We start from the raw sequence: 57671 nt of genomic DNA on the forward strand, positions 1-57671 counted from the left end.
CCCCGTCTCTGTCGGCCCACCGACAGCGCTCAACTGTTGCCCGTTTTCGCGTGCACACTGAGCGACGGGCCGATTTCCATTGGCCGGAACCCTGCATGAAACGTCCCCGACACACCCGACGCGCCCTGCTTGTAGCACTGTGTCTGATCCCCGTTATCGCCGTGGCCGCCTGGCAGGTCATTCCGCCCGGGCGCGACAAATTCACCACCGTACAAGTCAGTCGGGGTGACATCGAAAGCAGTGTCACGGCGTTGGGCACCCTGCAACCTCGACGCTATGTCGACGTCGGTGCGCAGGCATCCGGGCAGATCCAGAAAATCCACGTCGAGGTCGGTGACGTGATCAAGGAAGGCCAGTTGCTGGTGGAAATCGACCCCTCGACCCAACAGGCCAAACTCGACGCCGGGCGTTTCTCCATCGAAAACCTCAAGGCGCAACTCGAAGAGCAACGGGCACAGCACGCGCTGGCTCGGCAGAAATTCGAGCGTCAACAGCATCTCAAGGCCGGTGGCGCCACCCGCGAAGAAGACGTGCAGACTGCCCAGGCTGAGCTGCGCGCCACCCAGGCGCGCATCGACATGTTCCAGGCACAGATTCGCCAGGCCCAGGCCAGCCTGCGCAGCGATCAGGCGGAACTCGGTTACACGCGAATTTACGCACCGATGTCCGGCACCGTGGTCGCACTCGATGCCCGGGTCGGCCAGACCCTGAACGCGCAACAGCAGACACCGTTGATTCTGCGTATCGCCAAGCTGTCGCCGATGACCGTCTGGGCCGAGGTGTCGGAAGCGGACATCGGCCATGTCAAACCCGGCATGACCGCGTGGTTCACCACACTCAGCGGCGGCAAGCGTCGCTGGAGCAGCACCGTGCGGCAGATTCTGCCGGTGCCGCCCAAGCCGCTGGACCAGACCAGCCAGGGCGGCGGCAGCCCGACCAGTTCGAGCAAAAGCGGCAGCGCCCGCGTGGTGCTGTACACCGTGTTGCTCGACGTCGACAACGCCGACAACGCGCTGATGGCGGAAATGACCACACAAGTGTTCTTCGTATCCGACCAGGCGAAAGACGTGCTCACCGCGCCCGTCGCCGCGTTGCAGGGCGGCACGCAGCCAGATCGGCAAAGCGCACAGGTCGTCGCCAAAAACGGTCGTATCGAACAGCGCGACGTGCGCACCGGCATCAGCGATCGCCTGCGGGTGCAGATCCTCGACGGCCTGCAGGAAGGCGATCACCTGCTGATCGGCCCTGCCGACGGGAGTGGCGGCTGAATGCAGACGCCCCTGATCGACCTGCAGGACATCCGCAAAGCCTACGGCGGTGGCGATTCCCCTGAAGTTCACGTATTGCACGGCATCGACCTGTCGATCCATGCCGGCGAGTTCGTGGCGATCGTCGGCGCCTCCGGCTCCGGTAAATCGACGCTGATGAACATCCTCGGCTGCCTCGACCGCCCGACGTCCGGCGAATACCGCTTTGCCGGGGAAAACGTCGCCGGGCTCGACGGTGACGAACTGGCCTGGCTGCGTCGCGAAGCCTTTGGCTTCGTGTTCCAGGGTTATCACCTGATCCCGTCCGGGTCGGCCCAGGAAAACGTCGAGATGCCGGCGATCTACGCCGGCTTGCCCGCCGCCGAACGCCACGCCCGCGCCGCCGCCCTGCTCGATCGCCTCGGCCTGGCCTCACGCACCGGCAACCGCCCGCATCAGCTTTCCGGCGGCCAGCAACAACGGGTGTCCATCGCCCGCGCCTTGATGAACGGTGGCCACATCATCCTCGCCGACGAACCCACCGGCGCCCTCGACAGCCACAGCGGCGCCGAGGTCATGACGCTGCTAGACGAACTGGCGAGCCAGGGTCACGTGGTGATCCTCATCACCCACGACCGCGAAGTCGCGGCGCGGGCCAAGCGCATCATCGAAATCCGCGACGGGCTGATCATCAGCGACAGCGCCCACGACAACCCCGAGGCGCAAACCTCGGCCAATCCCCACGCGCTGCAAGCGGTGGATCTGCGCAAGCGCCTGAGCGAAGGTGCCGAAGCCACCGGTGCCTGGAAAGGCGAACTGGTGGACGCCATACACGCCGCCTGGCGAGTGATGTGGATCAACAAATTCCGCACTGCGTTGACCCTGCTCGGGATCATCATCGGCGTCGCTTCGGTGGTGGTGATGCTGGCCGTCGGCGAAGGCAGCAAGCGCCAGGTGATGGCGCAGATGGGCGCATTCGGCTCGAACATCATTTACCTCAGTGGCTCGGCACCGAACCCGCGAACGCCGCTGGGCATCATCACCCTCGATGACGTCGCGGCAGTCGGCAGCCTGCCGCAGGTGACGCGCATCATGCCGGTCAACGGCCAGGAAGCCGGGGTGCGCTTCGGCAATCTCGATCACTTGAGCTACGTCGGCGGCAACGACACCAATTTCCCGGCAATCTTCAATTGGCCGGTGGTGGAAGGCAGTTACTTCACCCAGGACGATGAACGCAACGCGGCGGCCGTCGCGGTGATCGGGCACAAGGTGCGGACCAAATTGCTCAAGGACGTGGCCAACCCCATCGGCCAGTACATCCTGATCGAAAACGTGCCCTTCCAGGTGGTCGGCGTGCTCGCGGAAAAAGGTGCCAGCTCCGGTGACAGCGACAGCGACGACCGCATCGCCATCCCCTATTCCGCCGCGAGTGTGCGTCTGTTCGGCACCCACAACCCCGAATACGTGGCCATCGCGGCGGCCGACGCACGCAAGGTCAAGGAGACGGAAATCGCTATCGAGCAGTTGATGTTGCGCCTGCACGACGGCAAGAAGGATTTCGAGCTGACCAACAACGCGGCCATGATCCAGGCCGAGGCCCGCACGCAAAACACCCTGTCGCTGATGCTCGGTTCGATCGCCGCGATTTCGCTGCTGGTGGGCGGCATCGGCGTGATGAACATCATGCTCATGACCGTGCGCGAACGCACTCGCGAGATCGGCATTCGCATGGCCACCGGCGCCCGGCAGCGCGACATCCTGCGCCAGTTCCTCACCGAAGCGGTGATGCTCTCGGTGGTCGGCGGTCTCGCCGGCATTGCCCTGGCACTGATCGTCGGCGGCGTGCTAATCCTCAGCGAAGTCGCGGTCGCGTTTTCCTTGATAGCGGTACTCGGTGCCTTTGGCTGTGCCCTGGTCACCGGTGTTGTCTTCGGCTTCATGCCGGCCCGCAAAGCTGCCCGGCTCGACCCGGTCACGGCCCTTACCAGTGAATGATCGACCTATGAAAGCGCCACTCAGCCTGTTGACCCTCTGCGTGTTGCTCAGTGCGTGCGCCAGCCCCGACCCGCGTCCGGACAGCGGCCTGCAGCCGCCGCCCGCGTGGCAATCGGCGCACAGTGAAAGCGCCCTGCTGGACAACGCCCGGTGGTGGACGCAATTTGGCAGTCCGCAGCTCGACCAGTTGATAGAGCAGGCCCGCGTCGGCAGCTATGACCTGGCGGCGGCCATGGCGCGGGTGCGTCAGGCCCAGGCCACCACCGTGATCGCCGGCGGTTCGCTGCTGCCGGAAGTGAAGGCCGCCGGGAACGCCAATCGCGAGAAGTTGTTGCGTGGCAACGGCTACAGTCAATTGGACGCCGACAGCAGCAACAAGGCGGTGGATTACTTCGACGCCAGCCTCAGCGCCAGTTACGAAATCGATTTCTGGGGCGGCCAGCGCGCCTCCCGCGACAGCGCGCAATTCGGCCTGCGGGCCAGTGAATTCGATCGCGATACGGTTGAATTGACGCTGCTCAGCGCGGTCGCCAGCACCTACGCGCAAGCGTTGTCATTGCAGGAACAGCAGCGTATCGCGCAGCTGAACCTGGCCAATGCGCAAAAGGTTTTGAACCTGGTACAAACGCGCTTCGATTCAGGCTCTGCCACGGCGCTGGAACTGGCCCAGCAAAAAAGCCTGGTGGCGGCGCAACAACGGCAGTTGCCGCTGGTGCAGCAACAAGCCGACGAAGCGCGGATCACCCTCGCCGCCCTCCTCGGACGCCCGGCTCAGCAATTGAAGCTCGACAATCAGCGCTTCAACCAGCTCAACTGGCCGGTCATCGGCGCGGGCGTGCCCAGCGACTTGCTCAACCGTCGCCCGGACATCGCCCGCGCCGAGGCGCAACTGGCGGCTGCGCGAGCTGACGTGACCGTTGCCCGGGCAAAAATGCTGCCGACGGTGACGCTGAGCGCCGAGATCGGCTCGGGGGCTGACACCTTCAGCGATCTGTTGCGCAGCCCGTTCTACAACCTCACCGCCGGGCTGGTCGCGCCAATTTTCAACAACGGACGCCTCGGCGCCGAACGCGATAAAGCCACGGCACGCCAGGAAGAACTGCTGGAAACCTATCGCGGCGCGATCATCAACGGCTTTGCCGATGTGGAAAAAGCCCTGACCGGTATCCGCGGGCTCGACGCTCAGCGTGAATGGCAGGGTGAAGAGTTGAACCAGGCGCAGACGGCTTTCGACATTGCGCAGAGTCGTTATCAGGCCGGGGCGGAGGATTTGCTGACGGTACTGGAGACGCAGCGCACGCTGTATGCCGCGCAGGATTTGAATGTGCAGCTGCGGTTGGCGAGGTTGCAGGCGAGTGTTGCGTTGTACAAGGCGCTCGGTGGTGGGTGGCATGTGTTGTGATTTGTGGCGCCGGCGAATCAGCCATCGCGAGCAGGCTCGCTCCCACAGTTGATCTCGGGTGTTCACACATCATGTGTTCACCATAGATCCAATGTGGGAGCGAGCCTGCTCGCGATTGAACGATAACGCGGAATCTCTGGATTAACTGATCACCGCTTTAGCCTTCAAATTCCGCGCATACCAGGGCCGTTGCGGCACCTTCCTGAACAGATCCGCCAGCTTCTTCTCGTCTTCGCCAAAGGTAATCCGCAACGCCAGCTTCATGGTTTCCGGGTCCATTTCCACCGACTTGCCCGCCTGCAATCCCGGCGTGGTGTTGCAGCCGTGAGTGCTTGGCCCGAGCCACGGGTCGTCGATCTCGACCCAACGCCCGGGCGCAAACCACTGCACCCCATTAACCTCCAGCCGACTGACCTCCCCCGGATGAAAGCGCTCATGGGCGCGGAACCAGTCTTCGAGGCGGTCATCGATCCAGCCATGGAAATGCCAGAACACCGGGTTCACATGGGAGGAAAACGGGTCGCCCAGAAAGTCGTTTTCCGCCGCGAACCAGCGCGCGGAAAAGTCCGCCGTGTCCCGGGCGAACGGCACGGGCTGACCGTTGGACGGATCACGAGGCACCGAAGCCCAGCGCATGTGCAACCAGTCATGCAGCCCGAGTTCGACCTCGGAACCGAACTGCCCCAGGGTCAGTTTCGACAAGTAGCGCGGGTCGCGGTACCGCGACTCCCATACCTGGAAATTACTGTGATAGGTCTCGGCCGTCTTGAGATCGGCGACCCATTGCGAATATTCGTCATCGTCATCGGCGCGCCAGGCCGGCGGCAACGCGGTGCCGTCGAGGTTGTCGAAGTAACGGACAAAGCCCTGACGGTCGCGCACCAGTTCCGGTTGTGGCAATGGAAATTGCGGCCAGGACGGCAAGTCCTGCAGGGAGCGCGCAGTCCCGAGCATGTGCCGGTGCATGAAAAAAAAGTCGATGCCCGAGCCGTTGCGGTCCTTGCGCGGCCCGCGCGCGTCGCGCTCCTTGTCCCGCAGTCCCGGCTGCCAGCCGATACCGCGCAAGGCGTTGCGCTTGTCCTCGGACAAGGTGTGCCATTTATCGCGGGACGCGTGCCAGAGCTGATGGAACAAGCGGTGCTCGGGCGAAATCAGCCACGCCAGCAACGCCGGACCGAGGCCCGTGCGTTCGCGTGCTTCAGGGAACACCTGTTTGACCGCGACGAAGCGATTGTCCTGGGCGGTCAAGGCCAACGGACGATCCAGACGCAGCACGCGACCACTTAATGTGCCGCTGCCGGCGTTGCCGAATGCGGCCCAGACCTCATCCAGCTTGAAGGTGAATTCGTAATCCGGCGTTCCGGTCGGGGATCGGGAATCGATCAGGCGCCAGCTCAGCTCTTTGTTATCTGCGCCCGCCAGATCGCCGAGGACGCGATAGCGCGGCGCCGGTTCGGCACGCAGCGCCTCGAAAATATCGAGAAAACCATTGAGCCCACGCCCCTTGTGACCGACGTCGAGCAACAGTTGCAGACCCTCGCAGGGCAAGCCGTCGAGCCCGGCGTCACGGCCCTCGAAACGAATGTCCCAGACGCCCTGCAAGGTGTTGGCCAAACGCTGCCCGGCCACGTCCGCGACGTCGAACGACGCTTCGCCGGGGGTGATGGTCGGGTCCGGTTTTGTCAGTTCGCGATGCCCGTAATACGCCGCAGGCACGGCCGCGCCGGTCAGTGCCAGCCCCGCCAGGAACCATCGTCGAGAAATCGTCATTGCCCTACCTGTATCAGCCATGGAGCAGGCTTTATCCAAGCTAGAACGTTTGTTACCCCCACAAATTTACAAGCTTCCTGTAGGAGCGAGCTTGCTCGCGATGGACTCAAAGGCGCCGCATTCATCCAGAGAGCTCGCGTAATCGTTTGCGTCCATCGCGAGCAAGCTCGCTCCTACAGTGGATTACCCTCACTAAATTTCCCTCTCGGCCACTCGTTCTTCCCAGATAGCAAAGGCCCCCGTGCCTGCACCCTCGACGGCGAACCTGACTGAGATGGCAATGACAAAACCTCGTTCGAAAAAGGCTCTTTTCATTGGCGTGCCCCTGGCGCTGGCCGTCGCCGGCGCAGCAGGGTTTGCAGCCTGGGATCACTGGTTCAACGACAATCCCGGCTACCCGGTCGCGGTGATGAAACAGGCCGATGACCTGCAAGAGCGCATCCTCTCGTTCGACAGCCACATCACCGTGCCCATGGATTTCGGCACCGCCGAAAACGAGGCCGACAAGGACGGCAGCGGTCAGTTCGACCTGGTGAAAACCGCGCGAGGTCGCCTGTCCGGCGCGGCGCTGACAATCTTTGGCTGGCCCGAGATCTGGAACGGCGACAACGCCCCGCACCGCCCCACCGCCGGGTTCATCGACGAAGCCCGCCACGAACAGGAAACCCGCTTCAAAATCATCAGCACCCTGGTGCGCGACTTCCCCAATCAGGTGGCCATTGCCTACACCCCGGACGATTTCCGGCGCCTGCATGGCGAGGGCAAGTTCGCCGTGTTCATCAGCATGCTCAACGCCTACCCGCTGGGTAACGACGTCAGCGCACTGGACAAGTGGGCCGCGCGCGGGATGCGCATGTTCGGCTTCAGTTATGTGGGCAACAACGCCTGGGCCGATTCGTCCCGGCCTCTGCCGTTTTTCAATGATTCCCGTGACGCCCTCGGGGGTCTGTCGGAGCTGGGCAAGCAAGCGGTGCATCGCTTGAACGACCTCGGGGTGATCATCGATGTGTCGCAGATGTCGACCAAGGCCCTGGAGCAAGTCAGCCAACTGAGCCGCGCGCCCATGGTCGCCTCGCATTCGGCGCCCCGTGCGCTGGTGGACATCCCGCGCAACCTCAGCGACAGCGAAATGCAGCTGATCAAGAACAGTGGCGGCGTGGTGCAGATCGTCGGTTTCCCGACCTACATCAAACCGCTGAGCCAGGGCACCCTGGACAAACTCAACGCCCTGCGCGGGCGTTTCGACCTGCAACCACTGCAAGGCCTGGAAATGGCCCTGATGCCGGGGGACCCGGTGATCACCGTGTGGTCGGAACAACGCTTCGGCGAGTACGCCAGTCAGCTCTACGGCATCCTCGATGAGGAACCCAAGGCCACCCTCAAGGACTACGGCGACGCCATCGACTACGCGGTGAAGAAAATCGGCATCGACCACGTCGGCATCAGCTCCGACTTCAACGATGGCGGTGGCCTGAACGGTTGGAAAGACGTGAGCGAGGCACGCAACGTGACCGCCGAGCTGATCAGTCGCGGTTACAGCGAGGCCGACATCGCCAAACTCTGGGGCGGCAATTTCCTGCGCGTCTGGGATCAGGTGCAGAAGTCCTCCAGACCCGTCGCCAAACACTGACATTCATTTTTGCCAAGCGAATCGAATCCATGACCAACCGTCGTACATTCCTCAAGCAGGCCGGCATTGTCGCGGCTGCCATTCCGTTGAGTTCTGCGATCACCCTGCCCGCGCGGGCCGCCACGCCGGCACCGTTGCCCAAAGACAAATGGGCGCAATTCCGCCAGCTGTTCAATCAGGATCCCGACTACCTGCACTTCGCCAACTTCCTGGTGGCTTCGCACCCGCGTCCCGTGCGCGAAGCCATCGAAATGCACCGCGCCAACCTCGACCGCAACCCGGGCCTGGCGATGGACTGGCATCGCGGCGAAACCGAACGCCGCGAGGAAGACGTGCGCGTGTGGGCCGGCCGTTACCTGAAAGCCAAGCCCTCGCAGATCGCCCTGACCGGCAGCACCACCGAAGGCCTGGCGATGATTTACGCCGGCCTTCACGTGCGCCCGGACCAGGAAATCCTGACCAGCGAACATGAGCACTACGCCGCCAACAGCGTGTTTGAATTCCGCACGCAGAAGGACGGGACGAAGGTTCGCAAAATCAAATTGTTCGAAGACCCGCACAAGGTCTCGAGCGAAGAAATACTGGCCTCGATTGCCCGCAACATTCGCCCCGAGACCCGCGTGCTCGGCATGACCTGGGTACATTCCGGTAGCGGTGTGAAGTTGCCCATCGGCGAAATCGGCAAGCTGGTCGCCGAGAAAAACCGCGACCGCGAGGACAAGGATCGCATCCTGTATGTGGTCGATGGTGTCCACGGTTTCGGCGTGGAAAACCTCGATTTCCCGGACATGCATTGCGATTACTTCATCGCCGGCACGCACAAATGGATGTTCGGCCCACGGGGCACCGGGATCATCTGCGCGCGCTCCGACGAAATGAAAAACCTGACGCCGACCATCCCGACGTTCTCCGAAGCGACCACGTTTTCCACGGTCATGACCTACGGCGGCTACCACTCGTTCGAACACCGCTGGGCCCTGACCGAGGCGTTCAAATTGCACCTGGACCTGGGCAAGGCCGAAGTCCAGGCACGCATCCATGAAATCAACAGCTACCTGAAAAAACGCTTGCAGGAACATCCGTCCGTGGAGCTGGTCACGCCGTTGTCGCCCGAGTATTCCGCCGGCTTCACCTTCTTCCGGATCAAGAACCGCGACTGCGAAGAAGTCGCCAATTTCCTGATGGACCAGCGCGTGGTCTGCGATGCCGTGGACCGTGACGTCGGCCCGATCATTCGCCTGTCTCCGGGGCTGCTCAACACCGAGGCGCACATCGATCGCGTCATGACGCTGTTGGCCAGCAAGCTCTGAAACACCGATTACCTTTAGCGAGAATGCTTATGAAAAACCTCCTGCACAGACTCCGGTTGTCGCGCCCACGATTGAGGGCACTGATGATTCTGGCAATGCTCGGTGCCGCGCTGCCCGGCGCCGCCCACGCGTCCACCGCGCCGTTGCCGGGCAAGGTGTTCAAGGATTGCCGCAACTGCCCGGAAATGGTGGTGCTGCCCGCGGGCACCTTCACCATGGGCACACCGGAAGGTGAAGTCGGTCGCGAACCCGATGAAGGCCCGATGCACGAAGTGACGTTCGCCAAGCCGTTCGCCATGAGCCGCTACCAGATCACCGCTGGTGAATGGGACCAGTACCTGAAAGAAACCGGAATCACGATCCCTGACGGCGACACCCGCCCCGGTCGCGAGTGCATCAACAGCAAACCGCGTTATCCACAGGGCCCGCGCCAGCCGGCGGTGTGCATGAACTTCGCCGAAGTCAGTGCCTACGTCGCGTGGCTGTCGCTCAAGACCGGCCAGCACTACCACATCGTCAGCGAAGCCCAGCGCGAATACGCCGCCCGCGCCGGTTCAACGGGGCCGTTCCCGTTCCCCTTCGATGAGGGCACCGACTACAGCATCGCCACCCATGCCAACACGTACGGGCCCACCGACGGCTACAGCTACACCTCGCCAGCCGGCAGCTACCCGCCGAACGCCTTCGGCATGTACGACATGCACGGCAACGTCTACGAGTGGATCGCCGACTGCGAACACAGCGATTACGTCGGCGCCCCCACCGACGGCAGCGCCTGGGTCGAACCCAACTGCGAAGCCTTACAGATTCGCGGTAATGACTGGGGTGAAGCGCCGGTGTTCTCGCGCTCCGGCAACCGCAACAACATCTACCCGCAAACCCGTGGCGACTGGATCGGTTTCCGGGTCGTGCGCGATCTGCCGTCCAAAGGCTGACACCCCCATCCCCCCGGCCGCCGCCAGTCGGCGGCCGTCTAAATTAAACGCCTGACCACACGTTCTACTGGGTATCTGCCTCACGACCCAAGGAACCCTTTCCTCATGACCCAGCCTACGCGCGGTGCAATTCATGAATTGTTCACCCTCCTGAAACCGTTCCGGCTGGTGGTCAGCCTGTCGATCATTCTGGGCATGGTGGGCGGTCTGAGCGTGACGGTGCTGCTGGCCACGATCAACAATGCCCTGCATTCGGAAAGCGGCCTGACCCAAGGGGTCGTCGCGCTGTTCGGCGGCCTTTGCCTGTTGGCACTGGCGAGTTCGATCTGCTCGGACATCGGCACCAACTATGTCGGCCAGCACATCATTGCCAAGCTGCGCAAAGAGCTGGGGGAAAAGGTTCTTTCGGCGCCCATCGAACAAATCGAACGCTATCGCAGCCACCGGCTGATCCCGGTGCTGACCCATGACGTCGACACCATCAGCGACTTCGCGTTTGCCTTCGCGCCGCTGGCCATCTCCCTGACCGTGACCCTCGGCTGCATGGGCTACCTGGCGATGCTGTCGTGGCCGATGTTCCTGATGATGGTGCTGGCGATCGCCATCGGCACCGGCATCCAGTTCTACGCACAGGGCAAGGGCATCAAGGGTTTCATGGCCGCCCGTGACGCCGAAGACGAACTGCAAAAGCACTACAACGCCATCGCCGGCGGCGCCAAGGAACTGCGCATTCACCGTCCGCGCCGCCAGCGCATGTTCACCTCGGGTATTCAGGGCACGGCGGATTTCATCTGCAACACCCAGGTGCGCTCGATCAACACCTTCGTGATCGCCAAGACGCTGGGGTCGATGCTGTTCTTCGTGGTCATCGGCCTCGCGCTGGCCCTGCAATCGTTCTGGCCCAGCGCCGACAAAGCGGTGATGAGCGGCTTCGTCCTGGTGTTGCTGTACATGAAAGGCCCCATCGAGCATCTGGTCGGCACCTTGCCGGTGGTCAGCCGGGCGCGGATTGCCTTCCGCCGCATCGCCGAGCTGTCGAGCCAGTTCTCCTCGCCCGAGCCGCACCTGCTGCTCAACGACCCCGGCAAAAAACCGGCCGTGGTCAACCGCCTGCAACTGGACAACGTCAGCTATGCGTTCCCCGCCGCACCGGGCAGCGAAGCCTTCCACCTGGGGCCGGTGAACCTGACCATCGAACAGGGCGACATCATTTTCATCGTCGGCGAAAACGGCTGCGGCAAGACCACCCTGATCAAGTTGTTGTTGGGGCTTTATGCGCCGCAACAGGGTGCAATCCTGCTCAACGGCGAAGGCATCGACGCGCAGAACCGTGACGACTATCGCCAGTTGTTCACCACGATATTTGCCGACTACTACCTGTTCGATGACGTGGTGCAGGGCGATCAGCACATTCCCGAAGACGCCAACAAATACCTGCAACGCCTGGAAATCGCACACAAGGTCAGCGTCCAGGACGGCAGTTTCACCACGACCGATCTGTCGACCGGCCAGCGCAAGCGCCTGGCGCTGGTCAATGCCTGGCTGGAAGAACGGCCGGTGCTGGTGTTCGACGAATGGGCCGCCGACCAGGATCCGACCTTTCGCCGGATTTTCTACACCGAGCTGCTGCCGGACCTCAAGCGCCTGGGCAAAACCATCATCGTCATCTCCCACGACGACCGCTATTTCGACATGGCCGATCAATTGGTCCGCCTGGAGTCGGGCCGCGTAGTGACCGAACGGGCGACCGCTTGAGCGCCGACGACTAAGCGCCTTTCAACAATTTGCGGACTTTGTTTTCCGGTTTCGTCGGCGTGATGCGTCTAATAATAATTATCATTAACTAAAAAAAACTAAACACCTTAGGAGCGATTTGAGCAATGCAAAGCCCTACCCTGTCCCGCGCGCCACTGGCTTTGGCCATCGCGCCGCACAAGAAATTCCGAACGGTCGTACCGGGTGCGTTGCTGACCCTGTTGCTGCTGGGCACGTCCGAGGTCCAGGCGGCACCGGTCAACGTCAACGTCCCTGCGCAATCGCTGGCCAGCGCGCTGCAGCAACTGGGTCAACAGACCGACCTGCAAATCCTGTACAGCCAGGACATGGTCACGGGCCTCAAGTCCACGGCGGTCTCCGGCAATCTGGAACCGGAACAGGCACTGAACACGTTGCTGCTGGGGAGCGGCATTACGTTTCAACTGACTGGCAACACCGTCTCGCTGATTCCGGTCGCGGGTAACTCCAGTGCGCTGCAACTGGGTGCGACTGCCATTTCCGGCGTTGCGCCAGGGCCGACCACCGAAGGCACGCATTCCTACACCTCCGATCAGGTCAGCATCGGCAAGGGCAACATCAAGCTCAAGGACATCCCACAGTCGGTGTCCGTCGTCACGCGCCAGCGCATGGACGACCAGAACATGAACAGCCTGCAAGACGCGATGCGTCAGGTCACCGGCGTCACCATCAAGACCTATAACTCCGGTTCCAGCCTCAACGATGTCTACATGCGCGGTTTCCTCGTCGATCAGGTACAGGTTGACGGCGTATCGCAACCGACCGGCCAGGGCGACATGGGCACCAGCTTCGACCTCGCGATGTACGACCGCGTCGAAGTGCTGCGCGGCCCATCGGGCCTGTATCAAGGCGCCGGCGAACCTGGCGGTACGATCAACGTGGTGCGCAAGCGCGCCCTGAACAAATTCGCCCTCGGTGGCGAGCTGGGCGCCGGGTCCTATGACCACTACCGCTCGATGGTGGATGTCACCGGCCCGCTGAACGATCAAGGCACTGTGCGCGGTCGCTTCATCACCGCTTACGAGAACAACAAATCCTTTGTCGACTCCGCCCAGAACGAACGCCCGATGGTGTACGGTCGCCTGGAATTCGACCTCGACCCGTCCACCACCCTGTCGGTTGGTGGCGCCTATCAGCAGAACCACTCCACCCCGGCGTTCGGCCTGCCCGCGTTTGCCGACGGCAAGTTGCTGGACGTGCCGCGTTCGACGTTCGTCGATGCCAAGTGGAACACCCTGAACGAGAAAGTCTGGGAAACCTTTGCTGAAGTCGATCACTCGCTGGACAACGGCGGTCAGTTCAAGACCACCGTCACTTATCGCGATGCTGAAACGCCACAACGTAATTTCACCTGGGCCGACGGTGCCGTCGAGCCCAATGGCGACAGCTGGGCCGTGGCGTATGACTACTACACCCACATCAAGACCATCGGCGTCGACAGCTTCGTGACCACGCCGTTCGAATTCGCCGATCGCCAGCACGAGTTCACCGTGGGCGCCGAGTACCAGCACCTCGACAAGGATTTCGAATACGGTGGCGGCGAGTACTTCCCGATCAACGTCTTCAACCCGGGCAGCATCGATATTCCCAAGAACGACTATGACCGGGTCAACGGCAACTGGTCCAAGTCCGACCAGTACGGCCTCTACACTCGCGCCAAGTTCAACGTCACCGACTGGCTCGACGTGGTCGGCGGCAGCCGCGTGACCTGGTACGAAAGCGATGCGAAGAACGCCAACGCCTTCTTCAACAGCTTCGGTGACGCTCACACCAGCATCAACCGCAAGGTCGTGCCGTACGGCGCCATCATCGCCAAGCTGACCCCGGAACTGTCGGCCTACGCCAGCTACACCGGCGTGTTCAAGCCGCAAAGCGAGATCGGCGGCGACAACACCCCGATCGGCCCGCGCAAAGGCAAACAGTACGAAGTCGGCCTCAAGCGCGAGTTCTACGACGGCCGCCTGAACGCCAGCATCGCGATGTTCCGCATCTACGACGAAAACCGCGCCGAATACGACGCCGACACCAACAGCTACAAAGCGCAAGGCAAGGCCCGCAGCCAAGGCTGGGAAACCGAGTTGAGCGGCAACCTGACCGACAACTGGAGCATCGTCACCGGCTACGCCTTCACCAGCACCAAATTGCTGAAATCCGACGACGCGACCGAAGGCAGCACCTTCAGCACCATCACGCCGAAACACAACTTCAACCTGTGGACCAAATACGACTTCACCGACGGCCCGCTCAAGGACTTCAGCGTCGGCGGCGGCGTACGCGTGGTGAGCAAGACCTGGTACCAGCGTGAAGTACGCTTCGAACAAAGCGGCTACGGCATTGCTACCGCGCAGGTTGGCTACAAGTTCAACGAGAACCTGTCGGCGACACTGACTGGCAACAACCTGTTTGATAAAAAGTACTACGACCGGGTGGATGCCTCGTGGGGGACCAACTTCTATGGCGATCCGCGGAATCTGACGCTGACGTTGCGGGCTAACTATTGATTGCTGCGTACGTTGAATGCTGAACAAAACCGGGCCGCTTGCGGCCCGGTTTTGGTTCTGTTGATCGTAAAGATTGGTGGGCCGGTCTGCCGACAAATCGCCTGACGATAGCCTGTGCCAGCAGAAGCGAGCCTGGATAAAGCGGTATCAGACGGCGGCTCAGCGTTATGGGGTGACAGTTGCTGAGGTGGAGTCTGGAGCACTCCCTCTTCCTGAACCGTTAATAAATGGCGCCTTCACGGAGGTTATGGCGTTCTCTTTCGCGGTATTCCATGACGACGAATCGGCAAAAACCCATACAAAAACCGCAACAATAACAGCAGTCCAAAAGTTGCCGACAACACCCGCCGAACCAAAGTTATGCCATCTGAAAAGGCGTTTGTACATTGGGTCTTTAGGCAGCGATTCGAGAGTCAACTTATTGATCTTGCCAGCCAGCTCAGCCTTGATCCCATTTATTTTTTCATCGGCCGCAGCCTGTAAAAATAAATTAACCAAACCCTCCGCTTCGCGCTTGTATTTACCTATCTCATTCGACTGAAGTTTTAGCTTTGTAAATTCAACAATATTCAAACCGTTTTTGATCGCTTCGCGCTTTTCAGCTTTATAGATCGAGTAAGCAATCATGCCAGTAAAATCTTCACTCGTTTTAACGAGCTTTTCATGCATCTGATTGTACTGATCACTCATTCCTGAAAACCTTCACCTCGTTATCAGCGTTGTACTTATCGATCACCTTGATCATCATCGCGTTGAATTTTTTTGACGAGACTTTGCCTACGACAGCTTTCGCCATATCGCTGGGTATATACCCGGCAATGACTCTGTCATTGATTTTCTCGGCGAGAGACTTTTTTCTTAATCCTAGTGTTTTTAGAAACGAGTCAAAAGTCATGGCATACCTCCACTCATTTGTTCTATCCATCATAGCTTTCAGAGATCCATTCAGAGCTGAGTTTCATGGGCAGAGGGAAAGCCGGCGGCGCCCCTCCCGCAGGGCAGTTTCGCGTAGCGCGGATGAGGATCGCCTGGCGATTATCTATGCCATCTGCCAAAGGTCTTGCCACGCTATACCCAGAGCTTCCGACCGCCAACCCTAAAAACACGTCGGAAATTTCCTCGATAATTACGTGATTCAACTCGAATGTAGGAACTACAAGGATGAGTCGTTCTTGATTGCCACGGCGGGAATATAAGGGGCGTCAGCCTTGAGGAAGTGCGGTGGCGGTTCTGTCAGACCGCGTTATCGTTTATCGCCAGCAAGCCGGCGCCTACAGATCTTGATCAACCCAGGCTTTCGGTGATTTGCCCCGCGAGCTGCTCCAGCATCCCCGGTACTTCTTGCACCATCTCACCCATCCGCGCGAAGTCGTGGGTCATGCCCGCTTTAACGTCAAGCACCACGGGTTGTCCGGCCGCACGCAGCTTTTCGGCCCAGGCCAGGCCTTCGTCGAGCAGCGGATCGTACTCAGCCAACCACAGTACGGTCGGCGTCAGTCCTTGCACACTCTCGGCAAACATCGGCGAAAAGCGCCAGTCGCGGCGGTCTTCGAGGCTGCGTTCATATTGTTGGTAGAACCATTCCAGCGTGGTCGCTTCCAGCAGGTAGCCTTCGGCGAAACGCGCCAGCGACGGGCGTTTTTCCACGGCGTCGATCACCGGGTACAACAACACTTGCAGCCGTGGCGTGAGCGGCCAGGCCTGAGCTTCCTGAGCGATTGCGATCGACAGGGAGGCCACCAGGCTGCCGCCGACGCTGTCCCCCGCCAACGCGATGCGTGTCGGGTTCAGCCCGAGGGCGCCAGCGCCGGTGGTCGCGAGCCAGCGCGTCACGTCTTCGGCATCCTCATAGGCGGTCGGAAAACGGTGCTCCGGGGCCAGTCGATAATCCGCCGACAGCACCGCAAAACCACCCGCCAGCGCCAGTCGCCGGCACAGGGTGTCGTGGGAATCGAGGCTGCCGACCACGTAACCGCCGCCGTGGAAATACAGCAGCACCGGGCGTTGTTCGGTGCCCAGCGAAGGCCGGACGTACAGGCGCGCGTTAAGCAGATGGCCGTCACGTGCCGGAATGCTGACCGCGGTCACCGTCAACGCGCCCAGCGGTGCGGCGTCGAGCAACTGCGAGGTTTGTTCGAATTGCTGGCGCGCGTCGGTCGGGCTCAGCTCATGCATGGGCAGGCTTTTGCCGGTGAGGCGGCCGAACTCGGCCAGCTCTAGAAAACCTTCGATGTCCGGGTGCAGTGCCATGGGCGGTGGTCTCCAAAAAATAAAAAGCTCGCCCTATAAACGAACCGTGAGGGCCGTTCATTAGGGCGAGCTTGTTTTGGCGCGGTAAAACCTCAGTCCTGCGTCACCACCTCCCGAGCGAGTGCCGTCACCACGGCGTCCAGGCATTCATCCCGTTGCAGGATATCGAAGTGGCTGGCCGTCACCGTTTGCACCTTGCGCAGCCGTGGTTGCTGGCGTTCCAGCGTTGCCCGTTCCGCCGTCGGGTTGCCATCGGCCCACCAGCAGCACAGTTCGGCGTGCGGCAGCGGCAAGGTCTCGACCTGCCGCGACAGCGCCTTCAAGCGCGTGCTGACCATGAACGTCTGCGCCAGCTCATCGGCTCCGAGCAATGCGTAACCGCTGGCCTGCTCGCCTTCGGTGTCGATGACCGTGCGAATGATCCGCGCGACGGCGTCCTGATCTCCCGTGGCTTCGACACTCAATGCCCGGTCAACAATCTCACTGTCCATGCTCAGGGTCGCACCGAGGAACTCGCGCAGGTCCGCCCGCCACTCATCCACACTGGCGACGGCGTTGGCCTGGGTCGGCACAAAACTGTCCACCAGGCCGACGAACGCCGCACGCTGGCCCTGCCGTTCAAGCAGGTCAGCGACCATCAACGCCAGCGCCCCGCCCAACGACCAGCCCAGCAAGTGATACGGGCCTTGCGGTTGCTTGCGACGGATCGCTTCGACGTAGTCCGCCGCCATTTGCTGCAGCGAAGTGTCGTGCCACTGGCGGTCGAGCAGCATGCGGCATTGCACGCCATACACCGTGCGCAGGCCTTCGAGCCGACGGGCCAGCGGTTCGTAGTCGAACACCGTGCCGAACCCGGCGTGCAGGCAGAACAGCGCCGTTTGATCGTCCACTGGCTGGTTCAACAGCAGCAACGGTTCCGGGCTCTGTTTGAGCGGTTGTTCATCGACACCGGACAACCCGGCGATGGTCGGTTTGGCCATCATGTCGCGCAGTTTCAGCTGGAAGTTCGGCTCGTTCAGCGCGCGCACCTTCGAGATCACTTTGAGCGTGCGCAGCGAGTCACCACCCAGCTCGAAGAAGTTGTCGGTGATGCCGACTTTGTCGATGCCCAGCACTTGTTGCCAGATCTCGGCCAGCGCCCATTCCAGCGGCGTGCGCGGGGCCACGTATTCACGCCCCTCGAAGGTCGGATCGGGCAAGGCCTTGCGGTCGAGTTTGCCGTTCGGTGTCAGCGGGAAACGCGGCAGCACCACGACCTGCGTCGGCACCATGTAATCCGGCAGGCTTTCACGCAAGGCCGCCTGGCAACGCAGGCCCAGGCCGTCGTCTTCAGCCGCGACCACATAGCCGATCAGTTGCGGCCCCTGCCCGCCGTCACGCACCACCACCAGCGCGTCGTTGACCCCGACCTGCTCGCGCAGACGGGCTTCGATTTCACCCAGTTCGATGCGGAAGCCGCGCACTTTGACCTGATGGTCGATGCGCCCCACGTAATCGAACACACCGTCCTCACGGCGGCGCACCAGGTCACCGGTGCGGTACAAACGACCGCCCTCGCGGCTGAACGGATCGGCGACGAAACGCTCGGCGGTTTGCCACGGGTGACGGTGGTAGCCGCGCGCAACGCCGCGACCGCCGATGTACAGCTCACCGACCATGCCCACCGGTAGCGGGTTGAGGTCCATATCCAGCACGTGCAGGCTGCGGGTGCCGACACGGCGGCCAATCGGCGCATACATCGCCTCGCAGTGGCCGTCGGCAGCGATTTTCCACAGCAGCGGCGTGACTACGGTTTCCGTCGGGCCGTAACCATTCACCAGGTATTGCGGCTTGAGCGTGTGCTTGACCCGTTCAAACGTGGCGTCCGGCACCGCATCGCCACCGAAGCAATAGATGCGCACCGGCGGTGGATTGCCGCCCTGCAATTCGGCGTGTTCGGCCAGTTGCAGCAAGTACGCCGGCGGGAAGCAGGCGACGCTGATGCGCTGACGATGCAACACCGCCAGGGTCTGTTCGGCGGTCCACAAGGTGTTGTCGCGCACCACCAACGTCGACCCGCTGATCAGCGCGGTGATCCAGCGTTCATGGGCACCGTCGAAGGCGAACGACATGAAATGCAGTTCGCGGTTGGTCGGGTCCATGTCGTACAGCTCGGCAATCGCCTGCACGTGCATGCTCAACGGCCCGTGGGCCACGGCCACGCTTTTCGGTTTGCCGGTCGAGCCCGAGGTGTAAATCAGGTAGGCCAGTTGTTCCGCGTGTACATCAAGCAATGGCGCCGACACCTCGGCGTCGAGGTTCAAGCGGTCCACGGCGACCATCGGCGTGCCCGGATTGAGTTGCGCCGTGTCACGCAAACGTTCCTGGGTCAGCAGCAAGCGCATGTCGCTGTCGGCCATCATGTAGCGCAGGCGTTCCTGCGGGTATTGCGGGTCCAGCGGCACATAAGCGGCGCCGCACTTCATCACCGCCAGCAGCGACACAACCAGCTCCAGCGAGCGCTCCATGAACACGCCGATCACGTCTTCGGCCTGTACGCCCTGCGCAAGCAAGTGCACCGCGAGTGCGTCTGAACGACGGTCCAGCTCGGCATAACTCAACTGTTCGGCGTCGCGGTCGGCGTAGCTCAGCACCAGCGCGGTGTGCTGCGGTTGCAGCCGCGCCCGTTCGCGGATCAGTTCGTGCACAGGCAATTCATGATCGTCAGCCAGCGTCGGCAGGTCGCCGTCCAGTTGCCGACCTTCGTCCAGCGTCAGCAAACCGAGTTCGCCAACGGCCCGACCGGCGTTGTCGCACAGCCGCTGCATCAGGCTTTCCATGTGGCTGCGCAGGGTTTCGACGGTGGTGAGATCGAACTGATCGCGTTGGTGCATGTACTCGATGCGCAGCCCTTCATCGAGGCTGACCATCAAGTCCATGGCAAAGCTGGTCAGGCCGAAGTCGGAGACATCTTCGAAGCGCAGGGAATCGCCGTTCCATTCGCGCAGCGTGCGGTCCACCGGCTGGTTTTCGAAAACGATGATGCTGTCGAACAGCGACTGCCCGCCGTGCCCGGCCCAGCGCTGAATGTCGCTGAGCGGGGTTTGCTGGAAGTCGCGGATGTCGAGGTTGTAGGCCTGGATCTCGCGCAACCAGTCACCGACGCTCGCTTCGGTCGGCACACTGTTGACCACCGGCAAGGTATTGATGAACAGCCCGAGCATGTTCTCCGAACCGCTGAGGGTTTCCGGGCGGCCCGACACCGTGGCGCCGAACGTCACCGTGCGCTGGCCGGTGTAGCGCTGCAACAGCAACAGCCATGCGGCTTGCACCAGGGTGTTGAGCGTGACTTGCTGTTGCTGGGCAAACGCCTGCATACGCGCGGTTTGCTCGCCACTCAGGTGCGTATAGATCGCGTGATAACCCGCTTGCGGCGCCTTCACCGGCAAGGCGCGGGCCAGATGCGTGGCACCTTCGAGCGTGGTGAGCCTGGCTTTCCAGAACGCTTCGCTGGCCTCGGCGACCTGCTGGCCGAGCCAGTCGATGTAGTCGCGATACGCGGCCACCGGTTCCTGCGCGTCGCCGCTGTAATGACGCAGCACTTCACCGATCAGGCGCGACACACTCCAGCCGTCCATGAGGATGTGGTGATAGGTCCAGATCAGGCGATAACGGTCGTCTTCCAGACGCACCAGCAACAGACGCAGCAACGGCGCGCGGTTCAGCGAGAAGCCACGTTCACGTTCATCGGTGGCCAATTGGCGCACACGTTCAGGCTGGTTATCCAGGCCGCGCCAGTCCAGTTCGGTCAGCAGCGCCGGCGCATTGCGCAGCACCACTTGCAGCGGCTCCTTGTCGCCCTCCCACAGGAACGCGGTGCGCAGGATCGCGTGACGTTGCGCCGCGTCGGCCCAGGCTTCGCGGAAGCGCTGACCGTCAACGCCGCGCACGCCCACTTCGATCTGGTTGACGTACAGCCCCGAGTCGCCGTCCTGCACCGAGTGGAACAGCATGCCCTGCTGCATCGGCGACAGTGGGTAAACGTCGTCCACCTCGTCTGCCGTCAAGGCCAGCGCCTGATATTGCGCGGCGCTCAGTTCGATCTTCTGCGCCGGTGCAACAACTACCGGCGCGGCTTCCTCGGCGTCCACCGCCTGAGCGACCGTTGCCAGTTCGGCAATGGTCGGGTGACTGAACACGTGCTTCGGCGAAATGCTCAGGCCGGCTTTGCGCGCCCGGCTGACCGCCTGGATCGACACAATGGAATCGCCGCCCAGTTCGAAGAAGTTGTCCTGAATGCCGACCGGCACCTCGAACAGCGCCTGCCAGACTTCTTGCAACGCCGCCTCCACGGCTGTGCGCGGTGCGACGTATTCACGAACCTGCTGATCGGGTTGTGGCAACGCGCGGCGATCAAGCTTGCCGTTCGGCGTCACGGGCAGTTGCTCAAGCACCAGCACATGGCTCGGTTGCATATGCTCGGGCAACGCATTGCGCAGGTGCTGTTTGAGTTCATCGAGCACCAACGGCTGGCCGACCACATAAGCCACCAATTGCTTGGATTTACCGACATCCAGCGCGATCACCACCGCCTCGCGCACCTGTGGATGTTCCAGCAGGCAGGCCTCGATTTCACCCAGTTCGATGCGCAAACCGCGAATCTTCACTTGATGGTCGATGCGGCCGACGTACTCGATCACACCGTTATCGCGATAACGCGCCAGGTCGCCGGTGCGGTACAGGCGCTCGCCCTGGGTGCCGAACGGGCTGGCGACAAAGCGCTCGGCCGTCAGGTCCGGACGACGGTGGTAACCCCGCGCCAGACCGATGCCGCCCAGGTACAGCTCACCGACGCAGCCGGCCACTTGCGGTTGCAGGCTGTCGTCGAGAATGTAGGTCACCAGGTTGGCGATCGGGTAACCAATCGGCACGCTGATCGAGCCATCCTCGACGCAGGTCCAGTGGGTCACGTCGATGGCGGCTTCGGTCGGCCCGTACAGGTTGTACAAAGCAACGCCTGGCAGCACGCGGAACAGGCTGTTCTGCAAATCCGCCGACAGTGCTTCGCCGCTGCACATGATCTGCCGCAGGCTGGCGCAATGCTCGAAGCCTTCACCCTGGACAAAGGCCTGCAACATCGACGGCACGAAATGCAGGGTGCTGACCTGATACTGCTCGATCAGCCGCACCAGTTGCGCCGGGTCGCGATGGGCGCCCGGTTCGGCGACCGCAAGGCGCGCACCGACCATCAGCGGCCAGAAGAACTCCCACACCGACACGTCAAAACTGAACGGGGTTTTCTGCAGCACGGTGTCGCGACCGTCCAGCGGGTAGGCGCCCTGCATCCACTCGATGCGGTTGCACAACGCATCGTGACGGTTGGCCGCGCCCTTCGGTTTGCCCGTGGAGCCGGAGGTGTAAATCATGTACGCCAGCGATTGCAGCTCGACCACGCACGGCAGGTTTTCGTCGCTCAAGCCTTCGACCAGTTGAGCGCTGTCGTCCAGGCAGATCGCCGTGGTCCCGGCGGGAATCGGCAATTGCGCCAGCAGATGACGCTGGGTCAACAGCACGTGCACGCCGCTGTCCTCGAACATGTGCTCCAGGCGTTCGCGCGGGTAATCCGGGTCCAGCGGCACATAGGCGCCGCCAGCCTTCATGATCGCGAGCAGACCGATCACCAGTTCCAGCGAACGCTCGGCGGCAATCCCCACCAGCACTTCTGCGCCGACACCCTGGGCGCACAGGTAGTGCGCCAGGCGGTTGGCCTGCTGGTTGAGTTGACGATACGTCAGGCTCTGACCGGCAAATACCAGCGCCGGCGCGTCCGGGGTTTTAAGCACCTGGGCTTCGAAGCACAGGTGGACCGGACGCACGTCCGGCCAGCTCACGGCGGTGTCGTTGAAGCCTTGCGCTTGCTGCGCAGTCTGCGCAGCGTCGAGCAGGTTCAGACGGCCCAAGGCCTGTTGCGGTTCGCGCACCATGGCATCGAGCAACGCCACCAGACGACTGCTCAGGCCGTCGATGGCCTCGGCGGTAAACAGCGCGGTGTCGTAATTGAAGCGCAGGTCCAGGCACTCGCCCAGCTCGGCGGCGATGGCTAGCGGGAAACTGGTTTGATCGTGATTGCTGATACCCGAGAACTTCAGCGCACTCGGATTACCACCCTCCAGCGCCTCGGCGACCGGGTAGTTTTCGAACACCAGCAGCGTGTCGAACAGCGCCTCGCCCGAGTGCCCGGCCCAGCGCTGCACATCCGCCAGCGGCGTGTATTCGACATCGCGCAGTTTGAGGTTCAGCGCCTGCACCTCGTCCACCCATTGGCTGACCGTGCGCTCAGGATGTGGCGTGGCGATCACCGGCAAGGTGTTGATGAACAGGCCAACTTGCTGCTCGATCCCCTGCAACTCGCTCGGACGCCCCGACACCGTGGCGCCGAACGCCACCGTGCGCTGGCCGGTGTAGCGCTGCAACAGCAACAGCCACGCCGCTTGCAGCAAAGTGTTCGGCGTCACGCGGACCTGACGGGCAAAGCCGCTCAGGCGCTCGGTGGCCGCCCGGTCCAGGCTCAGGTGAACGGTGCGATGACCGTTGCCCTGCCCGGCGACCGGCCCGGGTAGTGCGCCCGCCAGCCGGGTCGGCTCGTTGAACGCCTGCAACTGTTCCAGCCAGAACGCTTCGCACGCGGTACGATCACGCCCGCCCAGCCACGTCATGTAGTCGCGATAACGACCGCCGCTCGCCTCCGGAGTCACACCGGCGTAACGCTGCAACACTTCGCCGAACAGCTGCGAGGTGCTCCAGCCGTCCAGCAGAATGTGGTGGTTGGTGAAAATCAGGTGATGGGTGTCGTGCGCGGTTTGCACCAGGGTCAGGCGCAGCAACGGCGCGGCTGTCAGGTCGAAACCGCGCAGGCGATCACTTTCGGCCAGACGTTCCAGAGCCAGTGCCTGATCCGCTTCATGGCGCCAGTCGAGCACGGTCACCGGCAGCGTGGCGTTGGCCAGAATCACTTGCAGCGGCTGCGAGCCATGGCTCTCGCTGAAGAACGCGGCGCGCAGCACTTCATGGTTTTCCAGGGTCTGTTGCCAGGCGCTGCGGAACGCCTCGACCTCGATGCCCTGCACGTCCACGCGCATTTGCGGGATGTAGGCGCCGGCATCCGGGGCGAACAGGCTGTGGAACAACATGCCTTCCTGCATCGGCGACAGCGGGAAGATGTTTTCGATCTCGCGCGCCGCCAGTGGCAGTGCATCGAGCTGCGCCTGATCGACGCGGACCAGCGGCACGTCACTCGGCGTCAGGCCACCGGCACCGCTGAGGCAGTGTTCGATCAGCTGTTGCAACTCGGCGGCATAGGCGTCGGCCAGACGCTGCACCGTGTGCTCGGCAAACACGTCGCGACTGAAGGTCCAGCTCAGGCGCAGTTGCCCGGCGTACACCTGACCGTTGATGCTCAGGCCACGGTCCAGCGAGGCCGAAGCCCCTTGTTCGGCGCCACCGCTTTCCTGGGCTGGGCGCCATGGCGCCTGCTCATCGAAGCTGGCATCGAACTGGCCCATGTAGTTAAAGGTGACTTGCGGTTGCGGCAGATCCTCAAGCCCGGCCTGCGCCAGATAACGCAGGATGCCAAAACCGATGCCTTTGTCCGGCACCGCGCGCAGCTGTTCCTTGACCGCCTTGATGCTCCCGGCCAGATCGCTGGCCGGGGTCAACTTGACCGGGAAAATCGAGGTGAACCAGCCCACGGTGCGGGTCAGGTCGATGTCGTCGAACAGGTCTTCGCGGCCATGGCCTTCCAGTTTGACCAGGGTCGACGGCTGGCCGGTCCAGTCGCCCAGCACCCGCGACAGGGCCGTCAGCAACAGGTCGTTGACCTGCGTGCGGTACGCCGCCGGAGCGTCTTGCAGCAGTTGGCGGGTGAAGGTGCTGTCGAGCACGGTTTCCACGCTCACGGCATGCTGGCTGGCGAGACTGCCTTGCGGGTTGTCGGCGGGCAGGTCGACCATCACGTCGCGGTATTGGCCCTGCCAGTAAGCGGCCTGACTCGCCAGCTCAGGACTTTGCGCATGCAGCTGCAAACGCGCCGCCCACGCTTGATAAGCGCTGGATTTGGCCGGCAGGCGCAGGGGTTGGGCCTGAAGTGCCTGGCCGTAGGCCGTTTGCAAATCTTCGAGCAACAGACGCCAGGACACACCGTCCACCGCCAAATGATGCACCACCAGCAGCAAGCGCTGACCGGCTGCGCCCATGTCCACGAGCAAGGCGCGCAGCAATGGGCCGTCCTGCAAGTTCAGACTGGCTTGTGCGGCGTTGCAGTGTTCAAGCAACTCGTCAGCGTTCGCGGCCTGCCGCTGCCACAGCAGGTCGGCGCTGTTCCAGTGCTCGGCCTGAGCCTGTTGCCACACGCCATCCACCCGACGCAAACGCAGGCGCAACGCATCGTGATGTTCCAGCAGCGCGGCCAGTGTCTGTTGCAGGCTCGCGCTGTCCAGCGGTTCGCGCAGTTCCAGCAGCACCGACTGGTTCCAGTGGTCCCGGGCCTCGATGTTTTGCTCGAAAAACCAGTGCTGGATCGGCGTCAGCAGTACGTCGCCACGCACCGGTCCCTGATCGATGACCAGACCGGCACTGCGCTGCGCGACCTTCGCCAGACTCTGCACGGTCTGGTGTTGAAACAGATCACGCGGGGTGACGCGAATACCGGCCTGACGCGCACGGCTGACTACCTGAATCGAGATGATCGAATCGCCGCCCAGTTCGAAGAAGTTGTCGTCGATCCCCACGCGCTCGAGCTTGAGCACGTCCTGCCAGATCGCCGCCAACTCGGCTTGCAGGTCGTCCACCGGCGCCGAGTAAACCTGTTGCGCCAGGGCGGCATCCGGCTTGGGCAGCGCATTGCGATCGAGTTTGCCGTTGCTGGTCAGCGGCCACTGGTCGAGCTTGAGCAAATGCGCCGGCACCATGTAATCCGGCAGGCCGGCCTGCAAGTGTTCACGCAACGACTGACGCAAATCAGCGACGTCCTGGCTGACGGTGAACCAGGCGACCAATTGCTGACTGCCATTGATTTCGGGGGCCAGCACCAGCGCTTGTTCAATGGCCGGGTGACTTTGCAGGCGATCCTGAATTTCCCCCAGCTCGATGCGGAAGCCACGAATCTTCACTTGATGGTCGATACGCCCGGCGTATTCGATGCTGCCGTCGGCGCAATAGCGCGCCAGATCGCCGGTGCGATACAGGCGTGCACCCGCCTCGGCGGCGAACAGGTCCGGAACAAAGCGCGTGGCGGTCAGGTCGGCGCGCTGGTGATAACCCCGCGCCAGGCCAGCACCACCAACGTACAGCTCGCCGACACAGCCCTTGGCCACCGGGTTCAGACGCGGGTCGAGCACGTACCAGCGCAGGTCGGCAATCGGCTCGCCCAGTGGCGAGCTGTTGGCACCGTCGAGGTCGGCGCGGGACAACGGTCGGTAGGTCACGTGCACCGTGGTTTCGGTGATGCCGTACATGTTGATCAACAGCGGCTGTTGGTCGTCGAACGCGTCGTACCACGGACGCAGGCTCGCGACGTCCAGCGCCTCGCCGCCGAACACCACATAACGCAGGGCCATGCCCTGGGCACTGGCGCAGGCAAACGGCATCAGCTGACGGAACGCCGACGGGGTCTGGTTGAGCACCGTGACCCGTTCTTCGCACAGCAGGCGAGCGAAGTCTTCCGGGGAGCGGCTGATGGCGTGCGGCACCACCACCAGCTTGCCGCCGTAGAACAACGCGCCAAAGATTTCCCAGACGGAGAAGTCGAAAGCGTAGGAATGGAACAGGCTCCAGACATCGTCCGCATTGAAACCGAACCAGTGTTCGGTGGCGCTGAACAGGCGGGTCAGGTTGCTGTGGGGCAACAAGGTGCCTTTGGGTTTGCCGGTGGAGCCGGAGGTGTAGATGACGTACGCCAGGTTTTCCGGGTGGGTCAGGTTCGGCAGATTGTCGGCGGACGCCTCATTCAGCCAGTCGCTGGCGTGGTCCAGGCAAATCACTTCGATGCCTTCGGACAACGGCAGGCGCGGCAACAGCGCGGAGTTGGTCAGCAACAGGCGCGTACCGCTGTCGGCCAGCATGTAGGCCAGGCGATCCTGCGGGTATTCCGGGTCCAGCGGCACGTAGGCGCCGCCGGCCTTGAGGATCGCCAGCACGCTGACGATCATTTCCAGCGACCGCTCCAGCGCGATACCGACCAACACGTCGGGCCCGACGCCGCGTTCGCGCAGACGCTGGGCGATGCGGTTGGCCTGCTGGTTCAGTTGTGCGTAGCTGAGGGTCGCGCCGTCGCAGGTCACCGCGATGTTGTTCGGGTGCGCGGCAGCCTGGACTTCGATCAGTTGATGCGCGCACAGCGTGTTCAGGGTCTGCGAAGTGGCGCTGCGGTTCCAGTCCAGTAACGTGGCCTGCTGCTCGGTTGCGGCGAGCATGTTCAGGTCGGCCAAGGCGACCGAGCCGTCGGCGCAAATAGCTTGCAACAGGTTCAGCCAATGCTCGCCGAGACGCTCGATGGTCGCGGCGTCGAACAGTTCGGTGGCATAGACAAACGAAGCGTGGATGCCGTCGTCGCTTTCCACGGTGTCGAGCATCAGCTCGAACTTGGTGGTCTTTTCGTCCCAGATCAGCGGCTCGACGCTCAGGCCCGGCAAGTCCCAGCGCTGTTCGCCGCCAGCCTCGCGCTGGTGGTTGAACATCACCTGGAACAACGGCGTGTGGCTCAGGCTGCGCTCAACATCGAGCCCATCGACCAACTGCTCAAAAGGCAAATCCTGATGCGCCTGCGCGCCCAGTGCCGCCGTCTTGACCTCGGCCAGCAACTGCAAAAATGGCTGATCGGCATGGGGTTGGGTACGCAACACCTGAGTGTTGACGAAAAAGCCCAGCAGGTTTTCCACGTCCTGGCGGGTGCGGTTGGCAATCGGCACGCCGACGCGAATGTCCCGTTCGCCGCTGTAGCGATGCAGCAGGGTTTGCAACGAAGCCATCAGCACCATGAACAGCGTGCAGCCTTCGCGACGGGCAAGATCTTTCAGAGCCGACGCCAGGGCCGCCGGCACAGTCAACTCGACGCTGGCGCCCTGCTGGCTCGGGATCGCCGGACGACGGCGGTCGGTCGGCAGGTTCAGCGGCGGGTGCTCACGGCCCAGTTGTTCACGCCAATATTCAAGTTGACGCTCGGACTCACCGGCCTCCAGCCACAGGCGCTGCCAACGGGCGAAGTCGGCGTACTGAATACCCAGCGCCGGCAGCTGCGGCGCTTGCCCGGCGCTCAGTTGCGCGTAGAGCCGGGTGAATTCCTGCAACAGAATCGGCAGCGACCCGCCGTCGGTGACGATGTGGTGGAACGTCAGCACCAGCACGTGCTGCTGCGCGTCGAGGCGGATCAACCGGCAGCGCATCAACGGGCCGTTCTGCAGGTCGAACGGCTGCTCGGCGTTCAGGCCGATCTGGCTCTGCAGTTCGGTCTCGTCAGCGGCCTCGACCTCGACCAGCGGCGCGTCCATTTGCGGGTGGATTTTTTGCAGCACCTGCTGCTCGTCGAACACGAACGTGGTGCGCAGCACTTCATGACGCTGCACCAGCGCGACAAGGGTTTGCGCCAGCGCGGCGCGGTTCAGCTCACCGCTCAGGCGAAAGGCACCGGTCAGGTTGTACGCGGTCGCCTGCGGCTGCATCTGCCACAGGAACCACAAACGCTGTTGCGCGTACGACGCCGGCAAGGTGTCCACGGCCGGGTCCCTTGGCGGGATCGGCAGCAGCTCAAGGGTCAGGCCTTGCGCGTGCATCTTTTCTTGCAAGGCACGCCGCGCGTCCAGGCTCAAGCCGCAGAAACGCTGGGCCAGGGTCATCATTCTGTCCGGTGCAGCACTCATCGCGTGTGTTCCTCATCCACTTCGTCGAACAACGCTTCCAGGGCGTCTACATCGTTTTCTTTGTGTTCACTCTGTAGACGGAACTGCTCGATTTCCGTCGCCAGGCGCTCCAGCGTGTCACCCTCGAAGAACAGCTTCAGCGGGATCGACAGGTTCAGTTCTTCCTGAATCCGTGCGCGAATCCGCGTCGCCAGCAACGAGTGACCGCCAAGCTCGAAGAAGCTGTCATGCACGCCGACCCGCTCCACGTGCAGCGCTTCGGCCCAGATCGCCGCCAGGACTTTTTCCAGGTCGGTGCGCGGGGCAACGAAGGCACTGCGGCGCACGTCGAGGTCGAGCAAGGCCTGGCGGTTGAGTTTGCCGTTGGGCATCAGCGGGAAGCGTTCCAGCACCTGCAAGCGCACCGGCTGCATGTGCTCGGGCAATGCTTCGGCGAGGTGGCTGCGCAATTCGTTGAGGCGAATGTCGGCGGTGTCGGCCGGGGAAATCACGAAGCCCAGCAGTTGCGGACCGGTCGGTGTTTCGCGGGCGATGACGGCGGCGTCTTCGATGCCGGGGGCGCTGCGCATGGCGGATTCGATCTCGCCCAGCTCGATACGGAAGCCACGGATCTTCACTTGATGATCGACCCGGCCGAGGTACTCCAGCACGCCATCGGCGCGGTAGCGTGCGAGGTCGCCGGTGCGGTACAGGCGTTGACCGGCCTGTTTGGCAAACAGGTCAGGCACAAAGCGTTCGGCGGTCAGCGGAGCACGCTTGAGATAGCCGCGAGCAATACCCGCGCCGCCAACATACAGCTCACCTTCGACACCCACGGCCACCGGCATCAAGTCCGGGCCGAGCACGTGAATGCGCATGCCCGGAATCGGCTGGCCAATCGGAATGGTGTCGTCGTCCTGACCCAGCGGCAGTTCCCACGCCGAGCACCAGACCGTGCCTTCGGTCGGGCCGTATTCGTTGACCAGCGCCACGTGCGGCAAGGCTTCGCGATGGCGCGCGACCAGAGCGTTGCTGCACGCTTCGCCAGCGACGATCACACAGGCCAGCGCCGGGTTGTCGAGGTGTTCGAGAATCTGCGCGTGGTAGGACGGCAAGGTCAGGTAATGGGAAACCTCTTCGCGCTGGATCAGCGCCGCCAGCAGGGCCGGGTCCTTGTAGCTGTCTTCGTTCGGCAGGCACAGGGTCGCGCCCTGCCCCAACGCCCAGAAAACCCCGGCCACCGAGCTGTCGAAGGAGAACGACGAAAGCATCAGGAACGCCCGCAGCGGCTGACGGTAGAACGCGCTGCGTGCGAGGGTCGAGGCCACCGCGTTGGCGTGACTGATCATCACGCCCTTGGGCTTGCCGGTGGAGCCGGAGGTGTAAATCACGTAGGCGAGATTGTCGCTGTCGCCCAGGGTTGCCGGTTGCTCCTGCGATGCGGACCAGACTTCGGCTTCCGCCATCAGCGAAATCACCTGCTCGCCATGCAACCCTTCCGGCAGCGGCTGGCAGGCCAGCACCTGACGCGCGGCCGCGTCCTGCAACATGAATGCGAGGCGATCAATCGGGTAGTTGGGATCGAGCGGCAGGTACGCCGCGCCGGCCTTCAGCGTACCGAGCAAGGCAATGACGATTTCCAGCGAGCGCTGACCGTAAACCGCAACGATTTCATCCGGCGCCACACCTTGTGCGCGCAAGGTATTGGCCACCTGGTTGGAGCGTGCATCCAGTTCGGCGTAGCTCAGGCGTTGGCCATTGACGCTGACCGCGATGCGCTGCGGGTGCAGGCGCGCCTGTTCGCTGAACAGGTCTTGCAGGTAGCGATGCGGCAGTGCCTGTTCGGCCGCCAGCGGGTTGAAGCCTTCGATCAGACGGGTCATTTGCGTTGCATTGACCTGAGTCGCCTGGCCCAAGGTCAGCTCAGGCGCGGCCAGCAACTGACGGCTGAACTCGACAAACTGTTCCAGCCAGGCCGCCAGCATCGACTCGGGCACCGCGCCGGCCAGGCATGACAGCTGCAAGTGTTCGCCCTGAACCCGCAGGCGCAGGACTTCCAAGTTGGCATCATCCACGTCGATATTCGCGTCGGCATCAGCCTGATACACCAGACCGTAACGCAAGGGCGTCGCGAGTTCGGCGCTCAGTTCAAATTCGTTGAGGCAGTCGAGCCAGGACAGCGACTGCTCGACGCTGGCGTTGAAAGCCCCCAGCGCCTGCGCCAGGGTTTCATGGCTGCGGTGATCGAACGCCACCGGCAAACGCCGGGCGAAACGCCCCAGGGTCGCGGCGGTCTGCTCGTTGCGCCCCGCCACTTCCCAGCCCATCAGCAACTTTTCCTGATTGCCGATGCGCGCCACAAAGGCGCTCCACAGCAACAATGCCACCCGCTGTGCGTCGACACCCTGAGCGTCGGCCACCCGTTGCACATCGGCCAGCCATGCTCCGTCGTCGAGCGTCGCCTGATGGCGGGCCAGGGTCACATCGACGGCCTTTTCGAAAGGCAGACGATGGGCCAGCGCGAACTGCTGTTGCAGGTTGCGCCAGAACGCGGCGCCTTGATGGCCGATGTCTTCTTCGCGCAGTTCTTCCTGCCACGCGGTGTAATCCAGGTACTGCAAGTCTTCCTGATTGTCGGCCAGCGTTTCACCGCGCAGCACACTCGCCAGCTCCGAAGACAGCACCCGCAGCGACGCTTCATCGAAGCTGCTGGCCGGCGCCAGCAACGCGACGAAATGCTGACCGTCCGCGGTTTCCACTTGAGACACCACTAGCACTCGGTCCGGCGCCTCAACCAGGGTTTCACGACTGCGAATCAGCGCCTCGGCCAGCGAAGACGCGCGGTCCAGCAGCGTCACCGGCAGCTCATCGCACAGGCTCTGCACCGGCCACTTCATGCCCGGCAAGCGGCGATAGACCGTGCGCAGGGTTTCATGGCGCAGCCCCAATTCATCCAGTGCCGCGCGCAATGCCCGCGCCTCCACAGCCTCAGCCACCGGCACGGTCAGGGCGGCGAACAGCGGCTGTCCGCCCAGTTCCTGCGAGCGCAAATAAAAGGCCTGCTGAGCCGAAGTCTGGAAAACGTCTACCGAAGGTTCGAGGGCAGTGGTGTTCATGTCGAGGGTCCTTATTCCTGATCCAGGTCGGCGCTTTTCTGCGCGATGGCCATGGCCGTGAGGATTTTTCTGTAGCCAGTGAATTCGTTGCGCGCATGCACGCTGAGGATGTTGTCCAGCAGGACCACGTCGCCCTTCTCCCAGGCAAACTCGACCATCACGTCGCGGTAGATGCCTTGCAGGTGGCGGATGACGTCGTCGGGAATGGCCGTGCCGTCGCCGAAGAAGGTGTTCTGCGGCAGGTCCAGCGGGCCGAACTCACGCAGCAGGTTGTCGCGGATGCTGTCCGGCAGGGTCAGCGCGTTGAAGAAGGTGCCGTGGTTGAACCAGATGCGCTCGCCGGTCAACGGATGACGCACAATGGCCGGGCCGTTTTGCCGGGTGCGCAGGCGATTGCCCGACTTCCACTCGGCCTGAATGCCGATCTTCGCGCAGTAGGCTTCGACTTCGCCGCGGTCTTCGCTCTGGAACACGGTCTGCCAGGGCAACCCCATGCCGTCGCCGTAGTTGCGCACGTACATGATGCGTTTACGCTGGAATTCTTCGCGCACGGCCGGGTCGATCCGGGCGAGGATTTCGCGGGTGTCGCCGAACGGGGTTTCGCCGCCGGTGATCGAGGGCGTGTCGCAGTAGAAGTACAGATGACGCGGGAACACTGGTGAATAGGAATGCTCGTTGTGCGGGAAGATTTTCTCTGCCGCCGGGTAGTCCGTGGAGCTGTAGATCTTGAACTGGCCGGTGATCTGGGTCCGTGGCGAGGCGCGGAACAGGTACTCCAGGGCACCGTCGGAAATCGCCGCCACGCAGCGGTTGAACTCGGCAATGTCCGCCACCTGGAAACCGCGGAACAGAATCACCGCGTGTTCCAGCAGCTTGCTTTCGATCAGGGCGCGATGCTCCGTCGCCCATTCCACCAGGCTCACACCCGGCACCGCCGGGCGACACACCAGCGGCATGCTCACGCCGTCGAACATCGGCGCAAAACTCACCAGCCGGGTCGGGTCGGTGGACAGGCTCTTGCGCGCACCACGGCCGATTTTGGGAATGGACTTGGTGGTTGAAACAGTCATGAACCCCTCCAGAAAATGATGGCGGCGGCGCCCGGTTGGCGCCGCCGCTATAAATCAATCCGCCGCGCTTTGCGTGGCCGGTGTGCCGCGACGACGCTTGATCGCCATCGGCCCGCCCAGCAACGCCTTGCGCTGTTCGTTCAAGCGCGCCTCGGCACGTCGTTGCACCTCGGTGGCCAGTTCCAGCAGATCGCTGACCGTCAGTTCGTCGGCGCGCAGCAACGCTTGCAGTACCGCCTCGATCTGTTCGAACAGGCTTTGCAGCGTGCTCGGCAAGTACTGCCCGGCGGGTGTTTCGAAACTCAGGTGAATGTGTTCGGCCTCGTTGTAGAACGCGGCGACCATGCCGATCTCGGCGGCTTGCCGGCCCGACGGGAAGTCCTCGACCAGCAGGCCGTCCATGGACGGCAAACGACCAACGCCTTCCTGGTAGATCAACTTGATGTCGAACAACGGCGAACGCCCGGCCCGACGCGGCAAACGCAACGCTTCCACTAATCGCTCAAACGGCAAGTCCTGATGGTCCGAAGCCTCCAGCACCGCACGGCGACAGGCTTGCAACAACTGCTCGGCACCCTGCTCTTCATCCACTTCGATCTGCAGCACTAACTGGTTAACGAAGAAGCCGACCATTTGTTCAAGCTCAACTTGATTTCGGTTGGCGATATCGGTGCCGATGCGCACGCGACTGACCTCGGTGCGCTGGCGCAATACCAGGGTGAAACCGGCCAATAGCACCATGAACAGCGACAATCCACGCTGTTGGGCGAAGTCGCGCAACTGCTGACTCAAGGTCGAATTCAAGGTGAAATGTTGGCTGGCGCCTTCTTGCGCCTGGCGCTGATCGCCGTCGCCCGGCAGCTCCAGCACGGCTTGCGGCTGGCCAAGGCGCGCCTGCCAGTAATCGAGCTGACGCTGCAGCTCGCCGCCCTGCTCCAGCCACTGGCGCTGCCATTTGGCGAAGTCGGCGTATTGCACCGCGTGTTCCGGCAACTGCGCGACACCACCCCGGTTGAGGGTCGGATACAACGTGACGAATTCATTGATCAGAATCCGGAACGACCAGTCATCCGCGGCGATGTGGTGCACCGTCAGCAGCAGCACATGTTCCTGATCCGCGACCTGCAACACCCGCACCCGCAGCAGCGGCCCGTTGCGCAGGTCGAACGGCCGGGCGACTTCTTCACGGGCCAACTGCGCGGCTTCGACGTCGGGCGCCGGCAAATGCCGCAGGTCGCTGCTGGCGAAGTCCAACGGCAGCCCGGCGTGTACCCGCTGCCAGGCCTGGCCGTCTTCTTCATAGAACGTGGTGCGCAACACGGCGTGGCGTTGCACCAGGGTTTCAAAGGTCTGCTGCAGCCCCGACAGGTTCAACCCGCCGCGCAACCGCAAGGCGCCGGGCATGTTGTACATCGAGCTGTCGGGTTCGAGGTTCCACAGGAACCACAACCGTTGCTGGGCGAAGGACAACGGCTGGCGCTCACCGGACTGATCCGCCACCAGCGCCGGACGCTCGCAGGCGGCGTGCCGCAGGCCTTGCACCTGAACCGCGAAATCCTGCAGGCGCGGGTGTTCGAACAGGCTGCGCAAACTCACCGACAACCCCAGACGCTGACGAATCTGCGAGACGATCTGCGTGGCCAGCAACGAATGCCCACCCAACTCGAAGAAGCTGTTTTCGCGATCGACGCGGGCCACCTGCAGCACCTGTTGCCAGATCTGCGCCAGCTCGATTTCCAGCTCACCTTGCGGTGCGCTGCCGGCCACGGCTTCCCAGACTTCGGGTGCCGGCAGCGCCGCACGGTCGAGTTTGCCGTTGCGGTTGAGCGGCAATGCGCTCATCACCACCAGTTGTGCCGGGAGCATGTAATCCGGCAGACGCTCGCCCAGAACCTGGCGTACGGTGTCGGTCAGTTGACGGGCATCGGCGTTCGGCAACACCGGCACCACATAGCCGATCAGTTGCTTGCCGCCGACGCCTTCATGCACCAGCACCGCGGCTTCGCTGATCATCGGCAAGCCTTGCAGGTGCGCTTCCAGTTCACCCAGCTCGACGCGGAAGCCGCGAATTTTCACCTGATGGTCGATGCGCCCCAGGTACTCCAGCGCGCCGTCCTCGCGATAGCGCGCCAGGTCACCGCTGCGGTACAGGCGGGCGCCCGGCGTGGTAGAAAACGGATCGGCAATAAAGCGTTCGGCACTCAAGCCCGGACGCTGGTGATAGTGCTGGGCGATGCCGGCATCACCGCCGATGCACAACTCGCCCACGCAACCGGTTGGCAACAGATGGCCTTCGCTGTCCAGCACGTACAGCGCCCGACCGGGCAAGGCGCGGCCAATCGGCACGCCGATCAGGTTTTGCGTGTCGGCCAGGGTGCACAGGTGGGTGCTGGAAACCACCGTGGCTTCGGTCGGCCCGTAGGTGTTGAGCAGCCGTACGTCGCCGAGACCGGCGGCATGCCAGAGCTTCAGACCTTCCAGGGACATGGCTTCGCCACCGACGTGGACCTGACGCAGCCGGCCCTTGTCGCGCCGAGGCTGCGCGGCCCAATCCTGCGCCAGCAAATACCAGTAGGCCGCCGGCAAGTCCGCCAGGGTCACGCCCTGCTCGATGATCTGCCGGTACAAGGTGTCGGTGTCCCACAACTCATCGCCACGCAACACCAGCGCGGCGCCCACGCACAGCGGCGGGTAGCACTGCTCGACAAAGCCGTCGAAGCTGAACGTGGCGAATTGCAGCACGCGGTCGGTGGCGCTGAGTTGCGAATAGTCCGCCGCAATCACGCAAAACTCGCGCAGCGCGGCATGGGCCAGGCACACGCCTTTCGGCCGTCCAGTGGAGCCGGAGGTGTAGATCAGGTAGGCGAGGTCTTCGGCACTGGCCAGGTTGACCGGGTTGGCGGTGGAATATCCAACCAGCGATGCGGCGGTCAGCGTCAGACGCGGCAAACCTTCGGGCAACGCGACATCGGCCAGCAAATCGGGTTGCGCCAGCAGCAGGTCCATGCCGCTGTCTTCGATCATGTAGGCCAGGCGTTCGGCCGGGTAGTCCGGGTCCAGCGGTACGTAACCGGCACCGGACTTGAGGATGGCCATGAGGCTGACGATCATCTGCGCATTGCGCCGGACCGACAGGCCGACCCGTTGTCCCGGCGCCACACCTTGTTCGCGCAGGCGATGGGCGAGCTGGTTGGCCTGGGCGTTGAGCTGTGCATAAGTCAGGCGCTCGTCGCCGGCGATCACGGCCCATGCGTCGGGCGTGCGGGCCGCTTGCTGTTCGAAACGTTGATGGGCCAACAGCGGACTGCCCATCTGCGGCGCGGCGGGACGCGAACCCAGTAATACCTGCGCCGTTTGCTTCGCGTCCAGCAGGCTGACGGTGCCCAGCACCTGCTGCGGCTGCGCCACGAATTGCTCCAGCACATGCAGCAGGTTCGCACTCAGACGATCGATCTGCGCGGCGCTGAACAAGGCCCGGTCGAAACTGAACTCCAGACGCAGGCTGGCGCCGACTTCGATGCCGAGGGTCAGCGGGTAGCTGGTGATTTCGTGATTGCGCAATGCGCCGAACGTCAGGCCCGCCGGCGCCCCCTGCTTGAGCGCTTCGGCCACCGGGAAGTTTTCGAACACCAGCAAGCTGTCGAACAGCGCGTTGCCCTGCTGCCCGGCCCAGCCCTGAATGTCGTAGAGCGGCACATGCTCGAACTCGCGCAGGCTCAGGTTCAACGCTTGCAGTTCGTTGAGCCATTGGCTGACCGGTTGCGCGGACGACGGCGTGGCAATGATCGGCAAAGTGTTGATGAACAGGCCCAACTGTTGCTCGATACCCGGCAACGGCGCAGATCGCCCGGCAATCGTCGCGCCGAACGCCACGCACGATTGGCCGGTGTAGCGCTGCAACAGCAGACCCCATGCGCCCTGCAACAAGGTGTTGAGGGTTATTTTCTGCTGCCGGGCAAACGTTGCCAGGCGCTGCATCGCGGCGCTTTCGAGCGTCAGGTGATGCTCGCCCATGCCGTGGCCTTCGACCGGCGTCGGCAAGGCTTGGGCCAGCAAGGTCGGCGTTTCGAGCGCGGCCAGCGCCTGTTTCCAGAACTGTTCGCCCGCCGCCGTTGGCTGCTGCTGAAGCCAGCCCTGGTAGTCGCGGTATTGCCCCAAAGGTTTCGCCAGTGTCTGCCCGGCGTAATGCTGAATCACTTCGCCGAGCAACTGCGCGTTGCTCCAGCCGTCCATGAGGATGTGATGACTGGTGTAGATCAGGTGCCAGGCGTCGCTGCTCTGGCGCACCAACATCAAGCGAAACAGCGGCGCCGCACTGAGTTCGAAGCCACGGCTGCGCTCTTCGGCGGCCAGTGCATCGAGGTCGATATCGGCCGCTTCGATCACCTGCAATTGCAGGTCGATCTGGCGATGAATCACCTGATGCGCAGCTTCCAGGCCCAACCAGTGGAAGCTGCTGCGCAGAATGTCGTGACGGTTGATCGCCGCCTGCCACGCGCGCCCGAAGGCCGCCAGGTCCAGGCCCTGGATATCCAGGCGCAACTGGTTGATGTAAGCCTCGGCCTGGGGCTCGTACAAGGTGTGGAACAGCATGCCCTGCTGCATCGGCGTCAGCGGATAAATGTCTTCGATGGCCGATGCCACGACAGGCAAGGCGTCCAATTGCGCCTGGTCGATCCGCGCCAGCGGGAAGTCCGACGGCGTGGCCTCCCCGGCCGGCGTTGCGCAGCAGTGTTCGATCAGGGCGCTGAGTTCTTCGGTGTAGGCATCGGCCAGTTTTTGAACGGTGCTGTCGGCGAACATGTCGCGACTGAAGCCCCATTGCAGTGAAAGCTGGCCGCCGTAGACCTGGCTTTCCAGGGTCAGCCAGTTGGCCAGCGGCGCGTCGTCATCCTGGGCCTGGCCGCCGCTTTCCGCTGCGGGTACGAACAGCGCGTCCTCATCGAACTGGCGGTCGAACTGGCCGAGGTAATTGAAGGTGATGCGCGGCGCCGGCAATCCTTGCAACGCTTCACGCTGGGCCGGTTCGCCGAGGTAGCGCAGCAGGCCATAACCCAGGCCTTTATCGGGAATGGCACGCAGCTGTTCCTTGACCGCCTTGATCGAGTTCGCGGTGCCCGCTTGAGGTTGCAGGCGCACCGGGAACAGGCTGGTGAACCAACCTACGGTGCGCGTCAGGTCGAGGTCGTCGAACAGGTCTTCACGGCCATGGCCTTCGAGCTGGATCAGGGTCGAGCCCTGCCCGGTCCAGCGGCAGATCACCCGTGCCAGCGCGGTCAGCAACAGGTCGTTGACCTGGGTGCGGTAGGCCGCTGGCGTCGTTTGCAACAACTGGCGGGTCAAGCCGGTGTCGAGCTTCGATTCGATCTTGTGGCCGTGGCGATGCTGCACGCTGCCCAACGGGTTCTCGCACGGCAAGTCATGGGCATCGGCGTGTTGCGCCTGCCAGTACGGCAGCTGTTCATCCAGCGTGCGGGCATGCGCTTGCAGGTGCGCGGCCCAGTGTTGATAGGCGCTGGTTTTGCCAGGGAACGTCACCGCAACGCCCGCCGCCGATTGGGCGTAGGCCTGCTGCAGGTCTTCGAGCAACACTCGCCAGGACACGCCGTCCACCGCCAAATGGTGGACCGCCAGCAGCAGGCGTTGCGTGCCGTCGTCGAGGCTCACCAGCATGGCGCGCAGCAGCGGTCCTTCGGCCAGATCGAGGCTACGTTGTGCTTCATCGCACAGCGCCGTCAACGTCTCGGCCGATGTCGCCTGGCGCTGCCACAAACCCGCTGTTTCAACCGGCGATCCATGACGCTGTTGCCAGCCATCAGCACCTGCGGTGAAACGCAGGCGCAAGGCATCGTGATGGTTGATCACCGCAACCAGCGCGGCGTCCAGCGCATCAGGGGCCAACGCCTCACGCGGTGTCAGCAACAATGACTGGTTCCAGTGGTGCGGTTGCGCGACGGCCTGTTCGAAGAAGTAGTGTTGCGCCGGGGTCAGCACCACTTCGCCGCTGACCGGCCCTTGATCAATGACACTGCGGTTGTCGAACGCCGCCACCCGCGCCAGGCTGCGCACGGTCTGGTACTGAAACAGGTCGCGGGGGCTGAGGCGGATGCCGGCCTGACGGGCACGGCTGACCACTTGAATGGAGATGATCGAGTCACCGCCCAGCTCGAAGAAGTTGTCTTCGAGGCCCACGCGCTCCAGGCCCAAGACTTCCTGCCAAATCTGCGCCAGCGCCGTCTGCATCGCGTCTTGCGGCGCAACGAATGCCTGTTGCGGCGCCGCATCCGGTTGCGGCAGGGCCTTGCGGTCCAGCTTGCCGTTAGCGGTCACCGGCAAGGCATCAAGCGGCATCAGGTAGGTCGGCACCATGTATTCCGGCAAGCTGCTCAGCAACCAGGCCTTGAGGGTTTCCGGCCATTGCGCCTCGGCGTTTTCCAGCACCAGGTACGCCACCAGATGCTTGCCGCCCTGCACCAGGACCACCGCCTCGCGCACCAGCGGATGCTGCATCAGGCGGGTTTCGATTTCCCCCAACTCGATACGCAAGCCGCGCAGTTTGACTTGATGGTCGAGGCGGCCGAGGTATTCGATCACCCCGTCGGCACGCTGGCGCACGCGGTCGCCGGTGCGGTACAGGCGTGCGCCGTCATGGAACGGACACGGCACAAAGCGCTCGGCCGTCAACCCCGGACGCCGGTGATAACTGCGCGCCAGACCTGCGCCGCCCAGGTACAACTCCCCCGCCACGCCCGCCGGCACCGGCAGCAACTGCGCGTCCAGCACGTGGGTGCGCAGGTTGGCGATCGGCCGGCCGATGGGCACGCTGTCGGCGCCTTCGTCAACGCACGTCCAGTGGGTCACGTCGATGGCCGCTTCGGTCGGCCCGTACAGATTGAACAGACCGGCACCGGGCAACCTGGCGAACACTTGAAGCTGGGCATCCAGCGGCAGTGCTTCGCCGCTGCAGGCGATGCGTTTGAGGCTGGTGCAGGCTTCAACGCCCGGTTCGTGGATAAACGCCTGCAGCATCGATGGCACGAAGTGCAAGGTGCTGATGCCGAACTCGCCGATGAGGCGGATCAACCGCGCCGGTTCGCGATGCGCCCCCGGCGGCGCCACCACCAGACGCGCGCCGGTCATCAGCGGCCAGAAGAACTCCCAGACCGACACGTCAAAGCTGAACGGGGTTTTCTGCAACACCGAGTCGCTGCCGTCCAGGCCGTAGGCCTGCTGCATCCAGCACAAACGGTTGACCAGCGCCGCATGACTGTTGCCGGCACCCTTGGGTTTGCCGGTGGAACCGGAGGTGTAAATCACATAGGCCAGGTTCAGCGGATTTACCGACACCTGCGGGCAGGTTTCGCTGTAACCGTCCAGCCAGTCCTTGTCCTGATCCAGTGCGATGACCTTGATGCCCTCGGTCGGCAACGTGCCGACCAGAGAGCTCTGGGTCATCAACACAGTAATCGCACTGTCCTCGATCATGTAGGCCAGGCGCTCCGCCGGGTATTCCGGGTCGAGCGGCACATAGGCACCGCCGGCCTTGAGAATCGCCAACAGGCCAATGACCATTTCCAGCGAACGCTCGACGGCGATGCCCACCAGCACATCCGGACCGACGCCCTGCTCGCGCAGGTAATGCGCCAACTGATTGGTGCGCACATCGAGCTGTGCATACGTCAGCTGAAGGTCGCCGAACACCAGCGCCGATGCCTCTGGGGTACGCAGGGCCTGGGCGTGGATCAGTTCATGAAGGCATTGCTCGACGGGATAGGTTTCGGCGGTGCGATTCCAGTCATGCACCAGCACCCGTTGTTCATCCGCCGCCAGCATCGGCAACTCGCCGACCCGCTGATTCGTGTCGACCACCATCGCCTGCAACAGTCGCGTCCAGTGCTGCGCCATGCGCGCGATGGTCGGTGCGTCGAACAGGTCGCTGGCGTAGGTCAGCGCGGCGTGCAGCTTGCCACCCTGTTCGTAGGTATCGAGGGTCAGGTCGAACTGCGTGGTGCGCCCTTCCCACTCGATCGCGCCCAGCACCAGGCCGGACGCGGTGCTGATGCTGGACATGTCCGCCACCTGCGGCTGATGGTTGTACATCACCTGGAACAGCGGCGTGTGGCTGAGGCTGCGCTCGAGTTTCAGCGCTTCGACCAGACGCTCAAATGGCAAGTCCTGATGGGCCTGGGCACCGAGGGCAGTGTCCTTGATGGCGCGCAGCAGATCGTCAACGCGGGTGTGGCCATCGAGCCGGGTACGCAGCACCTGGGTGTTGACGAAGAAACCGATCAGGCCTTCGATTTCCGCGCGGTTGCGGTTGGCAATCGGCACGCCGACACGGATGTCGGTCTGTCCGGTGTAGCGATGCAACAACGCGTTGAACGCACCGAGCAACAGCATGAACAGAGTGATGTTGTGTTTCTGCGCGGTGGTGCGCAGTTGCTCGGCCAGTTGCGGGTCGACGGCGAACTCGTAGCGCGTGCCGCGATAACTCGGCATCGCCGGGCGCGAGTGGTCGGTGGGCAGTTCGAGTACCGGGTGTTCGTCGCCGAGTTGCGCCTGCCAGTAATCGAGCTGTCGCGCCTGCTCGCCCGCCTCCAGCCAGCGGCGTTGCCACAAGGCGTAGTCGCTGTACTGGATCGGCAGCGGCGCGAGTTGCGGTTGTGCACCGGCCTCGAAGGCGTCGTAGCAACGGATGAATTCGTCGATCAGCACGTTCATCGACCAGCCGTCGGAGACGATGTGGTGCAGGGTCAGCAGCAGGACGTGTTCCTGTTCGGCGAGTTTGAGCAGCGTGACGCGCAGCAGCGGACCGAAAGACAAGTCAAAGGGCTGCACCGATTGCTGCTCGGCCGCCTCGGCGACGGCACGTTCGCGCTCCGTCTCCGGCAAGGCGCTGAAGTCCACGTGTTTGATGACCAGCGGCGCGCGGACCGGCACTTGCAGCAAGGTGTCGTCGGCCTGACGCTGGAACACCGTGCGCAGGGTTTCGTGACGCTCCACCACGCTGGCGAAGGCTTGCTCCAGCGCCGGCAGGCTCAACGCACCGGTCAAGCGCACCGCGCCCGGCAGGTTGTAGGCGCCGCTTTGCGCGTCCAGTTGCCAGAGGAACCACATGCGCTGCTGGGCGTACGACAACGCCTGGCGATCTTCGGCCTCGACGCCGGCAGGAATCGGGAACCGGGCGAAATCAATGCCTTCCTTTTGCAAGGCCGCAAGGAACATCTGGCGCTTTTCCAGGGGCAACCCGATAAACCGGCGAGCAAGTTTCAAGGAGTCTTCAGCATTCATTTCTAAGCATCCGGATCAGTGGCGGGAAGCACAAAGGCACGTCGTCCCTATAAAACGAATGCAGTCCGGAAAAATTAGCGAATGAGAACGTGTAGGAGCGAGCCTGCTCGCGATGGAGGTCAACGATAATGCTGAAAGCCTGACACTCCGAGGTGTGCTCAAGCTCATCGCGAGCAGGCTCGCTCCTACAGGGTATTGGGTCAGGCAGTGGCAGCCATGGCGTGGCGACGATGGTGAACGTCGAGCTGGTCCTTGATCACCCGCAACACCTTGGCTTCATGCTCATGGATGAAGAAGTGACCACCGGCCAGCATGTCCACGGAAAAACTGCCGTGGGTTTCCTGGCTCCAGCCGATCAACTGTTCGGTGGTCGCGCGATCGGCCTTGCCGCCGAGCACGTGCACCGGGCATCTCAACAACGGGCGCTGGACAGGCTCGAAGCGACCGCACATGAGGAAATCCGCGCGCAGGATCGGCAGCGTCAGGCTCATCAACTCTTCATTGGCCAGCACTTCTTCGCTAGTGCCATTGAGGGTGCGCAATTGGTCGATCAATTGCGCGTCGGTTTTCGGCTCGGCAAAACCCTGATCGTAATCGGCCCGCATCGTCGGCGCGGCCGTACCGGAAGCAAACAGCGCCACCGGTTCCGGGCAACCCAGTGAACGAAAGGCGTGGGCCATTTCACAAGCGAGCAACGCGCCAAGGCTGTGGCCGAACAGCGCGTACGGCGCCTTGAGCGTGGCTTTCTGTTCCTGGGCAAGTTGCAGCGCCAGGCGCCGCATGTCGGTGTGCAACGGCTCGCCGAACCGCGCGCCACGACCCGGCAGCTCCACCGGTTGCAGCGTGAGCCACTCCGGCAGCTTGCGCCGCCAGCGGCTGTAGACCATGGCGCTCGCGCCTGAATAGGGCAGGCACAGCAATGTCAGCTGGGTCACCGGGCGTACCTCGAAAAGTTGTCTGTCAGGAAAACGGATCAGGTACGCAGGAAATTAGTCATGCACAGATCCCATGTGGGAGCGAGACCGGCTTGCCGGCGATGGCGGTGTGTCAGGCACCATTGATGCAACCTGACACTCCGCCATCGCCAGCAAGCCGGCTCCTACAGGGGGTCTTTATTTCAGATGGCGATAGGTGGGGATTGCTGACCCAAGCACGACGGCGCCGGCCGCAATCGCCACCCAGAACCCGCTGCGCGCGCCAAACGCATCCACCAGCCAACCCGAACTGGCGGCACCAATCGCCACGCCAATGCTCAACCCGGTGATCAGCCAGGTCAGGCCTTCAGTGAGTCTGGCCGGCGGCACGATGCGCTCCACCAGAGCCATCGCCACAATCAGCGTCGGCGCAAAAAACAGCCCGGAGACAAAAACGGCCATCGCCAACCCGAGAAGGTTGCTCGCCAGCAGCAGCGGCAGCGTGGTCACCGCCGTCGCCACCCCGCCGTACAGAAACAGCCGCGGCAACGGCACTTTCGAACGCAATGCGCCGAACGCCAATCCTGCCAGGCACGAACCGATGGCATACACCGACAGCACAATGCTCGCCGCTGCCGGCTGGCCCTGATGCTGGGCGAAGGCCACGCTGACCACATCGACCACGCCGACGATGGTGCCCATGCCGACCATCAACAGCATCAGCAACTGAATGTCCACAGAACGAATGATCGCGCCCTGATGTTGCTCTTCATGGGGATGAATCGCCGGCTCCGTGTCCCGTTGCAGGACAAACGCCGTGACGCCAATCGCCAGCATCAGCAACGCCGCCAATGGCCCGGCCTCAGGGAACGCCACCACACACAGGCCCACCGACAGCGGCGGGCCGACGATAAAGCAGACTTCGTCGAGCACCGACTCCAGGGCATACGCAGTTTGCAATTCGGGCTGGCCGCGATAGACCTCGGTCCAGCGCGCCCGCACCATCGCCGACATGTTCGGCATGCAACCGGCCAGCGCAGCGAACACGAACAGCGTCCACTGCGGCGCCTGAAACCGCGTGCACAGCAACACCAGCAACAACGCCCCGCCCCCGATCAACGCCGCCACCGGCAGGATCCGCCGCTGCCCGAACCGGTCCACCAGCCGTGACACCTGCGGCGCGCAAAACGCCGTGGCCAGGGCAAACGTCGCCGCCACCGCACCGGCCAGCCCATAGCCGCCTTGCAGCTGCGAAAGCATGGTGATCAGGCCGATACCGGTCATGGAAATCGGCATGCGCGCGATCATCCCGGCCAGCACAAAGGCACGGCTGCCCGGGGCTTTGAACAGGTCGCGGTAGGGGTTGGCCATGGTTCGGCTCTCGACAGGGGCCTGCAAGTTGCCATAAGGCTGGTTGAGGGGAAAGCGGGTAATTGTTGGTTGAGTGTTAAGGCCCCATCGCCGGCAAGCCGGCTCCTACAATTGACCGCGTTCCATCTGGAACAACTCGATCAACTGTAGGAGCCGGCTTGCCGGCGATGGGGCCCGCTCAAACACCTCAAAATCCGGACCAACTGAACTCTCCACCACCCAAACCAGTCAGCTGATAAGGCCCTCACCGCAAGGCGCTAACCTTCATGCTGATTTCTCTAGACCAACAAGTCGCCCTGATCACCGGCGCCAGTTCCGGCATCGGCGCAGGCGCCGCCAAAGCCCTGGCCGCCGCCGGTGCCGCCGTGGTGATCAACTACAATTCCCAGGCTGAACCCGCCGAACAACTGGCGCGGCAGATCAACGCGCAAGGCGGTCGCGCCCTCGCCATCGGTGCCGATGTTTCCAAGGAAGCCGACGTCGAACGGCTGTTCGCCCAGACCCTCGAAGCCTTCGGCTCACTGGACATTCTGGTCGCCAACTCCGGGATGCAAAAAGACGCGAATACGGTGGACATGAGCCTAGACGACTGGAACCAGGTGATCGGTGTCAACCTCACCGGCCAGTTCCTCTGCGCCCGCGCCGCCCTGCGGATTTTCACCCGACAAGGCATCCGTGAAGGCGTGTCCCGGGCCGCCGGCAAAATCATCCACATGAGCTCGGTGCACCAACGCATCCCCTGGGCCGGTCACGCCAACTACGCCGCGTCCAAGGGCGGCGTCGACATGCTCATGCAAACCCTCGCCCAGGAAGTCAGCCACCAGCGCATCCGCATCAACGGCATCGCACCGGGGGCGATTCGCACGGCAATCAACCGCGCCGCCACCGAGGGTGACGCCGCGCAGGCACTGCTCAAACTCATTCCTTACGGCCGCATCGGCGACGTCGAAGACATCGCCAACGCCGTAGTCTTCCTCGCCTCCGATGCCTCCGACTACATCGTCGGCACCACCCTGTTCATCGACGGCGGCATGAGCCTCTATCCGGAGTTTCGCGGCAATGGCTGAACATCATCCCGAACGACAAAGCGCCATCGACGCCCACGGCATCATTGGCGACATGCGCAGCGCGGCACTGGTCAACGACAAGGGCAGCGTGGATTTTTTTTGCTGGCCGGAATTCGACAGCCCCTCGATCTTCTGCTCGCTGCTGGACACGCCCGAGGCCGGCATTTTCCAACTGTCACCGGACCTGCCCGACGCCCGCCGCGAGCAAATCTACCTGCCCGACACTAACGTGCTGCAAACCCGCTGGCTCAGCGATAGCGCGGTGGTCGAGGTCACCGACCTGCTGCCGATCGGCGACAGCGAAGATGACCTGCCGCTGCTGATGCGCCGGGTGCGGGTGGTCAGCGGCCAGGCAACGTTTCACCTGCGCTGCGCCGTGCGCCATGACTACGCCCGCGCCCAAACCCGCGCCAGGATGGATGAAAAAGATGTGGCGTTCGAAGCGGCTGACCAGCCGTCCATGCGCTTGTCATCGGACCAAGCGCTGAGTGTCGAGGATGACGCTGCAGTGGCCGAATTCACGCTGAAACAGGACCAGAGTGCGCAGTTTTTACTGGGTGGTTTCGACGATCCGCGTTTCAAGGAAGGGGCCGCCGCGTTGTGCCTCGAACGCACGCTGAAATTCTGGCGCGACTGGACCAGCCAGTCCAACTACCGCGGTCGCTGGCGGGAAATGGTCAACCGCTCGGCCCTCGCGCTAAAACTGCTGACCTCGCGCAAGCACGGCGCGATCCTCGCGGCCGCGACCTTCGGCCTGCCGGAAACGCCCGGCGGCGAACGCAACTGGGATTATCGCTACACCTGGATCCGCGACGCCTCCTTCACGGTCTACGCCTTCATGCGCCTGGGGTTTGTCCAGGAGGCCAACGACTACATGCGCTGGCTGCGCGGACGGGTCAGCGATTGCCACGGCAAATCGATGAAACTCAACATCCTCTACGCCATCGATGGCCGCCAGGAATTGCCCGAAGTCGAACTCTCGCACCTGTCCGGTCATGGCGGCGCCACACCGGTGCGCATCGGCAACGGCGCATATCAGCAGGTCCAGCTCGACATCTTCGGCGAGCTGATGGACGCGGTGTATCTGGTCAACAAGTACGGCGATGCGATTTCCCATGAAGGCTGGAAACACGCGGTGGAAGTGGTCGATCAGGTCTGCGAAACCTGGCAGCAAAAAGACGTCGGCATCTGGGAAATGCGCGGCGAGCAGCATCACTTCCTGCACTCGCGACTGATGTGCTGGGTGGCGCTGGACCGGGCCATCCGCCTCGCCTCCAAACGTTCGCTGCCCGCCCCGTTCGCCCGCTGGGACCAGACCCGGCAGGCGATCTACGCCGACATCTGGGAAAACTTCTGGAACGAAGAACGCGGGCATTTCGTCCAGCACATCGGCGGCACCGCGCTGGACGGTTCGATGCTGCTGATGCCGCTGGTGCGTTTCGTCAGCGCCAAGGATCCGCGCTGGCTCGCCACCCTCGAAGCCATCGAAAAACACCTGGTGCGCGACGGCATGGTGTACCGCTACCGCAACGACGACGCGCGGATCGACGGCCTAGACGGCACCGAAGGCGCGTTCGCCGCCTGTTCGTTCTGGTACGTCGAATGCCTGGCCCGGGCGGGACAGGTGGAAAAGGCCCATCTGGAGTTTGAACAACTGCTGCGTTACGCCAACCCGCTGGGGTTGTACGCCGAGGAACTCGACAGCCACGCGCGGCACCTCGGCAACACGCCGCAAGCGCTGACGCACCTGGCGTTGATCAGCGCGGCGAGCTTTCTTGATCGGAAATTGAGTGGGGAGAAGAGTTCCTGGCAACCTTGAGGCCGCGTCGCCCCAATCGCGAGCAGGCTCGCTCCCACATTGACACTGCGTAAACAGATCCATTGTGGGAGCGAGCCTGCTCGCGATTAGGCCATCAGCCTGAAGACGAAGAACATCGGTACACGCAGATCATGCGTCCTACAACCCTTAAACAAAAACCAGCAAAAAAACCATTTCCTCCCGACGTAAAATCCCTTGTTGCCACCCCCGACAACCCCACCTACCATCGTTGCTCAACGGGCACAGCGGAGCTGTCCAACAAAACCCGAATTCAAGGAACCCGAATGACCCAACGCATCCACCGCAGCATCGATACCCCACTCCGTTCAGGCCTGAACCGCGATCAACTGTGGGATGCCCCCGACAAAGGCCTGATCAAATGCTGGGAAATCGGCCGCCAGCGCGCCGCCCGCTTTCCCGAACTCGCCCAACAATGCCTGGCCGATGAACTGCCGGTATTGGGCTGGAAAGGTGGCGTCAGCCGCAGCCTGAAAAAACTCGAAAAGTACGGATCGCTCAAGTACCTGGCGCAGTGGCAAGGGTTGCGTGGGGAAGATCTGCAAGTTGATCTGACAGAGGAACGCGCGCTGACCTGTTCCCGGACCGGGATGGTGGTGACGTTCACGCCGGATCGGGCCAAGTATTTCAATCAGGTGGCGGAAGTGGAAGGCTAGGATTCGCTGCTTGCGGCGAACGCGGCACTGTCTGGAGCACTGACCGAAAACCGCTCCCGATACGCTTGCGGCGTCACGCCCATGGCCCGCAGGAAACTGCGGCGCAAGGTCTCTTCGCTGCCGAAGCCGCACTGCACCGCGACCCGTTTGATCGGTACGCCGGTGTCGCTGAGCAAGCGGCGCGCAGTCTCGACCCGGATCAGTTCGATGGCCCGTGCGGGGGTCTGGCCGGTGTCGGCGCGGTAGTGGCGGACGAAGCTGCGCTCGCTCATGCCCGCCTGCAGGGCCAGGGTGGGAATGCCGAGGTCCATGGTGAGATTTTCGCTGATCCAGGCGTGAAGGTCGTCGAAGCGGCTGCCTTCTTTTTGCAGCGACAGGGTCACGCTGAATTGCGACTGGCCGCCCGGACGCTTGAGAAACACCACCAACTGCTGTGCGACTTCCAGCGCCATGGTGCGCCCGAGGTCGGCTTCGACCATCGCCAGCGCGAGGTCGATGCCGGCGGTGACCCCCGCCGAGGTCCACACCGGGCCGTCATTGATGAAGATCGGATTAGGCTCGACCCGCAGTTGCGGATGCGTCTGCGCCAACTGCTCGCAGCGGGTCCAGTGGGTGACCACCCGCCGACCATCGAGCCAGCCGCTGGCCGCCAGCAAAAACGCCCCGGTGCACACCGAGGCCACCCGCCGACACCCCGCCGCATGTTCACGCACCCACGTCACCAACTCTTCATCTTCGGCCGCCGCGTAAACGCCCCAGCCGCCGGAGATGATCAGGGTGTCGCTAGCTTGCACGGGCAACGGCTCGGCCATCAGCGCCAACCCCGCCGACGACATCACCGCCCCGCCGCCGCTGGCAATCACCGTCGGTGCGTAGGGCGCGGGCAAACCTTTCTGGCGGGCAATGTCATTGGCCGAGGCGAACACCTGCAACGGCCCGGTGACGTCGAGCAGCTGTGCGTTGGCAAACGCGAGCACATGAATGGTCTTGGGCATGATTGGCGTAATTCGTGGGGTAATTGGCGTATGCGCCAAATCCTACGAGTCTAGAGTGAAGTCGTCCACCCACTTCGCGAGAAACTCATCATGACGTTGCAGATCGGTTTTCTGTTGTTTCCCCAGGTTCAGCAACTGGACCTGACCGGCCCTTACGACGTGCTGGCCTCGCTGCCGGATGTGAAGGTGCACCTGATCTGGAAGGACCTTGTGCCGGTCACCGCGAGCACCGGCCTGGTGCTGAAGCCCACCGTCACGTTCGACGATTGCCCGGCGCTGGATGTGATCTGCGTGCCCGGCGGCAGCGGGGTCGGGCCGCTGATGGAAGATGACGAGACGCTGACGTTCATCAAGGCGCAGGCGGACCAGGCGCGGTACGTCACGTCGGTGTGCACGGGCGCATTGGTACTCGGCGCGGCGGGTCTGCTGAAAGGCAAGCGCGCGACCACGCATTGGGCGTATCACGAATTGCTCGGGCCGCTGGGAGCCATTCCGGTGAAAGACCGGGTGGTGCGTGATGGCAATCTGTTGACCGGTGGCGGGATCACCGCCGGGATCGATTTTGCCCTGACCCTGGCCGCTGAGTTGTTCGATAAGGACACGGCGCAATTGGTCCAGTTGCAGCTGGAATACGCACCGGCACCGCCGTTTCAGTCGGGCAGCCCGCAAACCGCGCCGCAAAGCGTATTGGCGGAGGCCCATCGGCGTACGGCGCAATCGCTGCAGCAGCGGGCGCAGATCACTGAGCGGGTCGCCGCAAATCTTGGTTTGTAAATAATCAACTGTAGGAGCCAGCTTGCTGGCGATGGCGGTGGGTCAGCAAACACGTTTATCGCCTGAACGGACGCTATCGCCGGCAAGCCGGCTCCTACAATTCGAACCGTGTGAACCCGATCCTCTGTAGGAGCCAGCTTGCTGGCGATAGCGGTGGGTCAGCAAATACGTTTATCGCCTGAACGGACGCTATCGCCGGCAAGCCGGCTCCTACAATTCGAACCGTGTGAACCCGATCCTCTGTAGGAGCCGGCTTGCTGGCGATGGCGGTGGGTCAGCAAACACGTTTATCGCCTGAACGGACGCTATCGCCGGCAAGCCGGCTCCTACAGTTGAAATATGTAGTCCCCTAGCACTGCGTCTGCAGGAAATCGCAGTCACGTTGACCCTGACACAACGGCAACGAGCACTTTGCTACGGACGAAAAAAAACCCGCCAGAGGCGGGTTTTCCCAAGACCATTGTCGACTCCCTGTCGGTAGCGAATCCTTGCTGATGGTCGATCATCCGTGATCCTGAAGCGCTTCCTGTGCTTCAGTTGATGTGGCTAGATTACGCATCGGATCCAATGTGCAATAGACGACATAGCTACCATCGCGTGTAAGACATTCGCCATAGCCACCCTTCCGAAAACCCTTAGACGCCTCAGGTGTCGAGCGCTCAAGCCGCGAGTTTCGAGGCCTGCAGCGAAGCTACGACAGATATGGCGTCATTCTTCCTGCCTCACCCGGGCTTTGGCAGTTTCAGCCAGAAACTGTTCGATATTGTTCATCTGTTCCTCCCAGCCGCGACTGTCCATGCGGAACGCCTTCTCCCGGCGGGACTGCGGAATATGGTCGAAACCGGATTCGGAGACTTTGAGCAACGTGCCTTCCGGGTGGTCTTCCAGTTCGAACTTCACCAGCGTGGTGGGCTCCTGGGAATAGTCGATATTCGAGTTGACCGCATAGGGATGCCAGCGAAACGAAAACACCCGCTCCGGCTCGACCCGTTCCACCAGCACATTCCACAAAACGTGTTCATAACCGGGGTACGTGACCTGCCCCTGAGTCCACTCGCCGGCGACAAAGCGCTTGCCCTCCAGTGCCACGCCAAACCATTGCCCGAACGCCTCGGCATTGGCCAGCACACGCCAGACCTGCGAGCGTGGGGCTTTAAGCAGGATCTTCCTTTCGATGCGATCTGATGCTGGGTTCATAAGTCACCTCCTGTACTGAACAGTAGGCCTGTGTGACCACAAGTCCAACCCTAAAGTTGTACCAATCGGGCCTCTCAATCAACCTGCCTGAAATATTCGGCCGCACATCCGGGGCAAAGTTCGGTGCTGAGGACGGGAGTCATCGGGCGTGAGCTGCTACCGTTTGCAGGAAGACATTGACCGGACAAGGACGATTCATGCAACCCTCACTCACCGAACGTTATCGCGGCGCCCTGCTGGGCCTGGCGTGTGGCGATGCCGTCGGCACCACAGTGGAGTTCCAGCCACGCGGTTCTTTCAGGCCCCTGACGGACATGGTCGGCGGCGGCCCCTTCAACCTGAAGCCCGGGCAATGGACCGACGACACCTCGATGGCCCTGTGCCTGGCCGAAAGCCTGCTGAGCAAAAACGGCTTCGATGCCACCGACCAGATGGGCCGCTACCTCAATTGGTGGCAATGGGGTTACCTCAGTTCCACCGGGGACTGTTTCGACATCGGCATGACCGTAAGCGATGCCCTGGACCGCTATCAGCGAACCGGCGAGCCCTTCGCCGGATCAACCGATCCCTACAGCGCCGGGAATGGCTCGTTGATGCGCCTGGTGCCGGTGGTTCTGTATTACTTCCCAGACCATGAACGAATAAGGGTGTTTTCCGCCAACAGCTCCCGCACGACCCACGGCGCGCCGGAAGCCGTCGAATGTTGTCAGCTGTTCGCCGAGATGATCTGCAACGCCTTACACGGCGCGGCCAAGGCCGATCTGCTGCCGGTGCCGGCCACAACATGGCGCGAACCCAAGGTCGCGGCCATCGCCCGAGGCGACTACCTCGACAAACCTGAAAGCGCCATCCGCGGCAGCGGTTACTGCGTGGCCTCACTGGAAGCGGCGCTGTGGTGTTTTCATCACACAGACAGCTTCGAGGCCGCCATCCTGAAGGCCGCCAACCTGGGCGACGACGCCGACACCACCGCCGCCATCGCCGGTCAACTGGCCGGGGCTTTTTATGGGGTGCAGGCCATTCCGAACGGTTGGTTGCAACGGTTGCACATGCGCGAGGACATCGAAGCCTATGCCGATCGCTTGCTCCAGGCATCAAACACTCCGGCCGCAACGGGATGAGGCTTCGCTACACTGCACCTCATCTTTTCCTGCCACAGCGAGTTTCCCCATGTATCCACGCGTGCTCCTGGCGCTGACGCCGTTGCTGTTCATGCCCTTTGCCCATGCCGTCGATTGCGCCAACGCCACCGACCAGGCCACGATGAATCAATGCGCGGCGCAGCAGGGCAAGGCGGCGGACAAGGAGTTGAATGCGCTTTACCAGCAGATCACCGCACGTTTGAAGGGCAATCCCGACAGCAAGAAACTGCTGGTCGGCGCTCAGCGCGCGTGGATCGGATTTCGCGATGCCGAGTGCAAGTTCTCGGCGTCCGGGGTTGAGGGCGGGAGTGTGTATCCGCTGATCTACGGTGATTGCATCACCGAGTTGACCAAGGCGCGGGTGGAGACCTTCAAGAATTATTTGAAGTGCCAGGAGGGAGACATGAGTTGCCCGGTGCCGGGACAGTAAGTTCTCCAGCGTTTATTGAAGGCCTCTTCGCGAGCAGGCTCGCTCCCACAAGGATCACGCAAAACCTGTGGGAGCGAGCCTGCTCGCGATGGCGTCAGGTCAAACGCCACAATTACCGGACAAAAATCTGCGCCGTGGTAATCGCCATATCCCCACCCGGCAACTTGATGCTGCCCACCTGTTTCAGGCTGTCGGCATCAAAAATCGCCACGTCGTTGAACGTCCCCGCCAGGTAGATCTTGCTGCCGTCCTTGTTGAAGGAAATGCAGTAGTAGGAATGATCCAGCGTCGCCGCCTGGAGCATTTTCTTCTCCTTGATGTCGTACTTCGCCAGGCGGTTGAGCACGCCGAACATCAGGTTCGGGTCCTTCGGCGAGCGCATGCCACTGAAGTAGATTTCCGTCAGCGGGCCGAAGTCGGTGGTTTCGGTCTTGCCGGTTTTCAGGTCGATGCTGAACAGCCCGTACAGGTATTCGGCGGTCGCAGGGTCCTGCTTCTTGTCCTTGAATTTCGCCGCGGTGTAGAGCAGCGAGAAGTCATGACGATAGGTCTGCTGGTTCCACACGTAGAGCACGTCCGGCGCGCTGTAGTTGGCCCGTTTCCAATGCCGGCTGGGAATCAGCACATCGAACTTGCCGGTTTTCACATTGACCTTGTAGACGTCCGCCCCGGCCACATACAGCGTGCCGTCGTCGCCGCTTTGCATGATGGTCAGCTGCCGTGGCGCCGGGAAACTGCGCACGGGCTTGGCGTCCATGCCGGCGTCGGTGGCGTAGACGTCCAGCCGAGGCTGCTGCACTTCGTAGCGGTCGTTGAGCATCAATGTCGGGTTGGCAATGGCGAACAGTTCCTTGCCGTCATGGCTGAGGGTGAAGGCGAACATCGACTTCGCTTTCTCCCCCGGTTTCTGGGTGATGCTGGCGTGGAACACCTGTTTGCAGCTGTCCAGTTCGACGCCGTAGATGTCCGCGTAGTGGTTGTTCAGCACGTAGGCGGTCTTGCGATCCGGCGACAGCTGCACGGTGCCGGGACCAAAGGCGTCGGGCATCTTGCAGGTCTTGAACAGGGTGTCCGTCGCCAGGTCGATGACGTGCAGGTTGTTCGGATAATTGGTGGTCAACATGTACTCGTGACCGTCTTGCAGTACGGTGTTTTCATCGGCCAGAACGTTGAACGAACAGGCGCTCAGGACGGCAAACGCGGCCAGGCCGCAGGCTTTGATGCTAGGCATGCTGGAATCCTTCTTCTCTGTCCGATCACTTGTCTTTCGGGAAGACAGTGCCAAGGTTGCGCCAATTGTCGTTGGACGCCTGGGCATCCTTGTTCCAGTCCGGATAGGTGCTCATCATGTCCGGCACCTGGGCCGGCCACCAGCAAGGGTCGGAGCAGCCATAGAGATCGGCTTCCATCGGCTGGCACAGCGACGACACACCGCCAAACGCATCGATCTCCCAACCCGGGTCGGTGGTCGAGGCGCAGCCCGCGACAGAGCTCATTGCCACCACTTCTTCGATACGGTTTTCGGCCGCGGCCTCATCGAGTTTCAACGCTTTGTTATTGATTGCCTTGAGATGTTTCATATCAGTGAGCCTTGCGCGGAGTGATGTAGCTGCTGATAAACGCAGGGTTGTTGGCCATGATCCGGGTGTAGACCTCGATGCCGAAGTCGACCCAGTCACGCATCAGTTCGCAGTAGTGATAGGTCGGGTGGGTCGGGTCGCCGTAACGGGCGTAGCTCTCGTGGTAGCAGCCGCCGGAGCAGAGGTTGCGGATCTGGCAGTCCTCGCAACCAGTGTTGGTGCGGTCCAGGCGCTGGGACAGGAAGTCGTTCAACTCCACCTGTTTAACGCCGCTGTGCACATTGCCGAAAGTCGGCAGGGACGAGCCGGTAAAGCGGTGGCACAGGTTCAGTTCGCCCTTGTGATCCACCGCCAGCATCTTCAGGCCCGCGCCGCACGGCAGGGCTTTTTTATGGCCTTCGTGAATGTCGGTGATCAGCTGGTGCAGGTTGGAGAAACCGATGTTGCGGTGCTCCAGCGCGGCCTCCAGATAACGCCGGCCGAGGGCCTTCATGTTGGCGAACACCTGCACCAGTTCATCGCTGGTCAGGTTGAAGCTGCTGATGTCGCCGGAGGTCACCGGGGCGAAGCCGACTTCGGCAAACCCCAGTTCGTTGAACAGGTGATCCCAAATGGTTTCGACGTCGGTGACGCCAGTGGTCAGGGTCACCCGCGCGCCGACCGGGCGGCTGTTGTAGCGCGACAGCAACATCTCGGCCTTGCGCCGCACCACGTCGTACGTGCCCTGCCCGCCCACGGTGATGCGGTTGCGGTCGTGCACGGTTTTCGGCCCGTCGATACTCACTGAGAGCCCGAAACGGTGGGCGTTGAGGTAGTCCACGGTTTCTTCGGTGAGCAGCGTGGCGTTGGTGGTCATCACGAACTCGACGAACTTGCCGGCCTCGCGGAAACGCTTCTCGCAGTAATCGACCATGTACTCGATCAGCTTGCGATTGCTCAGCGGTTCGCCGCCGAAGAACACCACGGTGAAACGCTCTTCGTCCGGGGATTCGCGCAGCAGCATTTCCACTGAAGCGATGGCCGTTTCAACGTCCATTTTCTTGCCCGCCGACGGCTTGTCGAGGTCTTCCTTGTAGCAGTAGGTGCAGCTCAGGTTGCAGCCGGTGTTGACGTTGAGCACCACGGTATTGATCGCGGTGCGCTCGACCCGTTTGGTGCCGATGTCCGGCGTCAGCGGCGAGCCGTCGCTGACCAGTTCCAGCGAGATCAGCTCGCGCAGGGTCTCGGTGATTTCTTCGCCGTTGAAGCGCGCGGCCAGACGCTGGATCAGGTCGTCCGAGGAACAGCCAGGCCCGCGCAAGGTATCGATGATGGTGCCGGTCAGCTCATCGCTGGCGAACAGCGAACTGCTGGGAATGTGAAACAGCATGCGGTCGGCGTCGACGTGCACTTCGTGCAGGTTTCGTTCGACCAGATTCAAGATAGCGCCCATTGCAACCTCCTGTGCAAACCCCGCTTGGCGGGGCCTGCGGTCATTCCAAAAAGTGTCTGAAACGGTTAACGGTCAGCCAACTCATGGAATGGGTGGATTGTTCCAGCGTTGCACGGTGACGATCATGTGGCCTTCGCCGGTCAGGGATTTCCCTGCGTCGTCGACGGCGGCGATCACTTTCAGGTTGCCGGCATTGTTGGTGGACATTTTGCGTTGCGGGTTCGGCCCGGCATCGCCCGGTGTGAACACGCCGCTGTCGGCCTGCATGGTGCCGGCGAACTTGACGTCCTCGTCTTCCTTGGCGCGGTCGTCGAAGGCTTCGACCGACCATTGCGCCGGGAACACGCCGATACGGTACGGCTTGCCGTCGGCGCCCTTGCCCCAGGCTTCCGCATCGAAACGGCCCTGGACTTTCGGCGTCGAACCGCCGCCCTCGCCGATCCGTGCCACGGAGAACTCGGGCACCACTTTGACTTCGGCAATTTTGCTGTAGACCGACAGGGTCGGGCCTTTCAGCGTGCCGACGGTGACGTTGCGCACACCCGGCTGGGCATTCGCGGCGGCCTTGAGCTTGACGCGCAGGCGCTCCGGACTTTGCTCCAGCACTTCGACCACTTCCACGCCTTTGCCGAAGTTCGGCTTGCCAGTGAGGCCACTGCCGATCAGGGTCACTTCGCTCTCGGCGCCTGCCTTCAGGTAACCCGGTTGCACCGCGAGCAAACGGCTGCTGCCTTGTTTGGCGGCGACGAAGTCCAGGCCGCGCTCATCGTGCTCGGCCTCGAACATCCGGCCTTGCAGGGCGTTGCCCTGGGCGGCGAACACCTGGCGCATGGTCACGCCGTCGATGGTGACGTTTCCGCGCCATTCGTAGCCGGTATAGAGAATCGCACTGCCGTCGCCGTTGAACGGGCTGCCGTCGGCGTACTGGCCTTTGACGCTGACCTTGAAGGTGTCGTCGCCATCGGCGGTCACGCTCATCACACCGGCGAGTTCACCTTTGCCTGGCAAATGGCCGCTGAAGCTCCAGTCGCCCACCAGCGTGTCCGCTTTCGGCGCGGTGCTCAGCCATTTTTTCCAGGCCGGGTTGTCCAACGGGTAACGCTTGGCCAGCAGCGGCACCATGTCCTTGCGGGCGATGTCGAACCAGTCGCGGTCACGGGCCAGGGCCTGGTATTCCAGCGACGGCCATTGGCCGAGGTGGAAGTTCACCAGACGTTCCCATTCCTGGGCCGGACGACGCTGCAAGGCGACCCGCGCGCCGGAGTGGCAGCGGCCGCACATCTGGCTGGTCTGGTCGTCGAATTTCTCGACGGTATTGAGCCGGCGTTCCAGCGCATAACGCACACCGTCGGTCTCGCTCGGCGCCAGGCCCTGGGTATCGGCCAGGTATTTGACCAGGGTGCGGCGGTCGTCATCGCTGATCTGCAAACCGTGCATGGTCTGCATCCGGGCGATGCTCATCAGCCAGCCTTCCGGCGTCTTGCGCTGGTGGCTGATGCGGCTCAGGGCGTTATCGGCTTCGGGGGTGTGACAGCCCTGACAGGTTTCCTTGAGGATGGTCTGGGCGTCGCGGGCTGCCAGGCTGTCAGGCGAATGCAGCGCCACACAAGCGGCCACGGCCAGCAGACTGACACTCAGGCCTGATCGGAGTTTTCTCTTCATCAACGTCGAACCTCGCACGGTGCTTTCTTATTTTTGTGGCTTATCGTTTTTATGGTTTCTGCCGCCGGCGGCGCGCCGCTGGCGGAGGCAAGAGAAACGTCTGCGATGAGCAATACACGGAGCGTGCCAGCTTGTTAAAACCTCGTTGAATCAAATAGTTGTGAATAAGGGCAGGCATTTTTCCGCTGATGTCATCTCGGCAACACGTTCAATTACGCGACAACTGTTTCACTGTGAGACGAGCATAGGTGAGCAGCGCCGAGGGCGGATGACCACCGATCCCCTGTAGGAGCTGGCTTGCCAGCGATTGTCGTTAACGATGATGCGTGCTGTCTGGATGAACGTGGTGTCTGGGCGTTTTTCGCGAGCAGGCTCGCTCCTACAGGGGATCGGGTTCACACGGTCAAATTGTAGGAGCCGGCTTGCTGGCGAT

31 protein-coding genes (1 of these 31 cut by a window edge) are annotated in these 57671 nt (G+C 62.6%); 15 read left to right on the plus strand and 16 right to left on the minus strand.

The annotated features are described in order from the left end of the window. The first annotated feature begins 95 nt into the window (after positions 1-95). Genes ACF6ZU_RS03515 through ACF6ZU_RS03525 form a run of 3 tightly spaced genes read left to right on the plus strand, consistent with a single transcriptional unit; the run spans position 96 to position 4644 of the window. On the plus strand, positions 96-1268 hold the full coding sequence (locus ACF6ZU_RS03515) for an efflux RND transporter periplasmic adaptor subunit (RefSeq protein WP_392890541.1): 1173 nt from the start codon (positions 96-98) through the stop codon (positions 1266-1268). Continuing rightward, positions 1269-3242, plus strand: coding sequence for a MacB family efflux pump subunit (locus ACF6ZU_RS03520; RefSeq protein WP_392890542.1), 1974 nt, complete (start codon positions 1269-1271; stop codon positions 3240-3242). Positions 3243-3249: 7 nt separating this feature from the next. Continuing rightward, positions 3250-4644 carry an efflux transporter outer membrane subunit gene (locus ACF6ZU_RS03525; protein ID WP_392890543.1) on the plus strand — a complete coding sequence of 465 codons (1395 nt, stop codon included), beginning with the start codon at positions 3250-3252 and terminating at the stop codon, positions 4642-4644. 141 nt (positions 4645-4785) lie between these two features. Here ACF6ZU_RS03525 and ACF6ZU_RS03530 read toward each other — a convergent pair whose 3' ends face one another. Beyond that, positions 4786-6414, minus strand: a complete 1629-nt coding sequence (locus ACF6ZU_RS03530; RefSeq protein ID WP_392890544.1) for a PvdJ/PvdD/PvdP-like protein — start codon at positions 6412-6414, stop codon at positions 4786-4788. Positions 6415-6694: 280 nt separating this feature from the next. Between ACF6ZU_RS03530 and pvdM the strand changes: the two genes are divergently transcribed. The 5 genes from pvdM to ACF6ZU_RS03555 all read left to right on the plus strand — a co-directional run bounded on the left by pvdM (position 6695) and on the right by ACF6ZU_RS03555 (position 14584). Continuing rightward, positions 6695-8044, plus strand: a complete 1350-nt coding sequence (gene pvdM, locus ACF6ZU_RS03535; protein ID WP_392890545.1) for a pyoverdine-tailoring dipeptidase-like protein PvdM — start codon at positions 6695-6697, stop codon at positions 8042-8044. A gap of 29 nt (positions 8045-8073) precedes the next feature. Continuing rightward, positions 8074-9354, plus strand: coding sequence for an aminotransferase class V-fold PLP-dependent enzyme (locus ACF6ZU_RS03540; protein WP_392890546.1), 1281 nt, complete (start codon positions 8074-8076; stop codon positions 9352-9354). A 29-nt stretch (positions 9355-9383) separates the two neighbouring features. After that, a complete protein-coding gene (locus tag ACF6ZU_RS03545) occupies positions 9384-10289 on the plus strand; it encodes a formylglycine-generating enzyme family protein (protein ID WP_392890547.1) in 906 nt (301 codons plus the stop codon). A 105-nt stretch (positions 10290-10394) separates the two neighbouring features. Continuing rightward, positions 10395-12044 carry a cyclic peptide export ABC transporter gene (locus tag ACF6ZU_RS03550; RefSeq protein WP_392890548.1) on the plus strand — a complete coding sequence of 550 codons (1650 nt, stop codon included), beginning with the start codon at positions 10395-10397 and terminating at the stop codon, positions 12042-12044. 125 nt (positions 12045-12169) lie between these two features. After that, a complete protein-coding gene (locus ACF6ZU_RS03555) occupies positions 12170-14584 on the plus strand; it encodes a TonB-dependent siderophore receptor (RefSeq protein ID WP_392890549.1) in 2415 nt (804 codons plus the stop codon). Between the two features lie 165 nt (positions 14585-14749). Here the strand turns inward: ACF6ZU_RS03555 and ACF6ZU_RS03560 are convergent, their stop codons facing one another. From ACF6ZU_RS03560 to ACF6ZU_RS03600, 9 genes are all read right to left on the minus strand, one after another. Then, positions 14750-15274 (minus strand): hypothetical protein, encoded by a 525-nt coding sequence (locus ACF6ZU_RS03560; RefSeq protein ID WP_392890550.1) that lies wholly within the window; start codon positions 15272-15274, stop codon positions 14750-14752. Continuing rightward, a complete protein-coding gene (locus tag ACF6ZU_RS03565; protein WP_392890551.1) occupies positions 15267-15479 on the minus strand; it encodes a hypothetical protein in 213 nt (70 codons plus the stop codon). Before ACF6ZU_RS03565 ends, ACF6ZU_RS03560 begins: the two co-directional genes overlap by 8 nt. 389 nt (positions 15480-15868) lie before the next feature. After that, on the minus strand, positions 15869-16834 hold the full coding sequence (locus ACF6ZU_RS03570; RefSeq protein WP_392890552.1) for an alpha/beta hydrolase: 966 nt from the start codon (positions 16832-16834) through the stop codon (positions 15869-15871). Positions 16835-16926: 92 nt separating this feature from the next. Continuing rightward, the gene (locus tag ACF6ZU_RS03575) at positions 16927-28725 is read right to left on the minus strand and encodes an amino acid adenylation domain-containing protein (RefSeq protein ID WP_392890553.1); all 11799 of its coding nucleotides are present in this window, start codon (positions 28723-28725) and stop codon (positions 16927-16929) included. Continuing rightward, the gene (locus ACF6ZU_RS03580; protein WP_392890554.1) at positions 28722-31820 is read right to left on the minus strand and encodes an amino acid adenylation domain-containing protein; all 3099 of its coding nucleotides are present in this window, start codon (positions 31818-31820) and stop codon (positions 28722-28724) included. Before ACF6ZU_RS03580 ends, ACF6ZU_RS03575 begins: the two co-directional genes overlap by 4 nt. A gap of 11 nt (positions 31821-31831) precedes the next feature. Then, a complete protein-coding gene (locus tag ACF6ZU_RS03585; RefSeq protein ID WP_392890555.1) occupies positions 31832-32890 on the minus strand; it encodes a TauD/TfdA family dioxygenase in 1059 nt (352 codons plus the stop codon). A gap of 54 nt (positions 32891-32944) precedes the next feature. Beyond that, positions 32945-42181 (minus strand): amino acid adenylation domain-containing protein, encoded by a 9237-nt coding sequence (locus tag ACF6ZU_RS03590; protein WP_392890556.1) that lies wholly within the window; start codon positions 42179-42181, stop codon positions 32945-32947. A 200-nt stretch (positions 42182-42381) separates the two neighbouring features. Then, positions 42382-43116, minus strand: coding sequence for a thioesterase II family protein (locus ACF6ZU_RS03595; RefSeq protein WP_392890557.1), 735 nt, complete (start codon positions 43114-43116; stop codon positions 42382-42384). 177 nt (positions 43117-43293) lie between these two features. Next, on the minus strand, positions 43294-44466 hold the full coding sequence (locus ACF6ZU_RS03600) for an MFS transporter (RefSeq protein WP_392890558.1): 1173 nt from the start codon (positions 44464-44466) through the stop codon (positions 43294-43296). 266 nt (positions 44467-44732) lie between these two features. Between ACF6ZU_RS03600 and ACF6ZU_RS03605 the strand changes: the two genes are divergently transcribed. From ACF6ZU_RS03605 to ACF6ZU_RS03615, 3 genes are all read left to right on the plus strand, one after another. After that, positions 44733-45533: a glucose 1-dehydrogenase gene (locus ACF6ZU_RS03605; protein WP_392890559.1), complete on the plus strand. Its 801-nt coding sequence runs from the start codon at positions 44733-44735 to the stop codon at positions 45531-45533. Then, positions 45526-47352: a glycoside hydrolase family 15 protein gene (locus ACF6ZU_RS03610; protein WP_392890560.1), complete on the plus strand. Its 1827-nt coding sequence runs from the start codon at positions 45526-45528 to the stop codon at positions 47350-47352. Before ACF6ZU_RS03605 ends, ACF6ZU_RS03610 begins: the two co-directional genes overlap by 8 nt. A 284-nt stretch (positions 47353-47636) precedes the next feature. Continuing rightward, positions 47637-48026 carry a hypothetical protein gene (locus ACF6ZU_RS03615; protein WP_392890561.1) on the plus strand — a complete coding sequence of 130 codons (390 nt, stop codon included), beginning with the start codon at positions 47637-47639 and terminating at the stop codon, positions 48024-48026. Here the strand turns inward: ACF6ZU_RS03615 and ACF6ZU_RS03620 are convergent. Next, positions 48023-49021: a GlxA family transcriptional regulator gene (locus ACF6ZU_RS03620; protein WP_392890562.1), complete on the minus strand. Its 999-nt coding sequence runs from the start codon at positions 49019-49021 to the stop codon at positions 48023-48025. The two genes, ACF6ZU_RS03615 and ACF6ZU_RS03620, sit on opposite strands and share 4 nt — an antisense overlap. Positions 49022-49111: 90 nt before the next feature. Between ACF6ZU_RS03620 and inhA the strand changes: the two genes are divergently transcribed. Then, a complete protein-coding gene (gene inhA, locus ACF6ZU_RS03625; protein WP_392890563.1) occupies positions 49112-49795 on the plus strand; it encodes an isonitrile hydratase in 684 nt (227 codons plus the stop codon). Positions 49796-50503: 708 nt separating this feature from the next. Here inhA and ACF6ZU_RS03630 read toward each other — a convergent pair. Further along, a complete protein-coding gene (locus ACF6ZU_RS03630) occupies positions 50504-50992 on the minus strand; it encodes an SRPBCC family protein (RefSeq protein WP_392890564.1) in 489 nt (162 codons plus the stop codon). A gap of 197 nt (positions 50993-51189) precedes the next feature. On the opposite strand from ACF6ZU_RS03630, the gene ACF6ZU_RS03635 reads away from it, so the two are divergent. Together ACF6ZU_RS03635 and ACF6ZU_RS03640 are read left to right on the plus strand one after the other, a co-directional pair. Next, positions 51190-52113, plus strand: coding sequence for an ADP-ribosylglycohydrolase family protein (locus tag ACF6ZU_RS03635; protein ID WP_392890565.1), 924 nt, complete (start codon positions 51190-51192; stop codon positions 52111-52113). Positions 52114-52162: 49 nt separating this feature from the next. Next, on the plus strand, positions 52163-52564 hold the full coding sequence (locus tag ACF6ZU_RS03640; protein WP_392890566.1) for a lysozyme inhibitor LprI family protein: 402 nt from the start codon (positions 52163-52165) through the stop codon (positions 52562-52564). Between the two features lie 112 nt (positions 52565-52676). Here the strand turns inward: ACF6ZU_RS03640 and peaD are convergent, their stop codons facing one another. From peaD to peaA, 4 genes are all read right to left on the minus strand, one after another. Then, positions 52677-53795, minus strand: coding sequence for a quinohemoprotein amine dehydrogenase subunit beta (peaD, locus tag ACF6ZU_RS03645; protein WP_392890567.1), 1119 nt, complete (start codon positions 53793-53795; stop codon positions 52677-52679). 25 nt (positions 53796-53820) lie between these two features. Next, entirely contained in the window at positions 53821-54144 is a 324-nt protein-coding gene (gene qhpC / locus ACF6ZU_RS03650) for a quinohemoprotein amine dehydrogenase subunit gamma (RefSeq protein ID WP_008027961.1), read from the minus strand. Between the two features lies 1 nt (position 54145). Continuing rightward, positions 54146-55576 carry a quinohemoprotein amine dehydrogenase maturation protein gene (gene peaB, locus ACF6ZU_RS03655; RefSeq protein WP_008027964.1) on the minus strand — a complete coding sequence of 477 codons (1431 nt, stop codon included), beginning with the start codon at positions 55574-55576 and terminating at the stop codon, positions 54146-54148. An 81-nt stretch (positions 55577-55657) separates the two neighbouring features. After that, on the minus strand, positions 55658-57238 hold the full coding sequence (peaA, locus tag ACF6ZU_RS03660; protein ID WP_392890568.1) for a quinohemoprotein amine dehydrogenase subunit alpha: 1581 nt from the start codon (positions 57236-57238) through the stop codon (positions 55658-55660). A 431-nt stretch (positions 57239-57669) separates the two neighbouring features. On the opposite strand from peaA, the gene ACF6ZU_RS03665 reads away from it, so the two are divergent. Then, a protein-coding gene (locus ACF6ZU_RS03665) for a hypothetical protein (protein ID WP_392890569.1) crosses the window boundary here: on the plus strand, positions 57670-57671 show a 2-nt sliver of it. It continues 379 nt past the right edge of the window; just 2 of its 381 coding nucleotides fall inside the window; only part of the start codon is in view: it crosses the right edge, with 2 bases visible at positions 57670-57671; its stop codon lies off the right edge, out of view.

It is taken from the genome of Pseudomonas migulae (assembly GCF_043225285.1).
Taxonomy (GTDB): Bacteria; Pseudomonadota; Gammaproteobacteria; order Pseudomonadales; family Pseudomonadaceae; genus Aquipseudomonas; species Aquipseudomonas migulae_C.

Excerpts from the sequence above, each read along its gene's own strand:
- ACF6ZU_RS03515 (WP_392890541.1), top strand. The coding sequence starts at position 96 with ATGAAACGTCCCCGACACACCCGACGCGCCCTGCTTGTAGCACTGTGT.
- ACF6ZU_RS03520 (WP_392890542.1), top strand. The coding sequence starts at position 1,269 with ATGCAGACGCCCCTGATCGACCTGCAGGACATCCGCAAAGCCTACGGC.
- ACF6ZU_RS03525 (WP_392890543.1), top strand. The coding sequence starts at position 3,250 with ATGAAAGCGCCACTCAGCCTGTTGACCCTCTGCGTGTTGCTCAGTGCG.
- ACF6ZU_RS03530 (WP_392890544.1), bottom strand. The coding sequence starts at position 6,414 with ATGACGATTTCTCGACGATGGTTCCTGGCGGGGCTGGCACTGACCGGC.
- pvdM (WP_392890545.1), top strand. The coding sequence starts at position 6,695 with ATGACAAAACCTCGTTCGAAAAAGGCTCTTTTCATTGGCGTGCCCCTG.
- ACF6ZU_RS03540 (WP_392890546.1), top strand. The coding sequence starts at position 8,074 with ATGACCAACCGTCGTACATTCCTCAAGCAGGCCGGCATTGTCGCGGCT.
- ACF6ZU_RS03545 (WP_392890547.1), top strand. The coding sequence starts at position 9,384 with ATGAAAAACCTCCTGCACAGACTCCGGTTGTCGCGCCCACGATTGAGG.
- ACF6ZU_RS03550 (WP_392890548.1), top strand. The coding sequence starts at position 10,395 with ATGACCCAGCCTACGCGCGGTGCAATTCATGAATTGTTCACCCTCCTG.
- ACF6ZU_RS03555 (WP_392890549.1), top strand. The coding sequence starts at position 12,170 with ATGCAAAGCCCTACCCTGTCCCGCGCGCCACTGGCTTTGGCCATCGCG.
- ACF6ZU_RS03560 (WP_392890550.1), bottom strand. The coding sequence starts at position 15,274 with ATGAGTGATCAGTACAATCAGATGCATGAAAAGCTCGTTAAAACGAGT.
- ACF6ZU_RS03565 (WP_392890551.1), bottom strand. The coding sequence starts at position 15,479 with ATGACTTTTGACTCGTTTCTAAAAACACTAGGATTAAGAAAAAAGTCT.
- ACF6ZU_RS03570 (WP_392890552.1), bottom strand. The coding sequence starts at position 16,834 with ATGGCACTGCACCCGGACATCGAAGGTTTTCTAGAGCTGGCCGAGTTC.
- ACF6ZU_RS03575 (WP_392890553.1), bottom strand. The coding sequence starts at position 28,725 with ATGAGTGCTGCACCGGACAGAATGATGACCCTGGCCCAGCGTTTCTGC.
- ACF6ZU_RS03580 (WP_392890554.1), bottom strand. The coding sequence starts at position 31,820 with ATGAACACCACTGCCCTCGAACCTTCGGTAGACGTTTTCCAGACTTCG.
- ACF6ZU_RS03585 (WP_392890555.1), bottom strand. The coding sequence starts at position 32,890 with ATGACTGTTTCAACCACCAAGTCCATTCCCAAAATCGGCCGTGGTGCG.
- ACF6ZU_RS03590 (WP_392890556.1), bottom strand. The coding sequence starts at position 42,181 with ATGAATGCTGAAGACTCCTTGAAACTTGCTCGCCGGTTTATCGGGTTG.
- ACF6ZU_RS03600 (WP_392890558.1), bottom strand. The coding sequence starts at position 44,466 with ATGGCCAACCCCTACCGCGACCTGTTCAAAGCCCCGGGCAGCCGTGCC.
- ACF6ZU_RS03605 (WP_392890559.1), top strand. The coding sequence starts at position 44,733 with ATGCTGATTTCTCTAGACCAACAAGTCGCCCTGATCACCGGCGCCAGT.
- ACF6ZU_RS03610 (WP_392890560.1), top strand. The coding sequence starts at position 45,526 with ATGGCTGAACATCATCCCGAACGACAAAGCGCCATCGACGCCCACGGC.
- ACF6ZU_RS03615 (WP_392890561.1), top strand. The coding sequence starts at position 47,637 with ATGACCCAACGCATCCACCGCAGCATCGATACCCCACTCCGTTCAGGC.
- ACF6ZU_RS03620 (WP_392890562.1), bottom strand. The coding sequence starts at position 49,021 with ATGCCCAAGACCATTCATGTGCTCGCGTTTGCCAACGCACAGCTGCTC.
- inhA (WP_392890563.1), top strand. The coding sequence starts at position 49,112 with ATGACGTTGCAGATCGGTTTTCTGTTGTTTCCCCAGGTTCAGCAACTG.
- ACF6ZU_RS03630 (WP_392890564.1), bottom strand. The coding sequence starts at position 50,992 with ATGAACCCAGCATCAGATCGCATCGAAAGGAAGATCCTGCTTAAAGCC.
- ACF6ZU_RS03635 (WP_392890565.1), top strand. The coding sequence starts at position 51,190 with ATGCAACCCTCACTCACCGAACGTTATCGCGGCGCCCTGCTGGGCCTG.
- ACF6ZU_RS03640 (WP_392890566.1), top strand. The coding sequence starts at position 52,163 with ATGTATCCACGCGTGCTCCTGGCGCTGACGCCGTTGCTGTTCATGCCC.
- peaD (WP_392890567.1), bottom strand. The coding sequence starts at position 53,795 with ATGCCTAGCATCAAAGCCTGCGGCCTGGCCGCGTTTGCCGTCCTGAGC.
- qhpC (WP_008027961.1), bottom strand. The coding sequence starts at position 54,144 with ATGAAACATCTCAAGGCAATCAATAACAAAGCGTTGAAACTCGATGAG.
- peaB (WP_008027964.1), bottom strand. The coding sequence starts at position 55,576 with ATGGGCGCTATCTTGAATCTGGTCGAACGAAACCTGCACGAAGTGCAC.
- peaA (WP_392890568.1), bottom strand. The coding sequence starts at position 57,238 with ATGAAGAGAAAACTCCGATCAGGCCTGAGTGTCAGTCTGCTGGCCGTG.